The following is a 56778-nucleotide window of genomic DNA, read 5'->3' on the forward strand; positions in this document are numbered from 1 at the left end:
TCGACACTGCCTACAACCACTCTATGGGAATACGCAAAGGTCACATACGCTAAACCCCAACCCCCACCAACACAATCTGTCGTTTAACTCGACACGCCGGAAAACAACACGTTTTGTCGTTTAGGCCCTGCTTCACCTGCTCCACGCGCACCCCTGTTTGACACAAAAACGAAGACCGGCCCTGGACTCCCACCGAGGCGGGCAGCGGAACCGGTCATGTTGATTACAAGGCTACTTGGTTGATGACGCCGAAGCAAGAGCACGGGGCACGGGGCCATCGGTTCGTTCACACACCAGTGTGCCCTCTGACCCGTCCGGATTTGTCGGTGCTCGGGGGCGTATGGGGCGAGAGCCTTCCTCACACCGTGTCCGGTTTCGGTGCCTGCCGTGCCTGACAGGTGAGAGCCTGGCGTATCCCGCGCCCGCGATTGTCTACCCGGCTCTCGGAAAAGGAGTCGGTCATGGCTACCGCGCTACATGTGTTAACCAACCACGAGTTCGGTACGATCCGAACCATTACCTCGGGCGGGCAGGTCCTGTTCTACGGCAAGGACGTGGCAACCACCCTCGGCTACGCCAACACGAAAGATGCCCTGGTGCGTCACTGCAAGGGGGCGTGAATCACGGAACCACAAACGGGCTCTCGGCAGGCTGGCGTTCATAAAGCTAGGAGTCGATCTTAGTGTTGGTGGCTATCGAATGTGTCCGGTACGCCCACTAATGTTGATTAATGGATTCACTATTCCCCATCATTACGCAGACCCAAGGAGAACCAACCCATGACGCACCGCGCGGACGCAAGGCTTGAGCCGGCTCAGGAAACGTCGGCGGCGCAGACGTCGTTTGTGCCGCAGCCAGGAAATCAGGAGACGCGCCGGGCGGACTTGCGCCGCTGGAAGGCGATTGCGCTGTCCTTCCTGATTGGTGCGGCGGTGATCTTTTTGGGGTGCTCGTGGTGGCAGGCGTCGGCAAGCGGGGCTCCCGTCTGGGTGGGCTACGTGCGCGCGGCGGCGGAGGCAGGAATGGTCGGTGGATTGGCGGACTGGTTCGCCGTGACCGCGCTGTTCCGCCGGCCGATGGGGCTGCCCATCCCGCACACCGCGCTCATCCCCAACAACAAGGACCGCGTGGGTGATGCGCTCAAGGATTTCGTGGAGGAGAACTTCCTCACCGCGGATGCGCTCAGCGCCAAGGTGCGGGAGGCGGAGCTACCGCTGTGGCTGGCGCGCCAGGGCGTGGAGCCTGGGCGGGCGGAGGAGGTCTCCGCGTGGATTGGTGAGCGCGCCGCCAGCGTGGTCGCGGACCTAGACCCGGCGGAGGCAGAGCAATTCATCCGCACCCAGGTCATGGACCGTCTGGCAGAACCCGAGTGGGGCCCGCCGCTGGGCCGTCTGTTGGAGGGCTATATCGCGGAAGGCAAGGCGCGGCCGTTGGAAGATGACCTCATTGACTGGGCGCACGGAAAGATCCTCGGCATGGAATCCACGGTGGTCACCGCCATCGATGAGCGCATGCCCGGCTGGGCGCCGCGCTTTGCCCGCGAGATGGTGGGGGAGAAGGTCTACGCCGAGCTCGTGGAGTTCGCCGATGAGGTCCGCCGCAACGGCAACCACGAGGCCCGCCTGGCCATTCGCCGCAACCTGTCCAAGTTGTCCTCGGACCTGCAGTGGGATGAAGATATGCGCGGGCGCATCGAGGGAATCAAGCAGGAAATGCTGACTTCCGATCAGGCGCAGAAGGCCCCGGCGGCAATGTGGGCGACGGTCTCCTCCACGCTCATTGAACAGCTCACCGACCCGGAGTCCTTCCTGCGCCAGAAGATGACCGCCAAGGTGAAAGAATTGGCGCACCGCCTGCTGGAAGATTCGGAGTTCCTGGCCCAGGCCAATGCGTTCGTGGACAAGGCCGCGCGCTACGCGGTGGAGAAGTTCGCACCGGAGATCATCGCGATTATCCCGGAGACCATTAAGCGCTGGGATGCCCAGGAGGCCTCCGAGAATATCGAGCTCATGGTGGGCAAGGACCTGCAGTTCATTCGCCTCAACGGCACGGTCGTGGGTGCACTGGCTGGGTTGGTTATCTACACTGTTAATCATCTGCTTTTTGGCGTCTAACAAGGAGTGACGACCATGTCCGTATTTGACTCAATCAAGAATGCCGGTTCCTCTGCTTTTGATGTGGCCAAGGATTTTGGTGGCCGTTTCAAGGAAGAGCGCCAGAACCAGGCCCAGAACGCGCAGGCGGAACGCATTGCCCGCGCCGCTGATGCGGCGGGCATGGGTGATGGCACCGCGAAGGAAGAGTCCTTCTTTGACCGCGTGACCTCCACGGCCAAGAACATCGGGGAGTCTGTGTCCTCCGCTGCACGCGAGACCCGCAATTCGGAGTCCTTCGTGAAGGCTCGTGAGGATTTCAACACCGCCTTCAATGAGACCCGTGAGGGAGTTCAGGGCGCTATCAACAACGCCAAGGAGCAGCGCGCGGCGGGTCAGCAGCCGCAGGAGCCGCAGAGCCCGCGCAACCCCTATGCAGCAAAGCCGAACGACGATGTCATCGACGGCGAAGTCGTTGACGAGAATTAATTAATGCACACTTTTCTAAATATTATTTCGTCGATACCGCAGTACATTTTTATGGCGGTATCCCTTTTTGCCCTCATCGGTGCCGTCCTAGCGGCGATGACGCGGGAGGATGCCTTCCGCGCCGGTGACCGCCAGAACAAATGGGTATGGGTCGGGCTGCTCGTCGGTTCCGCCCTGGTGATGAACCTGCCGCTGTATTTTGTCAGCTGGATTGGCGCCATCATCACCGGCGTGTACTGGTTTGATGTGCGCCCGCAGCTCAAGGCCATCATCAACGGCGATTATTCCTACTAATGCTGAACCTGCTTGAGGCCTCCCTGGAGGAGGTGCGGACCCAATCCGCGGGGCAGCAGCGAGTGCTTGTCTCCCCGCACCATGTGCTTGCCGCCGAGGGCGCCGAGCACGTCATTGCCGTTGCCGGCTATCCCACTGGGCGCCACCACTCTTTGGTTAAGGCGGCGGAGGCGCGGCTGGCCGTGCAATCAGGCGCCGCAGAGGTGTGGGTTGCGGTGGATGCACTGCTTGGCGACGCCACCTCGCTCCTCTCCGAGCTCGTCACCCTCCGCGAGGCCTGCCCGCTGCCCGTGCGTTTAGGGCTCATTCTTCCCGAAGACTCGCGATTGCCGCTTAAAGAAATAGCCCGCCTGGCGGAGCAGGCGGGCTATCAATCCCTTGTTGATCCGGGGTCCGTCGTTTCAGACGACGAAGACCTAGACACGCAGCTCACCGTAGAGAGCCTGCGCCCTAATTCTTAAGCCTTAGTTGGCCGGTGCCGATTCCGGTGCTGGCGCCGTGGCGGAATCGAGCTCGCTCATCGGGACGTCGTGGCCAATGAGGGTCAGCGTGAGCTCGCCGGCGCCGACGTCCACGGATTCAAAGGTGAGCTTTTGCCCCGCGAGTTGTTCCTCCATGCCTTCGGCCAAGGCATTCGAAATCGCGGAGGTTGCCTGCTCCGGCAGGTCGAAGCCGAAGAGCGATGCTTCCTTCGCATCGATGGCGAGCTTGCCGTCGCGAGCCTCCGGCTTGAGCGAGAGCGTGGCCAGACCACCGGCGAATTCCACCTCGAGGTCATCCTCAGCATCGTTGGCGGTAATTGCGGTCACCACGAGGTTGCCCAAGGCGTCATAGCCGGACTGCTCAGCAATGGCCTTCTGGAAGCTGGCAAGCAGGAACTGATCCGGGACCGTCGTCGAGGCCCGCAGAGTGCCCGCGACCGGCTCCTGGGACAGCGTCATGTCTTCGACGTGGACATCCGCAGCCGGTTGGCCAGCGATGTTGGTGCCATCAATCTTCAGCGTGGACGGGGTCTTCATATCCATCTGCGGAATCTTGCCGTTGAGCATGCCAAAGACCATGGGGCTAGCACCGAAGCTCACCTCCGGTTCCTCGGAGGTCTCCACGCCCTGCTCCTTGGCGGACTGGGTAAATTGGCTCTTCATCTGTGAACCCAAGAACCAGCGCAGGCCGAGCTCAGCTACCAAGATGATGAGCAGGAGTACCACGAGTACGCCAATGAAGATTTTCCAGGCCGTCGAGGCGGAAGATTTAGAAGAAGCCATGACTACTAGTGTGGCGCACCGGCTTAAAGATGGCCAACTACCAGGTTCCAATCCACTGTGAGCACGTTATCCCGCAGGCGGCGGTGTACCGGATGGATGGGAACTGTCTGCCGGAGTTCTTCGCGCGCCATGCGCCAGCGCACCCGCGGGCCATAAGGAGACCAGCCGGCGGCGCGGTCCCAGGCGGCGTCGGCCGCCTGCAAGAGCTCGTGGATCGGCTCGCCCGGCACGTTGCGGTGGATGAGGATCTTGGGCAGGCGCTCCGCGATATCGCTGGGGCGGGCAACGTCGAAGGGATCCCAGGCGAGGGTTAGGGTGCGTGGGCCGGAGGCGTCGAGAAGCACCCAGGCCGCCCTGCGCCCCAGCTCGTCGCAGGTTCCCTCCACGAAGAAGCCGCCCGGTGCCAAGCGCGAGGTCACCGTCTCCCAGGCCTTCTCTACCTGGTCCACGTCATACTGGCGCAGCACGTTGAAGGCCCGCACCAGCTGTGGGTGGTAGCCGGCCAGCTCGAAGCCGCCGAGCTCAAAGGTCACGCCATCGCGCGGCGGCAGCACGCGCTCGGGGGAAATCTCCAAACCCGTCACCCGGGTATGAGGATTAACGCTGCGCAGCCAGCCGGCCCACTCCACCGTGGTGGTGTGGGAGGCGCCGTAGCCGACGTCGAGAGCCAGCGGTTCCTTAGTGGAGCGCAGCAGCGAGGAGATTTCCGGGTGCGCCACCATCCAGCGATCGCAGCGGCGCAGGCGGTTGGGGTTGGTGGTGCCGCGGGTAACAACGCCAAAAGGCCGACCAGCGCTTTCCTGAGCTTTCAGGTTATGCGCGTGATCGGCCATGGCAACAACTGCGTTGTAGAGAGCTGTTTAGAGGTTGTTGGAGATCCACTCTTCGGTGAGCTTGCCCTCGTTGGTGTAGAGCTCCTGCAGAGCCTCAGCGACCTTCGGTTCGATGGCAGCGCCCATCATCGGGATGTTGACGGAAACCTCAGAGACGTAATCCAGAGCGGTGGACTCGCCCTGGCCCTTGTAGGTGATGTCGCCCTTGAAGTCGACCGGGGTGCCCTTGACGTCAGCGGTGAAGGAGACGGACATCTGATCATCGACAACCTCGCCGATGGTCACGGTGCGCTTTTCCTTGAGGTCCTGGGAGACCATGGCACGGACGGCCTCCGGGAGGAGGGAGGTCGGAAGAATCTCGTAGAGCACGGCGGTGTTGCCGGTGAACTCGTGCACGGTGCCCGGTTCCGGGGAGAGCTTGGCCACGATGAAGTCCCAGTACTCCTGGGTGGACAGTGCCTTGTGCACCTTATCGATGGGCTGGTTGATGATCACGGTGTTTTCGCTACGGGTTGACATGAGTTACAGACTACCTTGGTAGACGTGCTAGATAAATTCCTGACCCTCGCTGATATTGACGGAGTCACGCTTGATTCCGAGACCACCTTCGCCGATCTCACGACGCTGCGCATCGGCGGTGCCCCGCTGGTGACGGTGCGGTGCGCCAGCGCTGAGGCTGCCATCGCGGCATTAGCAGTGCTTGACGACGCCTCCCAGGACTACCTCGTCGTCGGCGGTGGCTCCAACCTCGTGGTGGCGGAAGGTCAGCTGGATGTCGTGGTGGTCATCCTCGACTTTGAGGACATCGACGTCTCCGTGGCCAGTGGCCTCGTGCGTGCTGATGCGGGCGCGGTGTGGGATGACGTCGTGGCTTTGTCCGTGGACTGCGGCCTGGGCAGTATTGAGTGCCTTTCCGGGATTCCGGGCAATGCGGGTGCCGTGCCGGTGCAGAATGTCGGCGCCTATGGTGCGGAGACCTCCGACGTCCTCACGCAGGTTTATCTCTACGAGCGCGCTACCCGGACTGCGACGTGGGTGTCGGCCGCGGACCTGGAGCTGGCCTATCGCTACTCCAACCTGAAGTTCACCGGGCGCGGCGTGGTGCTGGCCGTCGAGCTGCAGCTGACTACCGACGGCCTGTCGAGGCCCCTGCGCTTTGGCCAGCTCACCCAGAACCCCGGTGAGCGCCGTCCCGTGGCCGAGGTCCGTGAGGACGTTCTGAAGCTGCGCCGCGGCAAGGGCATGGTGCTCGACCCAGAGGACCACGACACATGGTCGGCCGGTTCCTTCTTCACCAACCCCATCGTCGAGCCCGAGCTTGCCGATTCCATCCAGGAAGCAGTCCGCGCCGCCCGCGGTGACGAGGATGCTGACCGCATGCCCCGCCATGCGGTGCCGTCCACCGCATCTGGAGAAGAAAAGGAAAAGCTCTCCGCCGCCTGGCTCATCGAGCGCGCCGGCTTTGCCAAGGGCTACCCGGGTGAAGAATCGGGTGCGAAGGCAACCTTGTCCACCAAGCACACCCTGGCGCTGACCAACCGCGGTGAGGCCACTGCGGACGATATCGTTGCGCTGGCCCGCGACATCCGCGCCGGGGTTCAGAAGGCCTTCGGCGTGACGCTGGAGCCGGAGCCCATCTGGCTGGGTGTGAGTATTTAAGAAGGACTTGGGTGGCTAGGCCATGACGTTGAGCCACTCTTCCTTGGCCGCGAGGAAGTTGCGTGCGGCCTCCTGTGCACCCTCGAGTGAGTGGTGGGCGCCCCAGCCGCACTGCACCTCGTTGGCGGCGGGAACCTCAGTGGCATTGAGGATGTCATTGAGCGCGCCGTCGACAGCGCGGAGCAGCTCATCCTGCTCCATGCCGTTGGTGATGGCGTAGAAGCCGGTACGGCAGCCCATCGGGGCAAAACCAATGAGCTTGTCGGTGTAGTTGCGCATGAAGTTGGCCATCATGTGCTCGACCGAGTGCAGTGCTTCGGTACCGAGGTGCTCTTTGTTGGGCTGGCAGAAGCGCAGGTCATACTTGATAATCTCGACCCCGCCGCCCAGGTCGGTGCGGTCGGCGACGCGGATATAGGGGGCGGCGACAAGCCGGTGATCGAGTTCGAAGGACTTTACGTTGATCTTGTTCTCAGTGTTCTTCTCAGTCATGCCTCCCCAGTGTAACCACGGCTCTGGCTGTGGCCCGAGTGTCCTTCCCCTGAATGCGGGCTGTGCCGCATACGCTGGTCAGATATGAGCGAAGAGGAGATTGTCGGCAACGCTATTCCGGCCGAAGAGCCAGAGACCATCGTGCCGTTTAAGGGCCCGACCATCCTGGAGGTCCAGGGGCACGATGATGCGCGTGATCCTTTTGCCAAAGGTAACCGCCTGCGCAAGGAGAGCTGGGGCCTGGTCATCCGCCGCACGTGGAATGACTTCTTCCACGATGCCTTCATGGACCGTGCCGCCGGGATGACCTACTTCACCCTTATGGCTTTTGCGCCCACGGTGCTGGCCGCCTATTCCATCGCTACGCTTATCTTCTCCTCCCGTCAAGCGGAAGTAGAGAAGCTGACCTCAGAGCTCATCGAACAGTACGTCCCCGGTTCGCTTTCTGAGCAAGCCCACATGATTGTCGGCACGATTATCGGCTCCAGCGCGCAGGGCACGTTGGCGCTGATCATCTCCCTGGCCATTTCGCTGTTTTCTGCCTCGGCGTATGTGCGGGCCTTCTCGCGGACAGCCAATACCGTGTACGGCCGGGTGGAGGGCCGCGGCATCATCCGCACGTGGGCGCTGATGTGGGGGTTGACAGCAGTCATCGTGGTCGGCGCGGTCATCGTGCTTTTTGCCAACTTGCTGCGTGATGCAGTTCTTAATGAGGGGCTGATTCCGCTTGCACGCAACGTAGGACTAGAAGATGCCGCCACGTACCTGGTGCGAATCTTCCTCCCGGTGTGGAACTGGCTGCGCTTCCCAGTTACCGTGGTTGTGGTTCTCACGCTTATCGCGGTGCTCTATCACTTCAGCCCCAACGTGCGGCCCGGGCGTTTTAGGTGGATTACCTATGGCTCCGTGGTGGCGCTCGTGGGCACGGTCGTGTCCTGGGGATTGGTAGGCCTCTACCTGAAGTATCTTGCTGCGGCCAGCGCTTATGGTGCACTGAGTACCGTCATGGCGGTCTTCGTGGCCACGTGGTTGATGAACACTGTGTTGATCGTCGGCATCAAGATTGATGCGGAGGTACTGCGCGCCAAGGAGCTGCAGCTGGGATTGCACTCCGAGCGTTTCATCCAAGCCCCGCCGCGCGCCGAGAACTCATCCCAAGCCCAGGCCCGCGCCCAGGAGAGCTTGGAGCAGAGGGCGCGTGAGATTTCAGATAATGCGCGGCAGGTACAGGATGAGGCAGCAGAAGAGCCAGAGGAAGAACGCGCCTAGTTGCCAAAACCTTGCCCCCGCGTTGCATGGATCGGCGATAAGTTTGGCAGATAGGGCAGTTGTGAAGCCGGGTGGTTACTGCACAGACTCTTCTGGAACCCGGCGTTGGCCCGCGGCCTTTTCTTGCCTGTGCTTGTTAATCAGTGCCGAGATAAGGAACCCAAACCCCATAACCGTTGTGGCCCTGGTTGACCACTCGTAATCAGCGATGAGCCAACCAGCAAGGGAAATGACGCTGAGTGAGCCGACAGCTGTCATGAGGAATTTTTCAATATCCATGCTTCGTCCTCTGGTTCGTGGAAGTCTCGCAATCAAGTAAACGGTGCCTTATGCGAAAACTATCACGAGGCGAGGGGCGCAGGCAGAAAAAGAAGCCGAGGAGGCCCGTTTCTTTGCGGACGTCCTCGGCTTGTTCTTAGGGCTTGCTGTTAGGGGCTAGGGCCTTAGGCGGAGGGGTAGGTGCCGTCTTCGGTGAGGCGCGCGGAGTCGTCGAGAAGCATGGCAATCTCGGCGGCCTTGGCGTCCTGCGCCGGCAGGCGGCGGCCTTCGATGACCTCGAAGAGCGGGGCACGGCCCAGCATGCCAGCCTCGAAGTGGGCGCGGCCGGCGCGCAGGCGCTGCTCGGCGCGCTCACGCCACTGGGCAGCGGCATCCGCCCCGCGCTGCTGGGACACGGCCTGCTCGAACACGCCTGGGTGGGCGTAGACGATGAGCGCGCTGACATGGCCGAAGCCAAGCGAGGTCAGTGCCGCGGCCTTCACGCTGTGGCCCGCCGCGGCGAGGTCCAGCGGGGAGCGCAGCCACACCAGGTTCGGCGCCTTCGGGGCGATGAGCGGATCGACGCAGTCCAGGGACACGTTCGCCGGGATGCGGTGCGTGCGGAAGACGTCGATGATGCCGCCGGTCTGGAAGAGCGCGGCACCCGCCTTGGAGTGGCCGGTGAGCGTCTTCTGGGAGATGACGAACATCGGCTGGTCCTCATCGCGGCCAATCGCTGGCCACAGCAGGGAGTGCAGCTCGGACTCGTTCGGGTCGTTGGCGCGGGAGATGAAGCGCTCGTCGATGCCGCCGGCGACCACGACGTCGGCCTTGCCCAGTGCACTCTTGCTGCATAACCCAGATAAAGATCCAGCCCACTCTCGACTAGGGCGAGGCGGGCTGAACGATTAAACGAAGCTTGTCACGGCGCACGACACCCCGCCAGACGGACGAACAAATGAGCAGGCAGTGAATGCGGTTGAATGGACGGTGTCAAGTTTTCGTGGTTGGGTGAATTTCCTTGCATCATCAATCGCATGTAGAAATCGCGTAGATCGTGTAGGCTCACACGCAGCACTAACAGCCCGAAAGAAGAAGAACAAGAAAGCATAAAGGAGGCGAACCGCGATGATGACCCATAACAATCAGCCGCTAGGACGCCTCTTTAAGCAACTCTTCTAACAGGCTGACTTGACCATTTCCCGGGAAAGCGGCCCTGCTTATCCCGGACGTTGGTGCCAGCCGCGCGACCCGCGCGCACAACTTATAAGTCAGCCGCCCAAGCAGGCCCTTTCTCACGAACTGCGTTACGCAAACGCAGAGAAAGGCTCTCTTATGCGCCTGCACAACTTCGCCTCCATTGTTGAAGACAAGACGGTGGCGCAGGCACAACTCGTCGCTGACCTGCCCTTCGTCTACCCACATGTGGCGCTCATGCCTGATGCCCACTTTGGCAAGGGCTCCTCGGTCGGCACTGTCTTCGGCACGCTGCGCGCCGTCATCCCGGCGGCCGTCGGCGTGGATATCGGCTGCGGCATGATTGCCGTGCGCACGGGGCTCACCCACGCGGACATCCAGGACTTCGCTCTCGAGGACCTGCGCACCGCGGTCGAAGACTCCATTCCGCTCTCGCCCGGAAACTACAACGGTTGGATCATGGACCCGCGCACCGAGGCCCGCACGCGCGAGCTCTCGCAGCTGGCCCAGGACACTGGCGTGGATCTCGGCCACTCCAAAAACTGGCGTCAGCAGCTGGGCAGCTTGGGCGGCGGTAACCACTTCATTGAGCTCTGCCTCGACGAAGAGGACCGCGTCTGGCTGTTCCTGCATTCTGGCTCGCGCGGCGTGGGCAACAAGATCGCACAGAAGCACATCAAGGCCGCGCAGCGTCACTGCGAGAAGCACTGGATCCAGCTCGCGGACAAGGACCTGGCCTACCTCGTCGAGGGCACGGAAGAGTTCGACTCCTACATTGCGGATCTCCACTGGGCACAGCACTTTGCGCTGCTCAACCGCGATGAGATGATGGACCGTTTCCTCGACTGCGTCGCCACCTGGGCCGGCGCAGACCGGGAGACCCTCGAGCTCGAGCGCATCAACTGCCACCACAACTACACCCAACGTGAGAGCCACTACGGCAAAAATGTGTGGCTCACGCGTAAGGGCGCCATCAAGGCGGACGAAGGCGACCGCGGCCTCATCCCCGGCTCGATGGGCACCACTAGCTACGTCGTGGAAGGCAAGGGCTACCCGCCGGGCATCAAGTCTGCGCCGCACGGCGCGGGTCGCGTCATGTCGCGCACCCAGGCCAAGGCCCGCTTCACCGAGGCGGATCTTGCCGCACGCATGGAAGGCATCGTCTATCGTCCCGGCGCCGAGTTCGTCGATGAGATTCCGGACGCCTACAAGGACATCGACCGCGTGATGGCTGATGCCGCCCAGCTCGTTGAGGTCAAGCACACCCTGCGCCAGATCCTCAACGTCAAGGGCACCTAACCTGCGTCATGATGAGACCGTCACTTTTAGTGACGGTCTCTTTTGAGCTTTCCGATGCCCCCTCCTGCAGCGTCGCATCAGCACGACGCTTTGCCTTATGTAAGGAAACGAAGTAGGTGACCACTATTGATTACTGCTTATTTATTGCGAAGGGCTGGAACTGCTCGGTTGGTCGGAGGTGAAAGCCGAGTATTAAACTGCGTCGAAGCGAGTTGGCGTTCAGCATCGTCGACCAACATGAAAACATCGTCAGCGAAGTAACCGAGAAGCCCGCCCGCACCGATGACTTTCTTACGCAGAATGCCAGCCTCGGTGAGTGAATCGAGCGCGTCTCGGGCCGTGCTTGTCGATGAAATCCCCAGCTCGGACTTCACAATGGGCACCGTGACCAAAGGCATGGCAGGAAGCTTCTTGAGCAGTTGGAACTCCGTCGAATTCGATTTCAATGCGCGCTTGCTTCCTTGCGCAGTGCGGTGGTGATTGACCTTGTCCATCCATTCTGCTTCTAGGGCGGCGACGCTATCCGCAAGTTCAGCTGCTTTGGTGGTGGCGACTTGTGCAGCCTCGACGAAGAAAGAGATCCATGCCAGCACGTCACCCTCGCGGAATTTCGTGAGTCCGTCGACGTAACGGTCACCGAGCGTTGCCAGAACCATACTGACGGGGAGAACCGCAGCATCGGTGAGCCCTCTGCGCTGCAAAAGCGCGTGAATCATGGCTCGTCCCACGCGCCCGTTCCCATCCGGGAATGGGTGGATGGTCTCGAACTGGGCATGAACGAGCGCTGCTTGAACGAGCGCGGCGTGGTCTGCCCCGTTGAAGTATTCAATGAGATCGTCGAGGAGTCTTGGGACTTCTACAGGAGGCGGGGGGACAAAAGCCGCACCGATGGGGTGATAGTCAGACCCGCCAATCCAGTTTTGAGTAGTACGTACTCCTTGTAAAGGCTTTTCTGCAACGAGTGCAGTCTGCATTGCAACAATGTCATCCAGGACCAGCTCGTCTTTGTAAGCCAAGTCTGCATTGATGGTGTCGAGGATGGCGACATTGCGGGCGACAGCTGTTGCGGATTCTTTGAAACCCCGAATTCCGGAATCTGATTCACGCGCGAGGATCGCCATGGCTACTTTGTCGGAGTTGGGAGCGATTCCCTCGATCCGGGAGGAAGCGACGGCCTCAGAACGGAGCAGGAGTCGCGCAACTCCTTCAAGCGAGTGGGTATTGTCTCTCATCCCAAGATTGTGAATCTCCCGCTCGATGCGAACGATACGTCGCGAGAGCTCGGACGGAAGCTTCAACGACATACCTGCGAGGGGATCGGGAACAAAAGCATAATACTTCCCGCCTTGCTTGGCGCGTCGAGAAAGACCGCTGCCATCAGCAGGGATCCATTCCAATTCGACTGTCTTTGCCACAGCTGACTCCTCTCATGCGCTCGACGCACTGGGGATATGACTTATCCCGGTAGATCGATATCTTAGTTTACCGGGATAGTAGTTATCCCGGTGGACTGCGAGCGCAATGCGCCGGATAACTCTTATCGTGAGTCACTGCTTTGTTAAAGACGCTTGATACGGTTCTATGCTTCGTATGCCAGTGGATGCGTGGAAAAGATTAACGGAGTTGAGAAGCAAAAGTTGGTCGAGCGTTAGCTGAAACGTAGTGGCCGATTCGATGGCGGCTACAAAAAGCTCAGGCCCGCTTCCCCTTTTCAAGAAGCGGGCCTGAGCTCTATCTACTACTGGCTGGTCTGGCCAGCCAGTTAGCTAACGGCTACACACTCGAGAATTCACCGTTGCTGCCTAGGCGCGCATCGGCGTCGAGGAGCATGGAGATTTCCGCGGCCTTGTCGGCGTCGACGAGACCGTAGCCGTCAATCATCACCTTGGCGTCGGCGTGCGGTAGGCGGCGGCCCTCGATGACCTCGAAGAGCGGGGCGCGGCCCAGCATTCCGGCCTCGAAGTGTGCGCGGCCGGCGCGCAGGCGCTGCTCGGCGTGCTCACGCCACGAGGCGGCGGCGTCCGCCCCGCGCTGTTGAGACACGGCCTGCTCGAACACGCCGGGGTGGGCGTAAACGATGAGCGCGCTGACGTGGCCGAAGCCAAGCGAGGTCAGCGCCGCGGCCTTCACGCTGTGGCCCGCCGCAGCGAGATCCAGCGGGGAGCGCAGCCACACCAGGTTCGGCGCCTTCGGGGCGATGAGCGGGTCGACGCAGTCCAGGGACACGTTCGCCGGGATGCGGTGCGTGCGGAAGACGTCGATGATGCCGCCGGTCTGGAAGAGCGCGGCACCCGCCTTGGAGTGGCCGGTGAGCGTCTTCTGGGAGATGACGAACATCGGCTGGTCCTCATTGCGGCCAATCGCTGGCCACAGCAGGGAGTGCAGCTCCGACTCGTTGGGGTCGTTGGCGTTGGTGGAGGTGTCGTGCTTGGACAGGACACTGACGTCGTTGGGGGTCAGGCCGAGACCGCGCAGCGAGCGCGCCAGGCGGGAGTTCTCCCGGCCGCGGCCAGCACCCAGCGCACCCAGGCCAGGGGCCGGGATGGAGGTGTGGGCACCGTCGCCATAGGAGGCGGCGTGCGCGACCACTGCGAGCACCGGCAGTCCTAAGTCGGCTGCTAGTGAGGCGCGAACTAGCAGGACCGTGCCGCCACCCTCGCCTTCGAGGAAGCCGCCGCGGCGGCGGTCATTGGCGCGGGAGATGAAGCGATCATCGATTCCCTTGGCGGTCATCTTTGCGGTCTCCGCGGTGGCGTTCATGTCGCCGAAGCCCTGGAGAGATTCCACTTGGACATCGTCGATACCGCCGGCCACGACCACGTCGGCCTTGCCCAGGGCAATCTTGTCCACGGCCTCCTCAATCGACACCGCTGCGGTAGCGCAGGCACCGATGGGGTGAATCATGGAACCATAGCCGCCCACGAGGGACTGCATGGTGTGCGCCGCGATGACGTTCGGGAGGGCCTCCTGCAGGATGTCGGACGGGCGCTCCTCACCGAGGAAGCGCGTGACGAAGACCTTGTGCAGGGACTCCATGCCACCGATGCCGGTGCCCTGTGTGGTGGCCACCTGGCCCGGGTGGATGGAGCGCAGCAGCTCCGCCGGGGAGAAGCCGGCCTGGGTGAAGGCATCCACTGCGCTGACCAGGTTCCACACCGCCATGCGATCCAGGGAATCAAGCATGTGCTCTGGGATTCCCCACTTGGCGGCGTCGAAGTCATCCGGCATCTGCGCGGCGACGGTGCGGGTCAGCGTGGCCTTGCGCGGCACCTTAACGGTGGCACCCTGGCGGCGGGTGACCTGCCACTCGCCGTCCACTTCGGCGATGCTGACGAACTCCGGGTCCGCTTCTTGGATATCGCGGGCGGTGGCCTCCGAATCCACGGTGAAGGTGACGTCGCGGTCCAGGAAGACGGTGGTCAGGTCGATGGAGCCGCGGTCGGTGAGGTGGTACTTATCCGTCAGCGTGCGCACGCCGGAGCGTGCGACGACCTCATCGCGGAAGCGCTCGAAGATGTCCTCCTCGGCGATCTCTTCATCGCTCTCCACCACGAACCAGCCCGGGTGTGGATCCTCGCGCCATTCCACCAGTCCGGTCATCCAGGCCAGCTCCAGCACACCGGCGGCGGTGAGCTCCGCGGAACCATCGCGCTGCAGGCCAAACTCGGCCTCGAAGCGCGTGCGGCCGGAACCCCATGAGGAGACCTCGCCGATGCCGGCGATGACCACCATGTCCTCCAGGTCCGTGGTGACCTGGCCAACTTCTTCCTCCAGGCTAGGCTGTACTGCCTGCACCTGGTTGGGCAGCGCGGTGATGGTCGCGGGGGCGTTGTTCTCCTCGTGCGGAACGACGTTAGTCGGCTCCGCACCGGAAGCGAGCTCGGTGAGGGAGAAGCCTTCCAAGCCGCCGGTGAGGTCCTTCTCCACCGGGGCGTGAGCTGCCTGCTCGCGCGAGTCGGCGCTGGCCAGGTCCATGAGCTCGGAGGAAATCTCCTCCGGGCTCCACACCTTGATGCCGGCCTTCTCAGCGGCGGGCACCAGCCCATCGTTGCCGCCCATGAGGTGCGTGCCGGCCACCCAGCCAATCTTGGCCTGCGCCAGGGTGACGCCCTGCGGCCAGCCGGCCTCGACCTTCCACTTGTTGAGGATGGCATCGAGTGCCGCCTTGACCTCGCCGTAGGCGCCGTCGCCACCGAAGGTGCCGCGGTTGGGCGAGCCCGGCAGGACGACATGGCAGCGCTTGTCGACGTCCCCCTGGCTCAACCTTGCCAGCCCCGCGATGGTGCGCTCGACGGACCAGAGCAGCAGGCGGGCCTGCGTCTCGGTCGTTCCGGAGGCATCCGCCAGCGAGCCGGAGACACTCGGCGCGGCGAAGGGGAAGGCCAGCGTCGGGGTCAGCGCAGGCTTGAGAATCTTGACCTCGTTGCCCACGGACTCGCGCTGTTCGGTGCCGATCCAGTCGATGAGCGCGTCAATATCGCGGAAGCTCGACAGGTTCGCCGGGACCAGCCACAGGGCGGAACCGGCAGCGCCGTGCTCAGCGTAGAGCGTGCGCGCGAATTCCTTGCGGGCCTGGCTCACGCGGGATGCGGTCATGATGACCGTCGCGCCGCCCTCCAGCAGGCGCTCCACCAGCGCGGTGGCGATCGAACCCGGCGCAGCGCCCGTGACCAGGGCAACCTCACCGGCGAACGCGCCGGGGGTGGTGTCCACGGCGGCCTGCGCGATGTCTTCGCGCTTCCACCAGTGGGCCTGGCGAGCTAGATCCTCGCCGGCACCGCGGAAGCTGTCCACCGGGTACTCGGCCTGACCCAGCGCCACGCGGGCGAGGCGCTCGCGGGCGATGGCCCAGGAGTCGTCGAAAAGCACGGCCTTGTTGGCGTCGAAGGACGGCGTGACGGACTTGAGCCAGCCGGAGCCGAGCTCTGCCTCAACGGCATCGATGACGGTCGTATCAGGTGCCTCGATGAGCTCCGGTTCGGAGTCCAAACCCAGCTGGGAGAGCACCTGGCGGGCGGCCGTGGCCAGCACGCCGTTCTCACCGGTGACGGTCTCGGCGAAGGCATCCAAAGCAGCGGAGTCGACCACGGCACCGCCACCTGCACCACCTGCGGCAGCGCCCTTGGATACGGACGCACCGTGGGTAGCGGCGACGGCCTGGACGGCGGCGTCGATCAGCTCGTGCGCTGCGGACTTCGAGGTGGCGCTCGCCGGCACGGTGCTCAGCGAGCCGCCGCGCACGGAGTCCTCCTCGCGGGAGCCAAGCAGGATCTCCGCCTCGACGTGGGAAACCCAGGATTCGGGCAGTCCCCAGGTGCCGGTGACGTAGTCCGCCACGGCGGTGGGCTTAAGGCCCGCGGCTCCGAAGAGCTGGCGCAGGCGCGCGCCGACGGCCTCACCCAGCACCGGGCCGAACGCGGAGTAGCCCGGGGCGGCGGTGGCGACCTTCTCGCGCAGCGTGGCCACGTCGGCATCGGCGGCGCCATCGATGGCCGGCACGCCGATTTCCGCGGACATGTCCATGAGCAGCTGGTTGCGGCGCGAGGACACGCCGTTGGTCAGCTCCTCCACGGTGTCGGAGTCCGCGATCTGGTCCACGCGAATCTTGTTCTGGAAGGCGAAGAGCACCATGATGGCCTCCGCCGCACCGAAGCGCAGCTCGGGGGCGTCGCTCGCAGTTGCGGCGGTAGGTGCAGGAGTCGGTGCAGTCGGCGCTGCCTCAGCCGGAGTCTCGGTTGGTGCTTCGCTCGCCTGCGGTGCCTCTTCGGCGTCGGATTCCGCAGCCGGTGCGGCGGCGGGGGCTTCGGAGACGTCGGCAAGCATGACCTGCTCTTGGTCGCGCTCCACGTTGAGCACGCGGATGGTGCCTTCCGGGATTCCGGCGACGGCTAGCGAGCGGGTGGCCAGGTTGGTCAGCGTCGGGGAAGAAGCCAGGCCGACCTCGATGATCTGATCGACCTTGCCAAAGAGGAGCTCCTGGGTCTCAATCCAGCGCACCGGGGAAGCGAACTGCCAGGACAGCAGCTTGATGAGCAGCAGGCGGGCGAGCTCGTGCTCGGAGAGGTCCTCCACCTTCAGCCCGTCCAACTTGCCGGAGGGCGCCAGCGGGGCCACGGCGTCGACGAAGTCCTGGGTGAGCTCGAAGGGGCGGGCCACCAGGTTCGGGATATAGCGGCCTACCAGGGCGTCCAGATCCAACTCCTGCGGCAGCAGCTCATCGAGCTTCTCCGCGAAGGCCGGAACGCCCTCGCGCAGCACGCGGGAGTGGAAAGGAACGTCGATGCCCGGGACCATGACGGCTGCGCGCGGGGCGATGGCATTGGCCTTGTCCACCAGGGCCTTGAGCCCCTTCTTGGTGCCGGCGATGGAGTACTGCTGGCCGCGGATGTTGTAGTTAACAATCTCCAGGAACTCGCCGGTGGCCTCGGCGACCTCAGCCACCCAAGCGTCGACGCTGTCGGCATCAATACCAGCCATGTTCGGGCGCAGTGCCGCCATGGCGTATTCGGAGTTGCCTTCAGCATCGCGCGGAACCAGGCTGCCCATGGCGGAGCCGCGGGAGTAGACGATGTCGATGACACCCTCGAGGTCGAAGATATTCGCCAGCGAGGCCAGCGCTGTGTACTCGCCCAAGGAGTGGCCGGCGAAGTAGGAGGTCGGGGCCAGGGCATCCTCGGCGCGCAGGCGCTCGGTCTGGGCATAGGCCACCACGGCCAGGGCCACCTGCGTGAACTGGGTCAGGTGCAGCACGCCCTGCGGGTGGCGGAAGGTGGTGCCGCGAACGGAAAGCTGCGTCGGGTTCTCATCGATGACCTTCTGGATGCTAAAGCCCAGGTTCTCGCGGGTATGCGCATCCGCGCGGCGCCAGGCTTCGCGCGCGGCCGGGGAGGCCTGGCGGTCGCCCTTGCCCATGCCTTCGGCCTGGATGCCCTGGCCGGGGTAGACATACGCCGTGGTCGGTGCGGCAAGCAGGGCCTGTCCGCGGGAGACCACCTCGCCCTCGATGCGGCAGGTGACCTCGAGGGCCTGGTGGATGCCCTTGCGGCCGACGCGTTCGACGGTGACCTCGATGTCATCACCCAACTGCACCATGCCGTACATGGAGTAGGTCCAGCCCACCACGCGGCCGTGGCGTCCGGCCACCTGCTGTGCGGCGGCCGAGAGCCACATGCCGTGCACCAGCGGTGCCTGCAGGTTGACCAGCTGAGCTGCGTTATAGGAGGTGTGAATCGGGTTATAGTCACCGGAGACCAGCGCGAAGGGAGCCATGTCCTGCGGGGCGGTGACGGTGGCGCGGTCGACGAAGGAGCGCGGGGTCGGCACCACCTTGGTGGCGGACTTACCGCCGCCCCACTCCGGTGCCTGGCTCGGTGCGGCGGTGCCGCTGGCGCGGCCGCGGATGGCAAAGCGGTGCATCTGCGTGGCCACGATGCCACCGGAAGCGTGGTCCTTGAGCTCGAGCTCGACCGTGACGATGCGTCCGGAGACGGATTCCTCGATGGCGGTGCAGGAGGAGGTGACGTCGAGCTGGCGGCCGTCGGCAAGCTGCTCCAGCGGCACGCGCACGTCGATGACGTGGTCCAGGTGCACCGCGTTGAGAAGGCCCTCGATGACCGGGTAGCCGTCCTTCAGGCGGCCGGAGCCGAGTGCGGCATAGATGGCCGGCCAGCAGGGGCCGACCAGAACATCCGGGGTGCCGGCCTTCTCGGCTGCAGCATCGCCGCAGGTCACCGCGCTGTGTGCGGAGAGCAGCGAAGCAGGGAAGTGGAAGGAGTAGCCGGACTCGACGGTGGGCATCTCCGTAATCTCATCGCCCTGCTCCGCGGTGGAGCCGACACCGGCCAGCCCCTCCAAGAGGGTGAAGACGGAGTTGGGTAGGCGCTCCTCGGAGACCACCGGGGAGCCACCCGTGGCTACATCCTCCGGCAAGTCCACTGGGACGGTGACCTCGCGAACGTAGAAGGGGCGCTGCTCCTCCGGCAGGTCATCCCAGTAGGAGTCCGCGGTGATGACGATCTCCCAGTTGCCCTCGGCATCCTGACGCAGGTCGAAGGCGTTCTCATCCATCTCATAAGCCGGGTTGGCCATGAGGTGGCCGTGCCACAGCAGGGTAGGAGAAGTACGCAGGAACTCGGCCTCATCGGCGGCGGAATTCAGGCGGGAGAAGGCCTTCTGCGGGGTCGAGCCCTGCTCCAGCAGCGCATCCGTGGTGGCCTGCTCGAAGCGGGCGAGCAACTCTGCCACCGGCTCGTTCTTCTTGGTAATGCCGGCCACGGCTACGGGGCCCGGGATGATGCGCACCTGGTCGGCGGAATAGCGCTCATCCTGGGCCTGCCAGAGGGTGTCCTTGCCGAACCAGGACTTCAGGTCACCGTCCAGGGCCGGTACCCACGGCATGGGCTTGACGTGCTTATAGTGCAGCGAAATCCACCAGGCGGCATCGCGCGCGGAGACCTCGGTGCTGCGCGCGGCGGGGTATTCGGCCAGCAGCTTGGCGACGGCCCGCGGGGCATCGTGGACGTCCTCAACGCTGGTGAAGAGGGTTTCAATCTGGCCGTGGTCCGCCGGGTTGAGGCGGGCTTCGACGCGGTGGAGGAGATCGAGGAAGCGGTCATCCCAACTGGGATCCACGAACGGGTGGGCCAGCTCCACGAAGCGCTCCAGCCACTCGGCGTAGGTCATGGATTCCACATCGCCGAAGTAGGGTTTGCAGGTCTTGGCCAGGGCATCGATGATCTCCTGGCGGTGCGCCGGGTAGTCCTCGATGCTCAGGGAAGTAATCAGGCGCGAGGCCGCCGCGAAGGAATTATCCAGGTCGTGGATGTCCGCCAGCAGGTGGGACTGGGAGGACGCCACGCCATGCGCTCCGGTTCCGCGGCCGACCCAGCCATCATTGTCCTCTGGGGAAATGCCGGTGGTATTGACCAGCAGGTCCTTCACCGAATCGGTGGCCTTAGCTTCCTTGGTGGCCATGGCGACGGTGCCGATGAAGACGGCGTCGACAGGCATAGCGGGCAGGCCGTGCTTTATCGCCCACTCGCCGGTGAGGTAGGAGGTGGCGCGGTCCGGAGAGGCGATGCCGCCGCCGACTGCCAGGTAGACGTTGGGGTGCTGGCGGATTTCGGCGTAGGTATCCAGCAGCATGTCATCCAGGTTGACCCAGGAGTGGTGGCCGCCGGCGTGGCCGTCCTCGACCTGCATGATGATGCGGTCCTCCGGGTAGGCCGTGGCGATGGCCAGCACATCCCGGATCTGCTTTGCGGTACCGGGCTTGAAGGAGATGAAAGGGAAACCGTCGGCGTGGAGGCGGTCCAGCAGCTCGCCGGCTTCCTCTACCTCCGGAATACCGGCGGAGATGCACACGCCGTTGAAAGCCGCACCGGCCGCGCGGGCCTTGGGCACGATGCGCGCCTGGCCGAAGTGCAGGTTCCACAGGAAGCGGTCGAAGAACATGGTGTTGAACTGTGCCGTGCGTCCGGGGCGCAGGTGCTTTTCCATGGTGGCCAGGTGCGAGCGGAAGACCTCATCGGAGTACATGCCGCCGCCGGCCATCTCCGTCCAGTGTCCGGCGTTGGCCGCCGCGGCCACGATCTCTCCATCAGCAGACGTCGGCGTCATGCCGCCCAGCATGATGGGGGAGAGGCCCGTGAGGTCGGAGAAGCGGGTCTGGGTATAGGTGCGCCCGTTCGGGAGCTCGATGGTGCGCGGGGCGAAGTCGGCGTAGTTCAGAGCCTTGGGCAGTTCAGTGCCTGGTGTGGCCAGCGCATTGACCTCCTGCGGGGTGGCGGCCGAGATCACCGTGACACCCGTTCCCTCCACGACGCGGCGGGTGAGGGTGGTCAGCGCGCGGTCCAGGACAATGAGGTGCTCGGAGTTGAGTGCGGCCAGCGTGGCCGGCCAATCATGTTCGTTGACCAGGATGGCCTCGGCCTGCGCGCGGGCCTCATCCACGTCGAGGCCGCACTTCTGAGCCAGCGCCACGGTGCGCTCGGCCGCCATGGCCAGCACCGGGTTGTGGAAGGGAAGGGCCACGGGCAGCTCATCGAAACGAGGGCTGAGCTCATCGCCGCCGATGGTGCGCTTCTCCAGCTCGGCGTTGAAGCCCTTGACGGCCTCCTCGATGGCGGTGCGGGTGGCGGCCAGGTCCTCCGGGCTGCCGGAAAGTGCGAAGTGGCGGCGGCCGTTGACCACGGCGATGGCGGCGGTGCCGTGCAGATGCTCAGTGACGAAGCCGCGCTCCAGGCCACGGACAGACAGCATCTGGGAGCGCGGATCGGAGCCATTGACCGCACTGGCAGCGGTCCCCATCAGGATGGCCAGGGCGAGGGCGTGCACCGGCTTGTCGACGGCCAACGCGCCCAAGCTTCCCTGCGAATGCCCAGCGCGCTCATCGATGTCGACGCCTAGGTCACGCAGCTGCTCGATGGCGGCAATCTGGCCCAGGACGATGCCCGGGATGGATACCGCAGGCAGCGAGTCGAGGGTAGTGGACTCGGTGGAACCAGCGATGAGCTGCTCGAGGCGCTCCAGCGCGCCGGGGCAGGTGGAGGCGATGGTGCGTGCGGCGGGGCCGGTGAGGCTGCGGGCTTGGGCGAGGGCCTCACGTAGGGATTCGGCAGTGGCGGCAGTCTGCGCGGCGGTGGCGATGAAACCTTGCCAATCGGAGCCTTGTCCGGCGAAAAGCACGGCCGGGCGGGGCATGGAATGCAGCATAGTTACAGGCATCTTTCCTCTTTTGAGCTGATGGGGAACGGTGTGATGAAGAGCTGCGGGCAGACTTAGTTAGCCCTACAGAACAATCATGATGAGCCACCGTAGTCGAAGCCCTTGCGCATAGGTGTCTCCCGCGCGGAAAATGTGAGGTTTTTCTCACGTTTGGGTTGTGGGGGTACTCGCCGCGTCTCCGCCGCGCGAAGTTGCGCAACCTTTTGTATTCTTGGCCTCACTGCAGCGGCTCGGGGAGGAGCAGGGGTGGCTCAGCATCGGTTCGCGCAGCATGAAAGAAAAGAAAAACAAGGGGGGACTATGTCTCAATCAGCAACCGAGAAAACAAACAAGACACCAGCTCGGCTCAGCAAAAGCCGAGTAATCAAAACTATGACCAAGCTGGCCGGAAAGCTGGAGGAAGATTCCTCCACCGGCTTGCCCACCATCAGAATTGCCGGCGGGCTCTTAAGCATCGACGTCAACGAGGACAAGGGCGGCCTCTGTGTCTTCGGGTATTGGGGCGGTGCAGTGCGGTTCAACCCGGACCGGCAGCCTTTGCGCATGGAGGTCAATGATCTCAACGGCGGTGGACTCTCTGGCAACCTCGTTGCCGAGCCCTGCGGAAGCTCCACTATGCATACCCACCTGCTGGTCCTCGCGCCGCCTTATCTGCCGTCGACGGCCACGAATGCCCAGCTCAAGAGCATTATCGCGGGCTATGCGGCCGAAATGTCGGCGGTCTTCGCGCGCCTGGATGAGCAGTTTCCGGAAGAGCCCTCCAAGCCACGGAAGGGGTCTGGGCTTAAGCCGGTATCGCCCCACTATTTCAGCGAGGCCTATGGGGTTTCAGCGGTGGGGATGTGGCGAGTGTACGAGCGCGCCACGCGCCTGGCAATGATCGGCACGCCCGTTCACGTGGTGGACCACCGGAATGGGGTCGTGAGCATCCTCATCAATGAACACGCGATCACTATTGAATCCGCTCGTGATGGCTCCGGGGATATTGAACTCCGCCTCGTCACGCCCTCCGGCCGCTGTGCGTGCGACCTTGATGCGCTCGTGCGCTGGGCCGAGTTCATGAATGATGATCAATATGTCTACTCCGCGCGCATCGAGGTGGTAAACCTCGATGGCGGCGATGAGCAGGACCTCGTGCTGGTGACCACGGCCCGTATTCCCACGAAGTGGGGCTATACCGATGAGCAGCTGGACTGGCAGCTCAGTGCGTTGGTGAGCCAGCTTGTCCGGGTGGGTGAAGCGTTCTACCGAACCTTCAATCCCACGCGCGTGATGCGCTATATCGACCGGGCTGCCTAGGCCGGTGCTTGTTCTCCGAGCAGCTTCAAAAGGTCCTTCTGTACTTCGCGGCGGCGGACCTTCCCCAGCTGGTCGGAGGCCAGGTGCTCGAAGTGGTAGAAGGTGCGCGGCACCTTGTAGCGGGTCAGGCGCTCGCGGCAGTAGTCCTTGAGTCCCTCCGGGTCGAGCACCGCGCCGTCCTCCAGGATGATGCAGGCTACGACGTCCTCGGATCCATCCGCGCGCGGACGGCCGACGACGGCCACGTTGGTGACGTCTGGGTGCTGGCGGATCACGTCTTCCACCTCGGCCGGGTAAATGTTGAAGCCGCCGGTAATGATCATTTCCTTGATGCGGGAGACGATCTTGATGAAGCCATCGGACTCCATAACTGCCATGTCACCCGTGCGGTACCAGCCGTCGTGGAAAGCCTGCTCGGTGGCTTCCGGCATGTTGAAGTAGCCCTTGAATACCTGCGGTCCGCGCACGAGGAGCTCGCCCGCGGTGCCATCCGGCTGGGTTTCATCGAGGTTGTTCGGGTTGCCGATGCGCACCTCGGTATCCGGGAAGGGGATGCCGATGTAGCCGGGGCGGCGATTCTTGTTGAGTGGGTTCGCGGCCACGATCGGCGAGGTTTCCGTGAGCCCGTAGCCTTCTACGAGTAGGCCGCCGGTGACCGTTTCCCATTCCTCAACGATCTCCGCCGGTAGCGCTGCTGCGCCCGACAGGCTGTGCTCGATACCGTGCAGATCGATGCCCTGTTCCTGAGCCGCCTCCATGACCTTGGCGTAGATCGTGGGCACGCCCGGCATCCAGGTGGGGAGGCGCTTCTTCATGATCTCGAGGAGAAGCGGCACCTTGGGAGCTGGGGTGAGGACGAGCTCGCCGCCGATGTGCACGCCGAGGGCGGCGATGAGGGTGAGTCCATAGACGTGGAAGAGGGGGAGGGCGGCGAGCATGCGCTCGGGCTTCTTGCCCAATTCGGGCACCCATGCTTCCGCCATCTTCATGTTGCAATACAGGTTGGAGTGGGTCAGCTCCGCGCCTTTGGGCCTGCCGGTGGTTCCGGATGTGTAGAGAATGAGTGCGGTGTCATTGAGATCGACCTTCGCATCCTCCAGCTTGTAGCCCTGCCCGCCGATGGCGCGCCCCGTGAGCACGTTCCACGGCACGGTATTGGGAGCGGCAACTGAGAGCTCCGCGCGCTTGTCCTTGATGAAGGGAAGCGGCAAGCGTAATAGCAGCTGCTTGCGGCGCGGCATGGCCTCGATCATGTTGACCGTAACAATCGTTTCGAGTGGCGTAGAATCGCGAAGCTTCTCAAAGGTGGGGCTCGCCTTATCCCAGACCACGGCCACGCGGGCGGCGTGATCCTGGAAGAGGGGCTCGAGCTCAGCCGCGGTGTAGAGCGGGTTGTGCTCCACGACGGTCGCCCCCAGTTTCAGGATGGCGTAGAACACCGCCACGTGTTGGGGGCAGTTGGGCAGTGCTACGGCGACGCGATCACCAGGACGGATGCCAAAGGCCTTGAGGCCCGCTGCGGCGGCGCGCACGTGGGTATCGAGTTCGCGGTAGGTCATCTGGTGACCGAAGAACCACGTCGCCGGCCTGTCGCCGAATTCCTCCACGGTCTCTCGGTAGGAGTCCAAAAGCGTTTCGGTGCCGTAGTCCAGATTAGGTTTAGTCCACTCAGGGTAGTACTGGAGCCAGGCTTTCGTCTCAAAAGCGGAAGAGGCCTGAGCAGGGGCTTCGGTCATGTTCGCGAACTCCTTAGGTGGTCAAACTTGTTATGTGTGAAACAGTATAACTAATTTGTGACAGGAGTCTCGCAAATCTTTGCAAAGTTGCTTACGGTAACGAAACCTTTTCGGGATAAATCAATAGCCCCGGTGATGTGCGTTTATCACGCAGGGATCGGTTCCGGGGCTATGGCGTGTTACTTCTCCGCTTTGAGGCGCTCGAGCAGATCTGCCTGAACCTCGCGGCGGCGAATCTTGCCCAGCTGGTCGGTGGCCAGCTTTTCGAAGTGGTAGAAGGTGCGCGGAACCTTGTAGCGGGTCAGGCGCTCACGGCAGTAGTCCTTGAGGCCTTCGGGGTCGAGCGCGGCGCCGTCGTTAAGCACGATGCAGGCCACGACGTCTTCCGAACCGTCCGAACGCGGGCGGCCCACCACGGCTGCCTCCGCCACGTCTGGGTGATCCAGCAGTGTTTCCTCAACCTCACCGGGGTAGACGTTGAATCCGCCGGTGATGATGATTTCCTTGATGCGGCTGACCAGGCGGATGAATCCATCTTCCTCCATCACGCCCATATCACCCGTACGGAACCAGCCATTGTGGAAGGCATTCTCTGTGGCTTCCTCATCGCCGAAGTAGCCCTTAAAGATCTGCGGGCCACGGGCCAGCACCTCACCTTCTTCGCCATCCGGCATGGTCTCATCAAGGTTGTCCGGGTTGGCAATGCGAATCTCGGTATCCGGGAAGGGGATGCCCACGTAGCCGGGGCGGCGGGCGTCACTCATCGGGTTACCCACGATGATGGGCGAACACTCCGTCAGGCCATAGCCCTCCACGAGCATGCCGCCGGTGTACTTCTCCCACTTCTCCACGGTATTGACCGGCAGGGTCGACGCTCCGGAGAAGGCCGCGCGCACGCCGTCCAGGGAGACGTCATCTTCTTCCGCCTTCGCCACGATGCGCTCGTACAGGGTTGGCACGCCCGGCACCCAGGTCGGGGTGTGCTTCTTCATGAGATCTATGATGAGCGGCATCTGCGGGCTCGGCAGCAGAACCAATTCGCTGGCGATGAGCGGCGCCAAGGTGGCGTTCATGGTCAGGCCGTAGGCGTGGAAGAAAGGGAGCGCAGCGAGCATGCGCTCCGGGGAATCGCCCAGGCCTGGGACCCAGTGCTTGCCCATGAGCAGGTTGGAGAAAAGGTTGCCGTGGGTCAGCTCCGCGCCCTTGGGGCTGCCGGTGGTGCCGGAGGTGTACAGGATGAGCGCGGTGGTGTCCTTGGTGACGTCCTCCGGGGTGAGGACGTCAGAACCATCGCCGCCAATGGCGTTGCCAACGAGGGACTCCCACGGCACCGTGTTCGGTGCCGGGGCGGTGAGCTGATCGCGCTTGGACTTCAGTGGCGGGATAGGCAGGCGCAGGGCCAAGCGCTGCGGAGTCGGCATCGCGTTGATCATGTTGATGGAGACGACGGTCTCCAGGGAGGTCGTCGGGCGCAGCTTCTCCAAGGTGGAGGCCGTCTTATCCCAGGAAATGGCGATGCGTGCGCCGTGGTTCTGGAACAGGCCCTCCAGCTCGTGGGCAGTGTAGAGAGGGTTGTGTAAAACCGCGATGGCGCCCAGCTTGAGCACGGCCCAGAAGGAGGCGATGAACTGCGGGCAGTTGGGGGCGACGATGGCTACGCGGTCCCCCGGGCGCACTCCGAAGGCGCGCAGGCCGGCGGCGGCGCGGCGGACCTGCTTGTCCAGCTCGGCGTAGGTTTGTGTGCGGCCGAAGAAGTAGGTTGCCGGCTTGTCGGGGTGGAGCGCGAGGTTGTTGTCGTAAACGTCGAGAAGCGTGGTGTCCCCGTATTCCAGGCTGTGTGGTGTCCACTCTGGGTAGTACTGGAGCCACGCCTTGGACTCGTATGCCGACATCGATTCACCTTTCGGTCGCGTAGGTTAAGGTACGGGCCAGTATAACGCGGGTCGTTTCGGGATACACTGGGAAATTATGCGCATCGCGATGATTTCCATGCATACCTCGCCCCTTGAGCAGCCCGGTTCCGGGGATGCGGGCGGCATGAACGTCTACGTTCTCAATACTGCTCGCCAGCTCGCACGCCGCGGCGTGGAGGTCGATATTTTTACCCGCGCCACGCGCCCCAGCCAGGGTGAGGTGGTGGGCGTCGAGGAGCGCCTGCGCGTCATCAACATTGTGGCGGGGCCCTATGAGGGTTTGAGCAAGGAAGAGCTGCCCACCCAGTTGGCTGCGTTTACGGGCGGGATCTACAACTTCGCGCGCTGCTTTGAGGTGGACTATGACGTCATCCACTCTCACTATTGGCTCTCTGGTCAGGTGGGCTGGTTATTGCGCGATCTGTGGGACATCCCCCTCGTCCACACCGCACACACGCTGGCCGCGGTGAAGAACGTGCACCGCACTCTCGATGACACCCCAGAGACTGAGGCGCGCCGCATCTGTGAACAGCAGTTGGTAGATAACGCTGACATCCTGGTGGTTAATACAGCCCAGGAGACTCGCGATCTGATCGAGCACTACGATGCATCGCCGGACAATATCGTTGTGGTCTCCCCGGGTGCGGACACGGATCTCTATACCCCGGGCACCGACCGCATGACGGAGCGTGCGCGCCGCCAGCTGGGTATCCCGCTGCACACCAAGGTGGTGGCGTTTGTGGGCCGCCTGCAAAAATTCAAGGGCCCTGACGTACTCATTCGCGCAACGGCGGAGCTGATGGAGCGCGATCCGGATCGCCGCCTGCGCGTGGTCATCTGCGGTGGTGCTTCGGGGGCGAATTCCTCGCCGGATACCTACCACAACCTCGCCCGCGAGCTGGGGGTGGAGCGCGTCGTGCGTTTCCTCAGCCCGCGCCCGCCACAGGAGCTCGTAGCCATCTATCAGGCCGCGGATATTGTCGCGGTCCCCAGTTATAACGAGTCCTTTGGGCTGGTGGCCATGGAAGCGCAGGCCTCCGGAACGCCCGTCGTGGCGGCGGCCGTCGGCGGCTTGCCCATCGCGGTTGCAGACGGCGATACTGGCCTGCTTGTCCACTCCCATTCGGCGCAAGACTGGGCCGACGCATTGGGGCAGTTGCTTGACGACGACCCCCGCCGCATCGCCATGGGTGAAGCCGCCGTCGATCACGCCCAGCAGTTTAGTTGGGCGGCGGCTGCCGCCCAGTTGGAGAACATCTATGCCGACGCGATGAGTATTGAGATTCCGGACTGCCACGCGCGCCGGGCAATCGGATACTAATCCCACATAAGCGGGCATAAACCCACAGTTAGGGGTGATGTGCCCGGGTTCACAGGCAAGCGGCCGAAAAACGTGGCATGCTGGTGTTTATGAGTAACGGAAAGCTGATTCTACTTCGACACGGACAGTCCGAATGGAACGAGTCCAACCAGTTCACCGGTTGGGTTGATGTCAACCTCACCGCCAAGGGTGAGGGTGAGGCCAAGCGTGGCGGCGAGCTGCTCAAGGAGCAGGGCATTCTGCCGACCGTCGTGTACACCTCCCTCCTGCGCCGCGCCATCCGCACGGCCAACATTGCGCTTAATGCCGCAGACCGCCACTGGATTCCGGTCGTGCGCGATTGGCGCCTGAACGAGCGCCACTACGGCGCACTGCAGGGCCTCAACAAGGCCGAGACCAAGGACAAGTACGGCGAGGAACAGTTCATGGCATGGCGCCGCTCCTACGGCACCCCGCCGCCGGAGCTGGAGGACGGCGCCGAGTACTCCCAGGCCGGTGACCCGCGCTACGCCAACCTGGATCAGGTTCCGCGTACGGAGTGCCTGAAGGATGTCGTCGAGCGCTTCGTTCCTTACTTCGAGGAGGAGATCCTCCCGCGCGCCAAGAAGGGTGAGACCGTTCTCATCGCCGCACACGGCAACTCCCTGCGCGCGCTGGTCAAGCACCTGGATCAGATCTCCGATGAGGAGATCGCCGGCCTCAATATCCCGACGGGCATCCCGCTGGTCTACGAGATTGCCGAAGACGGTTCCGTGGTGAACCCGGGTGGCACCTACCTGGATCCGGAGGCTGCCGCTGCCGGTGCCGCCGCCGTGGCCGCGCAGGGTGGCAAGAAGTAGCCGAAAACCGCTACGTGCTGCGCACGATCCCCAAGGAGCCTATACTCCTTGGGGATTCTTTGTAGGGGCGTGAATGATTGTGGAACTGGTACTAGCTTTCCTGGCCGGCGTGGTGGCCTGCGGCCTGGCCATACCGGTGATTACCCGGGTCCGCGAGCGCCTGGTACGCCGCCGCGTCCGTGATGCGGATGCGAACCAGGTCACCAGCGTTAGCCAGGTCTTGCACCTCGCCGTGTCCGGCTCTCCAGCCGGGATGGCCGTGCTCTCGCGCTCCAAAGAGATCATCTTTTCTAACCCTGCCTCCCATGAGATGTCGATGGTGCACGACCGGGCGGTGAACCCCGATCTGTGGAAAGTTGCGCAGGAGGTTTTCGAGGATAAAGAGACCCGAACGCTGGACCTTTCTATCCCGAAGCGGCGCACCGGAAATCGCGTGATTCAGGTGCGTGCGGTGGTCCAGCCGCTGACGCTGAACGACGATCGCTTCGTCATCGTCTACGGCACCGATGAGTCCGAGTCGGTGCGCATGGAATCCGCCCGCCGTGACTTCGTGGCCAACGTGTCCCACGAGTTGAAAACCCCGGTGGGTGGCATCGCGCTGCTGGCTGAGGCCCTCCTTGAGGACACCGGGAATCCCGAGCACGTCGAGTATTTCGGCAGCAAGGTGCAGAAGGAAGCGGCGCGTATGGCCGACATGGTCAGCGAGCTCATCTCCTTGTCTAAACTGCAGGGCGCGGAGGCGCTCCCGGAAATGGAGCCGCTCGATCTCGATGAGATCATCGATGAGGCCATTACCCGCAACCAGCTTGCCGCCGATTCCCACCACAATCAGCTCACCCGCGGTGATTCCGAGGGGGTCCAGGTCATGGGGGACAAGTCCCTCTTGGTCACGGCGATTTCCAACCTCATCTCAAATGCCATCCACTATTCGCCGGATGAGATGCCGGTGTCGGTCACGCAGAAGGTTGTCGGCGGAAAGGTCGTCCACATCCGCGTCACCGACCGTGGCATCGGCATTGCCCCGGAAGACCAGAAGCGGGTCTTTGAGCGCTTCTTCCGCGTGGATAAGGCGCGGTCCCGGCAGACCGGTGGAACCGGCCTTGGTCTGGCCATTGTGAAGCATGTCGTGGCTAATCACGGTGGCAATATCAAACTGTGGTCACGCCCCGGAACTGGCTCGACGTTCACAATCGAGCTCCCTATCTACGCGGAAGAAAAGCCAGCAGATAATCTTATTCATCGGGATAATATAGAAGACGGGGCCGTCAGCTCCGCCGCCCCTGGTTTACAGCGCGCCGTGGCGCGCGTAGCCGCTCGTCGAAAGGATAAAGCGCAATGACCACCATCCTCATCGTTGAAGATGAAGAGTCGCTGGCCGATCCCCTCGCCTTCCTCCTCCGAAAGGAGGGATTCGACGTTCTCCTCGCCCCGGACGGGCCCAGCGCGCTAGAACAGTTCGCAGCGAACCACGTGGACATCGTCTTGCTGGACCTCATGCTGCCGGGCATGTCCGGAACGGACGTGTGCAAGCAACTGCGCGCGACATCCTCCGTGCCGGTGATCATGGTGACCGCGCGCGACTCTGAAATTGACAAGGTCGTGGGGCTAGAGCTGGGCGCAGATGACTACGTGACCAAGCCCTATTCCTCTCGCGAACTCATCGCCCGCATCCGCGCGGTGCTGCGCCGCGGCAACGATGCCTCTTCCGATCACGGTGAAGAGGAGCCCGACGAGCAGATTCTGGAAGGCGGCCGCGTGCGCATGGACGTGGAGCGCCACACCGTGCTTGTCGCCGGTGAGCCGGTTTCCATGCCGCTCAAGGAGTTTGATCTCCTTGAGTACCTGCTGCGCAACTCGGGGCGCGTGCTGACCCGCGGTCAGCTCATCGACCGTATTTGGGGCGCGGACTACGTGGGTGACACAAAGACTCTCGACGTCCACGTCAAGCGCCTCCGCTCCAAGATCGAGGCCGAGCCTTCCCACCCGCAGCAGCTCGTGACGGTGCGCGGACTGGGCTACAAGTTCGAGGCTTAAGCGCGAGGGTCCGCTGGGTGCCGCGGGAACTCGACTCCGGAGCGCGCCCGGGCCTCGCAGTGCTTGGCCAGGATTTCGTAGCACTCCTCGCCGAGTAGCGCGATCAGCTCGGTCTTCTGCGACTTCCATAGCGGTTCTTCCGCGGTGTGGCACGAGGGATCGGCCGAGCAATACCAATCGAAGTCCTCGCCGCCGTTGCCCCATCCGCGGCGGTCGTACTCACCGATGGTGGTGCGTAGGATTTCCTCCCCGTCGGGGCGCTCCTCATAGTCTTCGTGCCGGCGAATCGGCAGCTGCCAGCACACTTCGGGCTTGACCACGGTGAGCTCTTCCCCCGCGTCGAGCGCCCACTGATGGATAGCGCAGCCCGCGCCCGTGGACCAGCCGGCGCGGTTGGCGAAGATACAGGCGCCGTCGACAAGCGGCGTTTTCAGCGCCGGTTCCGGCTCGCCATCATCGCCGTCGAGCTCATCCCACTCCAGCCACGGTTCCAGTTCCTCGGGTTCACCGTGCTTCAGGAACCCATCTACCCCCTCTGGGCGGTGCTGCCAGAAACGTGCGGGCATGCGGGCGACGGCGTCGCGAAGCTGCTCTCGATCCGTCTCATCGGCCATGTATGCGCCGTGCACGCAGCAGCCGACGTCGGGCTGTTGCTTATCGATGCCGTGGCACCTCTCCGTCCCAAACTGGCAGGCATAGTGCGATTCGAGCCAGGTCAGGTCGATGGAAAAGACGTGGAGTGGATCGTGCGGATCCGTAAATTCGAACCACTCTCTGGGGAAGTCGGGGGCCTTTTCGCGGCCGGCGATAATGGAAGCCGCCGCGGGGGAGGAGGCCGGAAAACCCAGGTAAACTTCTTTTGATTTCGGGCGATTCACACCTACCCACGGTAGACCTACTACTGTAGAGGCGTGCGATTAGGTGTATTAGACGTCGGAAGTAATACCGTCCACCTCGTTGCGGTCGATGCCGCAACCGGTGGGCGGCCTTCGCCGATGAGCGATTGGAAAACCCCGCTGCGTCTGGTGGAACAGCTAGACAAAGACGGCAACATCCATGAGAAGGGCATGAAGAAGCTCATCTCCGCCGTGGGTGAAGCCGCTGAGTTGGGCAACAAGCTGGGCTGTGACGAGTTCATTGCCTTTGCTACTTCTGCCGTGCGCTCGGCCACTAATTCGGCCAAGGTTCTCGACGAAGTTGAGAAACAAACCGGCGTCCGCCTCGAGATCTTGTCGGGCGAGGAGGAAGCTCGGTTGACCTTCCTGGCCGCTCGCCGTTGGTATGGCTGGTCCGCTGGCCGCATTACCAACCTCGACATCGGTGGTGGCTCGCTGGAGCTGTCCACCGGTACCGACGAGCATCCGGAAATGGCTTTCTCCCTCGATTTGGGAGCGGGCCGTCTGACTCACAACTGGTTCGATACCGACCCGCCAGAAAAATCCAAGGTGAACCTGCTGCGGGATTACATCGATGCGGAACTGGCCGGCGTCGCCGATAAAATGCGCGCGCTGGGCCCTGCCGGGTTGGCCGTGGGTACCTCGAAAACCTTCCGCACGCTGGCTCGATTGACCGGTGCTGCACCGTCTTCGGCGGGCCCCTATGTGAAACGCACGCTCACTGCGCCGGGCCTGCGTCAGCTGATTTCCTTCATTTCCCGTATGACTGCAGCTGACAGGGCGGACCTTGAGGGTGTAAGTTCTACCCGATCGCATCAGATCGTCGCCGGCGCTTTAGTGGCGGAGGCGAGCATGCGTGCCCTGGGAATCGAAAAGTTGGAGATCTGCCCCTGGGCTCTCCGAGAAGGTGTCATTTTGCGCCGTACCGATAAGGGACTGGAATAGGAAAGAAACGTGGCTGACAAGAAACAGTTGACAGTTGCGGAGCTGCTGGCCCGTAACGCGAAGGACCGATCTGGCGAGGAGAAGAGCTCGCGCCGCCATCGCCGGAGCCTTGACGAAGGCGGCATCTCGGTTGCGGAGCTGACCGGCAATCTCGAAAAGGTCAAGGCAACTCCGGCGGAGGCTAAGCACTCGAGTGTCTCCATCGATGAGCCGGCCCCGGTTATTCCTGCGCCGAAGAAGGAGAAGAAGGAGAAGCCTCAGCAAGAGACACCTCAGCAGGAGGCCCCGCAGAAGGACGCTGATAAGTCTCACTCCGCCGCCCCTGCGGAGAAGCCAACCGAATCTGAGTCCAAGCCTTCCCAGCCCTCTGACGAGGACACGCGCGTAATCCAGAAGGTCAAGGACGAGCCCAAGAAGGCTGAAGACAAGGCCCAGTCAAAGGTCGAGTCAAAGGCTGAGCTGAAGACCGAGGAAAAGGTTGAGCCAAAGGCCAACGACAAAGTCGATGACAAGGCCGAGGATGACACCTTTACCACGGGTGAACTCGAGGCAGTCGACCATGATGTTGAAGAGTACGACGAGGACTATGACGAGGAGGACGAGGGCAAGCTCAACCCCTTCGCCGTCGTCCTGCTCGCCCTCGTGGGCATCGTGCTCGGCGCCATCGTGTTCAAGGGCTTTGAGATTCTCTGGGACCGCTTTGACCGCTTGGTCGTCGTGGTACTCGGTGTTGTTGTCACCGGCGTCATCGTCGGAATCGTCCACGCACTCCGCACGAGCCGCGACGGTTTGTCCATGTTCCTCGCAGCCGTGGCCGGTCTCGTGCTGACCTTTGGCCCGCTGCTCGTGGTGATGTAAGCACCAGCCCAAAAGGCATCTTCTCAAAGGCATCTGCCAGAAGGTATCTTTGCCCCTGAAAACGCCATCTATCCTGCTGTAAATGGCATCTTCAGGGCAGAAAACGCCTTCTGGCAGATGCCTTTTGCATGTGTGAGGATAGCGTGCGAGCAGCCCTGTTGATTGGTGGCCGCGTCCTGGCCTTTCTGGCACCCTGGAAAGCATGACAAAAATTGCAGTACTTGGTGGAGGACAAATCGGCGAAGCCCTCGTTTCTGGGCTGGTGCATGCGGGCTATGATGCCGCGGACATCGTGGTGACCAACCGCCGCACTGAGCGCGGCGAGGAGCTGAAGAGCGCGTACGGCGTCAGCGTCACGAGCGTTAACCCCGCGGCTATCGACGGCGCCGACTACATCTTCGCCTGCGTGAAGCCTTATGCCATCGTGGAGCTTCTTGAGGGCCTCGACATCCCACAGACGGCCGTGGTTGTGTCCATGGCAGCCGGCTTAACTCTCGAGACCCTGGAGAAGGCCGCTGGGGAGGGCGTGCCGGTCGTCCGCGTCATGCCGAACACCCCCATGTTGGTGGGCAAGGGTATGTGCACCTGCGCGGGCGGCACCCACGTGACGGAGGAGCATCTCGACGGCGTGGTCAAGCTCCTGGAGGCTGTCGGCGAGGTTGCTGTCATTGAGGAGAAGCACATCGATGCTGCTACCGCTCTAGCCGGCTCCGCGCCCGCCTACTACTTCCTAGTCACGGAGGCGCTGATCGACGCCGGCGTGCAGCTCGGCCTCACCCGCGATGTTGCCGAGAAGCTAGCCACCCGCACCGCACAAGGCGCCGGAACGATGCTGGCTGAATCCGGCAAGGATCCGGTTGCTTTGCGCGCAGGGGTGACCTCCCCGGGGGGAACCACTGCCGCCGCTCTTCGCGAGCTCGAGGAGTCTGGCCTGCGGGGTGCGTTCTTCCGAGCCGCTGAAGCCTGCACCCAGCGTGCGCAGGAACTTGCCTAAAACTTCCCGTCGCCCTGGGAGCCCTGTGGCACGTGTTGCCACACGGGCTTGAAGGGCAGCAGCGGTGCGAAAGAGGAAAAAATTAGCTCTTGGGTCGCATTAGTCACAGGTTTCACGCTAAGCTGGCAGGAGCGCGTGCGTGATAGTCCTGTGGGAGGGGAAGCCTACAGCGCGTCACGTGCTGAAGGGTTAAATAAACTATGACGAATGAAGATAAGGGAACTTTCCTGACCATCGCCGAAGTTGCGGAGATCATGCGTGTCTCCAAGATGACGGTCTACAGGTTGGTTCATGCAGGTGACATGCCGGCCGTGCGCGTGGGACGCTCGTTCCGCGTTCACGAATCCGCCGTCAAGGAATACCTTGAGGCTTCCGTATACGGAGCCTAGCGTTCACCTCTTTCTGGCAGCGCCCACCACTGCGGACCCCTCGCGGTCCACGGCGGTGGGCGCTGCCCTTAGTTTTGGTGCTGGGCAGGCCGCTAGGTAAGATAGTGAACATTCGTTTCGGCACTGGCATGCCTGCGTCTCCCTGTTTCGCGGGGACCGCCTCGAGTGCACCGTGGGTGGTTTTGTTCCAGGCGTTGCCGGCCGGGTTACGTACGTACTGATACCGAAAGTGAGGAAACCTGCTATGGGTTCTGTCATCAAGAAGCGCCGCAAGCGCATGTCCAAGAAGAAGCACCGCAAGATGCTGCGCCGCACCCGCGTTCAGCGTCGTAAGCTGGGCAAGTAAAGCTTCGCCTGCAACTCCCCGCATGGTCCTTTTTAGGATCGTGGCGGGGAGTTTCTGCTATCTATTCTCCTTTCTATCCGTCATTTCAGACGACCTCTCCGTCGTTTCACACGACGTCGTTTTAGACGACGGAGCCGCTTAGAACGGAATGTCTTCCTGCGGTGCGCTTGGAGTGTGGGGTTCCTTGGCAGCGGCCTGCGCTTCCTTAGCTTCCTGCTGGACAGCTTCCTCTTGGGCGCGCTCGCGGGTGGCCGTGATTTTCTGGGCTACCGTCTGTGCCCAACGCTTCGCTTTCTTTGCCAGCGGGCCGGTCGGCTCCGTCGTGGCCCACGTCCCATCCTCGTAGAGCCACACCATATCCCCGGTGTGCGGGTCCATGATGTAGTGCGCGCGCCCATCAGTTTTCATATTGTGATGGTGTTGGCACAGGCTGGCCAGGTTGCGCGGGTGCGTGGCGCCGCCGTCGGCATAGTTGATGCGGTGGTCCATCTGGCACAGGTAGGCCGGCCGATTGCAGCCCGGAGCGTGGCAGGTGCCATCGCGGCCTTCCACATATTTGCGGATGAGCTCTGAAGCTATGTAGCTGGCTGATTCCGGCGGCTGCGAGGACAGGTCGCGCGTGCGTGTGGCGGGCATGTCCTGCGATGTCCATCCATACCCTTGGACGAAGGTGGGAGCGTTGTCGATATCACTGGCTTGGTAGGTGTGCAGAATGATGGTCGCGGGTGGAGAGATGCTGCCGGCGATGAGCTTCTTTAGGGCATCGGCCTGCGAGAGCCCGTTCTCCTTCGCCGCCTGTTTGATGTAGCCATCCAGAATCATCCCCGTGGCACTGTCCGTGTCGAGCTCAAGGATGCCGCGCTCGCCAGTATCGGTAAAGGTATAGGAGTCCTTCTTCGGCGAATCGCGGAAGGTAAAAGCTTTATTGATGCTCTTGCAAATATCGCGCACCTTGCGCCCAATCTGCGCCGGTGTAGGGAAGACTTGATTCGGGGAGGTGGGGGTGAAGTAATCGATCAGGGCATCGTCGATAAGCGCGAGCGTTTCCGGAGGTAGCTTGCCCAGCTTCGTCAGGGTGCGGTCGATGGTGATGAGCGCCTTCATATCCAGCAGAAACTGACTGTCCTGCAGGGCCTTGACCTGCGGTAGCTCCGTGAGGCGGTGCACGGCCAGGCAGCATTCGCTCACGGTGTAGTCACCGACGCCGAGCTTGGCGACGAGTCTCTGGCACGCAACATCAAAATCCTCATCGAGATCTGGCATGGCAGCTACCCATGCGCGATAGTCCGCGCGGCGGGCGGCGCTGCGCTCCACGGCGAGGGCGCAGTCGGGGTTCATATGGGAAAAGTAGGCGGTTTGAGTGGTGGTGTTCACGGTGTCCCCCGGGTTTATGGTGTCGCTTGTATGTTCTATGTGCACTATAAAACACGCCCCGGACATCTACTATGACCTGGGGAATGTAGGTGTTTCCTCGAGGTATTTGAGACATACAAGCGCCCTCTTTGTATTAGGTGGAAAGTCTCATATCTTCCGGCCCCACAGGAGTCCGCTGCGTACGTATGATGGCGAACTATGTTGCCTAGACTCTTGACCCTTGACAACCTGGTTATCTCACAGACAAAGTCCTTCATGCAGGATCAGTTCCTGATCGCCGATGAACAAGGCGTGTCCGTGGGCACCATCGTGCAGTCGTCGAGCATGAAGGACATGTTCTTCAATGCCTCCCGCAGCCTCGAGGTTGCCTTCACGGATGAGCAGGGCAATCCGCAGCAACCGCTCATGGTGATCAAGGATCCGCCGAACTTCGTGCGGGATACGTATGAGGTGTATTTGCCGGGCGTCGAGAAGCCCATGGCGGTGGTGACCAAGAAGTTCTCCCTGCTGAAGACGCGCCTGACCTTGGAGATGGAGGGCTTCCCAGAGATTGAGATCGAAGGCGATGTCTGGGATTGGAATATCCAGATCAACAGCCAAGGGCAGCCCTTAGCGGAAGTGCGCAACGAGTGGTCGGGCGTGGGACGGTTCCTAGCCGGGAAGAATACCTACAAACTCAGCATCGCGCCGGGGCTCGACCCGCAGCAGCATGCGGGGCTCATCGGTGCGGTCATGTGCATGGATATGCTGCGCACCAAGCAGCAGAACAGTAGCTAGCGGCGCACCATGCGCCAGCTTCCATAGGAAAAGAGCGCGGTGGCCAGCGCCGGGAGGCCATAGGTGCGCACGGCCTTGCGCACGGAGCGGTAGTCGCGGATGAGCCAGCCTTTTTCCTCCGCGATATCGCGCAGCTTGGAATCCGGGTTAATGGCCACGGGGGTTCCCACCATGGAGAGCATCGGGACGTCGTTGGAGCTGTCGGAGTAGGCGGTGCAGCGCTCAAGGTCGAGGTTCTCCAAGGTAGCCAGTGCTGCCACGGCGTGCTTCTTGCCCGAGCCGTGGAGGATATCGCCCACGAGGCGGCCGGTGAAGCGGCCATCTTTTACTTCCGCCACGGTGCCGAGCGCACCCGTGAAACCGAAACGCTGCGCCAGAATCTGCGCCAGCTGCACGGGGGTTGCGGTAACCAGCCATACCTGCTGGCCGGCATCGAGGTGCATCTGGGCTAGCTGTTTCGTGCCCGGGTAGGCCTTGCGTGCCATGGATTGGTCCACGATGCTCTCGCACAGGGCCACCATCTCATCCACCGAGCGGCCCTTGACGAACTCGAGCGCCTGCACGCGCCCGGCGGCTACGTCCGCGGCATTCTCCGAACCGGAGACGCGGAATTTGAGCTGCTTCCACGCGATGGGAAGGATCTCAGAAAGCTTGAAGTAGCGGCGGCGCGCAAGCCCCAGCGCGAAGGCTACGAGCGAGGAGCCTTGGATCAACGTGTTATCCACGTCGAAGAAGGCGGCGGCGCCAACGTCCTGGGGGATGTCTGGGTCGGGCTCAGTGATGGAGCGTGAACCCGCCGATTCGAAGGATCCCCGGACGGAATCCACGCCAGAGGAAAACGCATCCAGGTCAATGCCAAAGAGATGTTCCACCGCCGCAGCTGCCGATGCCTCACCTGCCGCCCGCTGGTGCTCCTCACCCAGCGGGGCAAAGGCCTGTTGCTCCAAGAAGTTACGTAGGTTTCCCCTGCTTGCGGTCCAGTTGGCAAGGAACTCGCGGGGAGAATCGGGCATACCGGGAGGCAGGGGGAGGGGCACGAGTTCAGCTTTCATAGGGCGGGCAGACTAACGTGTCCATAGTAAACCGCGAACCGTTCTACGTCCTATCGAGGAGTTTCTATGTCCCACGTCGTCGAGCTGATGGTGCGTACTACGTGTGGCTCCTGCGCGCGAGTGCTCGAGCAGATTACTCCGGTGGTCCAGCAGGCTGGTGCGGAGCTTAACGTGCGCACGGTGGATGAGGATGCGGAGCTGGCCATGGAATATGGTGATCGCGTCCCCGTTGTAGTGATTGATGGGGAGGAATTCTCCTGTTGGGAAGTGGACAACGAGGAGCTAGCGCAGGCGCTGGCGCAGTAGTTTTCTTCGGCGTTCCCGCGAGTTTCGGAAACAAGCAGAAGGCTAGTAGTCTTTTGGATGATCTATGTCATCCAAAGGGATGATAAACAACTGGAGGGTAGTGCATGAGTGTGCTCGTCGTGGGCATGTCGCATCAGTCGGCGCCGGTGGCGCTGCTGGAAAAGCTGAGCATGGACGAGACCGTGCAGAACCATACGTGCCGGGCCATGGTGTCGGCAGGCTCGCTGAGCGAGGCGATGATTATCTCCACGTGCAACCGCCTGGAGGTCTACACCGTTACCAATTCCTTCCACACCGGCGTGCAGGATGTCGTGCGCAACCTCGCTGAAGTCTCCGGCGTGGGGGAGGAGGAACTGCGCTCCTACCTTTATGTTCGCTATGCCGACGCCGCCGCTGAGCACCTCATGATGGTGGCCTCGGGCTTGGACTCGATGGTGGTAGGTGAGCAGCAAATCATCGGTCAAGTCCGTACCGCCTATCAGTTCGCTGTCGAGCAGGGAACCGTCGGGCCGCGTATCCACGCGCTGGCCCAGTCCGCGCTGCGCACCGGCAAGCGGGTGCATTCCGAAACCGAGATCGATGAGGCGGGATCCTCCATGGTCTCTTTCGCTTTCGATCAGGCCCTGAGCCGCATGGGCACGGACGATCTCGACGGCAAGCGCGTGCTGATCTTGGGGGCGGGTGCAATGGCCTCGCTAGCGGCAACCCACGCGGGGCGCTTGGGAGCACACCTGGTTATTGCGAACCGCACCCTGGCTCGCGCCCAGCGCGTGGCGGAACATGCCCATGAAGCGGGCGTCTATGCGGACGTCGTTGAGTTCGCGCACCGCGCCCAGGCTTTGCACGATGTGGACATGGCGATTTCTGCCACGGGCGCCCAGGATTTCACCATTTCAGCGGCCGACGTCGAGCGTTACCACGTGGCCGACCGCGAGCTCATGCTCGTGGATCTCTCCTTGCCGCGCGATATCGATGATGCGGTAGCAGATGTCGAGGGGGTCGACCTCGTTAACATCGAGAGGCTGAGTAATTCTTTGCAGGCGGCCGATACTGACCTTGCCGCCGGCACCAGCCCCCACGCGCAGGCGCGGCGCATCGTCAATGAAGAGCTGGAAGCCTATGCTTCCGAGCAGCGCGTCCGCGACGTCGTCCCGGCGGTATCGGCGCTGCGCAAGCGGGCAGCGAACCTGGTTCAGTGCGAGGTAGCGCGGCTGGAGCAGAAGCACCCAGAGCTGGATGAGCGCCAGATGGGAGACATCAACCGTGCTCTCAAGCGCGTTGCAGATAAGCTGCTCCATGAGCCCACGGTTCGTGCGAAGAAGCTCGCAGCCAACTCCGGAACGGTGAGCCACGAGACCGCGCTGCAGGAACTCTTTGGGCTCCAGCTAGAGGGCAGCGGTGTGGCCATTGACGTGGCGGAGCTGCCGGATGCCGCGCAGATGGAAGCCGCGGAAAGCACTAAGGAAGAAAAGGACGCATAGATGTTGACGATCGGCACCCGAGGATCCCTCCTGGCCACCACGCAGTCGGGGCACGTGCAGGAGTGGCTGCAGCAGGCAGGCTATGAGGCAGAGCTGCACATCGTCACCACGCAGGGGGATGTCAACATGGCGCCCGTGGAGCGCATCGGCGTGGGCGTATTTACGCAGGCCCTGCGTGAGGCCGTTGCCCGCGGCGAGTGCGAGATCGCGGTGCACTCCTTCAAGGATCTGCCCACGGCTGCCGACGAACGCTTCGACCTTGTGGTTCCGCAGCGCCAGGACATCCGCGAAGCGCTTATCGCCCGCGATGGCCTGACCCTCAAGGAGCTGCCGGAGGGCGCACGCGTAGGTACCTCCGCGCCGCGCCGCATCAGCCAGTTGCGGGCGCTGCGCCCGGACCTTGACATTCGCCCACTTCGAGGCAATATCGATACCCGCATGGGCAAGGTCACCGGTGGCGAGCTCGACGCCGTCCTCCTGGCCTACGCCGGCCTCGTGCGCGCGGGCTATGCCGATCGCGCCACCGAGGTCTTCGACCCGGAGGTTTTCATGCCCGCCCCGGCACAGGGCGCGCTGGCCATCGAGGCAGTGAAGGGAACGGAGGCTGCACAGGCCATTGCCCTGCTTGCCGACGCCCCCGCCACCGCCGCCACCCGCGCCGAGCGCACCGTGCTCTCCCGGCTAGAAGCCGGCTGCACCGCGCCGGTTGCCGCGGTCTCTCACTGGGAAGGCGAGCAACTGGTCGTGCGCGGCGGAGTCTTCGCCCTCGATGGTTCTCGTCAGCTCATCGCTCAGGCCCAGGGCGAGGCCAGCGAGGCAGAAGAATTGGGGCGCGCGGTCTCCAAGGAGCTCTTCGCGCAGGGAGCTGCAGACCTCCTGGCAGCGGAGTAATCGCACGTAATTTTTGCTTTGGGGCCTTTTCCTTTAGTGTGTATCTAGCACACAATCATTGAGAGCAATGATTTAGGCCCCCTTAACTCGCGAGTGAGGGGCTTTCTTGTCTCCATTTCCCGCGCCCGCCACGCGTGGCGCCGGGGCACTCGGAATCCACAAACTAGAAAAGAACCTTATGAGCAATGCCGTGCCGGATACCCAGCCTGAGCTGGGTAAGTCTGATCTGGGCAAAGTCGTCTTCGTCGGTGCCGGCCCAGGTAACCCCGACCTGCTGACCGTTCGCGCCCGCGAGGTTCTGGAGACGACCGCCAACGTTGTGACCGACGCCGCCGTTTCACAAGGCGTGCGCGACATGGTGGCGCAGCAAGTGCCGGTTCCGCAGGAGCTTCTCGACGCCGCCGAGGAAGAGTACGAGCGTATCTGCGCCGCCGCAAAGGAAGCGGGCGCGCGCCGCAAGCCGCCACGCCCAGCCCCGCCGACGGCGGCGGTGTTTGAGGAGGTCGAGGGGGACGTCGTCAAGCAACTGCGTGCAGCACTCGAGCGCGCAGAGGGCCACGACGTGATCCGCCTGGTCACCGGAAACCCGCTCAACCGCGAGTCCATCAAGGCGGAAATCACCGCCGTGGCCAATGCGGGCATGGAATTCCAGGTGGTCCCGGGCATGTCCCTGCCTTCGACGGTTCCGTCTTTTGCAGGTATTGCTCTCGGTGCGACCTATACCGAGGCCGACATCACCGAAGGTGCGGATTGGGACGCGCTGGCCTCTGCGACGCAGCCGCTGGTTTTGCAGGCCACGGCAGATGACCTGCCGGTGATTTCCGCCGAGCTGGTGGAGCGCGGGATGCCCGCGGAGACGGAAGCCTACGTCACCGTCCACGGAACCACCCGTCTGCAGCGCACCCACGAGACCACTCTGGGCACGCTGGGCAAGCTCGACGCTGAGCTGCCGGGCGAGCTCGTCGTCACGCTGGGCCGCAGCTTTGATGATCGCTCGAAGTACTCCTGGTGGGAGAACCGTTCGCTCTATGGCTGGCGCGTGCTCGTGCCGCGCACGAAGGAGCAGGCCGCGGCGATGAGCGCCCGCCTGGCTGGCCACGGTGCCATTCCGCAGTCGGTGCCCACTATCTCCGTGGAACCGCCGCGCAACCCGGCGCAGATGGATCGCGCCATCAAGGGCATCGTCGAAGGCCGCTACAAGTGGGTCGTGTTCACCTCCGTCAATGCGGTGAGCGCGGTGTGGAAGAAGATTGCGGAACTCGGCCTCGATGCCCGCGACTTCGCCGGTGTGCACCTGGCGGCGGTGGGGCAGAAGACCGCCGATGCGATTCGCGCCAAGGGCATGGTCCCGGAGCTTCTGCCGCCGGCGAGGAAGCAGAATGCCGAGGGTCTCGTGGAGGTCTTCCCCAACTACGTTGAGGACATCGACGCCGTGGGCCGCGTGTTGCTGCCGCGCGCCGATATCGCCGGCGAGACTCTGGTGGACGGCCTGTTGGACTTGGGCTGGGAAGTCGATGACGTGGTGGCCTACCGCACCGTGCGCGCGGCCCCGCCGGCGGCGGAGATCCGCGACATGATCAAGTCCGGTGGCTTCGATGCGGTGGCCTTTACCTCGCCGTCGACGGTGCGCAACCTCGTCGGCATCGCCGGCAAGCCCCATGCCCGGACCATCATCGCGTGCATCGGCCCCTCCACCAAGGCGGCGGCCGAGGAGGTGGGGCTGCGCGTGGACGTGGTCCCGGAGGTTGCGGATGTGCCGACGCTTGTCGACGCCCTCGCTGACCACGTCGCCGCCCTCCGCGCCGCCGGCAACCTGCCTGCTCCGCGCAAGAAGCGCCGCTCGCGCAAGAAGTCGGCGTCGACCACTGCTGGGAAGGCAGATTAGGGGCGACTAGAGTCGAGAAAGTACTTTTGATTTTCTCGTAGCTCAAAGGAGAGTTTTTACTCATGAGCATTGCTCGCCGCCCCCGCCGCCTGCGTCAGAACCCGGCTTTTAGGGACTTGGTTGCGGAAACGTCGCTGCGCCCCTCCGACCTCATCCTCCCGATGTTCGTCGTCGATGGTCTGGATGAAGCCCGCGAGATCCCCTCCATGCCGGGAGTGGCGCAGCACAGCTTGGATTCCCTCAAGCGCGCCGCCCACGAGGCACTTGACGCCGGCGTGACCTGCGTTGACCTTTTCGGTGTGCCGCGTGAGGGAGACAAGGATGCAACCGGCTCCGTGGCTTGGGACCCGCAGGGCATCCTCAACGTTGCGATTGCCGAGCTGCGCAAAGAGTTCGGCGATGACCTCATCGTGATGGCGGATACCTGCCTCGATGAGTTCACCTCGCACGGTCACTGCGGTGTGATCGATGACAAGGGCCGCGTGCTCAACGATGAAACCGTGGAGCTCTACCAGGACATGGCCCGCTCTCAGGCCCGCGCTGGTGCGCACATGGTCAGCCCCTCCGGCATGATGGACGGCCAGATTGCCGCCATCCGCGAGGCCCTCGACGAGGCCGGCCACGAGGACGTGGCCATCATGGCCTATTCCGCCAAGTACGCCTCCGCCTTCTTCGGTCCCTTCCGCGATGCGGTGGGCTCCTCCCTGGAGGGCGACCGCCGCACCTACCAGCAGGATCCGCGCAACTTCCGCGAGTCCATGCTGGAGGTGGACCTGGACATCGAGGAAGGCGCGGACATCGTCATGGTTAAGCCTGGCCTGCCGTACCTCGATGTGCTGGCCGGTGCCGTGGAGCGCTCCTCCGTGCCGGTAGCCGTGTACCAGGTGTCCGGCGAGTATGCGATGATTCAGGCAGCCGCCCAGAACGGGTGGATCGATGGTGAGGCCGTTATGCTGGAGTCCTTGACCGCGTTCAAGCGCGCGGGCGCGGACCAGATCCTGACGTACTTCGCCACGGACGCCGCCCGCTTGCTCAAGTAAAAGGAGAATCGTGACGTTCAGCCCGAACACGGCTTCGTCGGCGCAGAAGCCGGCGAAGCAGGACAAGGAGCCGGATAAGGAGAAGGCCACTCGCACCGAAGCCGTTTCCCTCATGCTCAAGGTGTGGGCCGTTGCCTTGGTGCTTGAGGTGGTGCACCTAGTCCTGAGCATCGTGCTGACCCTTCTGAACCGGGACGAGCTCTTTGCCCAGGCCCGCACCACCGCGGAGTCCGCAGCGGAAAAGTCTGGGCAGGACGTCAGCGATGCCCTCGTGCAACTCGTGGGCTATGGCTCGGTGGCGTTCAGCTCGCTGATATCGCTCGCCATCGTCGTCCTGCTGGGCATCATGCTGGGCTTGATCCACAAGAACTCCTCGGCGGCCGGCACCGGCCGGCGCCTGTGGTTCGCCTTCTCCCTCTACTTCGCCTTCCGCGTGCTCATCGTCTTCATGAGCAGCCCCGCTGGGGCGAGCGTTCCGGACTGGCTGTTCGTCCTCGATGGCGGCGTGCAGATCCTCGTCGGCGTGGCCGCCGTCATGGGCTTGATCTTCTCCTCCAAGGAAGAAGTTCTTGAGTACACCGGCGAGATGGAACAGATGCGCCAGATGCGCAAGGAGATGGAAGAGCAGCGCCGTCAGGAAAACCTGGAGGAGCGCGAGAAGAAAAACAAGGACAAGGAGAAAGAAAGAGACAAGGACGGCAAGCGATGAATGACCGCCCCGGCCCCGCGGACTATAATCGCCGTCCGCGCCGCCCTAAGAAGCAGGGCGAGCAGGATCTTTCCACCTGGCCTTCCCAGCTGCGCATCTCCTATTGGGTCTTTGTGGTTGCCGCCGTTGTGATGTTGACCGCCGGAATGGTGGGACTCTTTGGCTCCTATGGCTCGGTGACCAACCCCGAACTCAGCCCAGAGCAGGTGGGCTATATCCGTTTCAATACGCGCTTTGCTGCCATTTCTCATGTGGTGAGCGCTGTCATCATTGCGGCGTGCTCCGCGCAGTTAGCAAACGGTTCGGTGTGGGCGCGCCGCATCATTACCGCGGTTTCCGCCTATGCCATGTTCGTCAGCATAGCGGCGCTGATTGCCGGCGTGGGCGGGCTGCTCTTGTTGCTCATTCCGATGGCGCTCATGGTGGGAATCTTCTTCCTCTTTCATCCAGACTCGACGGCGTTCATTAAGGCCCGTCGGGCGCAGAATTCCTGATTGGCGCCCACTCCAACTTTTGATTCATAATGGACGGTATGTCTCGTCTGTCTGCCGCGCCGCTTATTGAGGCCGCTTCCGGCCGCACCCCGTCCCGTCCGCCCGTCTGGTTCATGCGCCAGGCGGGGCGTTCTTTGCCGGAGTACCGCAAGGTCCGTGAGGGAATCAGCATGCTGGATTCCTGCTTCATGCCGGAGCTGCTGGCGGAGATTACCCTGCAGCCAGTGCGCCGCCACGACGTCGACGCGGCCATCTTGTTCAGCGATATCGTCGTCCCGCTCAAGGCCGCGGGCGTCGGCGTGGAAATCGTCCCCGGACGCGGCCCAGTCATGGATGCGCCCGTGCGCAGCAAGGAGGACGTGGCGAACCTGCCTATCCTCGACGTCGACGTGCCCGAGGTGCGCCAGGGCATCGAGATCATTCTGAACGAGCTCACCGACAAGCAGGCACTCATCGGTTTTGTCGGTGCGCCTTTCACTTTGGCCAGCTACCTCATTGAGGGTGGCCCCTCGAAGAATCATGAGCGCACCAAGGCCTTGATGCATTCCGAGCCGGACACCTGGCACCAGCTCATGGAGCGCCTGACCCCGACGATCATCTCTTTCCTCCAGCTTCAGCTGGAAGCGGGCATCGATGCGATGCAGCTCTTTGATTCCTGGGCGGGCTACCTCAACGAGCGCGACTACCGCGAGTTTGTTCTGCCCTATTCAACGCAGATCCTTAAAGCCGCGGAGGGCCGCGTGCCGCGCATTCACTTCGGCGTGGGAACCGGCGAGTTGCTCGGCGCGATGTCGGAGGCCGGTTCGGAGGTCATGGGCGTGGACTACCGCGTGAGCATGGATGCCGCCGCGGCACGCGTCGATGCAGACATCCTGCAGGGCAACCTTGATCCAGCCTTGCTCTTTGCCGGCGAGGAGGCGGTGCGCCAGGGCGTGCACACCATCAAGGCAGAGGTCGCCCGCGCAAAGGAGCGTGGCGACGTGAAGGGACACATCTGGAACCTCGGCCACGGGGTTCTGCCGACTACCGACGCCGACGCCATCACCCGCGCCGTCGCCATCATCCACGAGGAGGGCTAAATGAAAATCGCGATCATTGGTGCTGGACTGGCGGGACTCACCGCCGCGTGGGAACTCAAGCACAACACTGAGGGCTCCCATGAGGTTTATGTTTTCGAGGCGGCCGATCGCATCGGCGGCAAGCTGCACACCGTGGCTTTCAACGGCGGCCCCACGGACATGGGCGCGGAGGCCTTCATCCGCCGCCGCCAAGATGCCGTGGACTTCTTCACGGAGCTGGGCTTGGAGGATTCCTTCGTGGAACCCAACAGTCAGCTGCGCCCCCGCGTGTATACCGGCGGCGAGCTGCACTTCTTGCCACAGGGCGGTGTCATGGGTATTCCTTCCGCGCCGCAGGACTTCTTCTCCGCTGCCACCAATGAGCGCATCACCAACGAGCAGCCCTTTGAGTGGGAAGTCGGCGGGGATGTCTCCGTGGGCAAGCTCGTGCGCCAGCAATACGGCGATGACGTGGTGGATCACGTGGTCTCCGCGCTGCTCGGCGGTGTGTACTCCTGTACGGCCGACGACCTAGGCCTGCGCGCTACGGTCCCGCACTTGGCGGCCACGCTGGACTCGCTGGCTAAGGAGGGTCCGGTAACCCTGTCGGCGGCAATCAAGCAGATCGAGTCCGGCCGCAGCCCGGCCGAAGGCTCCGTCTTCGGCACCTTCAAGGGTGGCTACGCCGAGCTCTACGAAGCCCTGGCTGAGAAGTCCGGCGCGCAGATCCACCTGGACACCTTCGTCTCGGGCGTGACGCGTAAGGGTGATGCCTTTGAGGTCAAGGGCGCGCCGGGGGATATCGGCCCCTTCGACCGCGTGCTCTTTGCCACCCCGGCTCCGACGACCGCGCGCCTGCTCAAGGCCGTGGCTCCGGAGGCCGCCCAGGAGTTGTCTTCTGTCCAGCTGGCCTCCTCTGTGGTCGTCGGCTTCAACTTCGCCTCCGCCACGGACCCGGAGGGCAACTCCCTTCCGGAGGCCACCGGCATTCTCGTCGCCTCGGACGAGCCCGGCGTGCACGCCAAGGCTTTCACGCTCTCCTCCAATAAGTGGCCGCACCTGAACGAGCGCGAGGGCTTCCTCGTGCGCGCCTCCTTCGGCCGCTTCGGCGATGACGCCCTCGTGCGCGCGGAGGAGGATGACCTGGTGGACTATGCCCTTGATGACCTGCAGAAGATCACCGGCTTCGACGGCCGCGCCGCCGGCGTGGAGGAGATCTACACGCAGCGCTGGTTCGGCGGCATCCCCCGCTATGACGAAAAGCACCTGGCTACCGTTGCCGCCGTGCGTGCCGCGCTTGCCGACGTCCCCGGTATCGCCACCGCCGGCGCTTGGGCCGATGGAGTCGGCGTGCCCGCCGTCATCGCCGGCGCCCGCGCTGCCGCGCAGGCGCTCGTCAGCTAGCTCTCCGTCCCTCCTTGTGGTGCCTTCAGCTGGTCGATGGAGTTACGTAGTCGCTCTGCATTGCGAGGGGAACGCAGAAGGTATTCCGTTTCACGGAGCGAGTTGTAGTCATCCATGGAAACGGTCGTTGTGAGGTTGAGCTGTTCGCACACGTGCTCATCGTGGCTGACCAGGATGAATGCCCCGCGGTAGCTCGTGAGCACCTCAATCAGCCAATCGGTGGTGGGGATATCGAGGTTGTTTGTCGGTTCGTCGAGAAGCAGAAAGCGCGGGGCTGGGTCGCTGAGCAGGACGCGGGCGATTTCGACGCGGAAGCGCTCGCCACCAGAAAGCTGGCCCACTGGCTGGTGGATCTTGTCGTTGATAAAGAGCATCTGGGCCAGCTGGTCGCGCAGGAACTGCGGGTCCGCGTTGGGATTGGCCTCCCGTACGATGTCGAGCACCGACTTCTCCTCGGGTAAGACGATGCGCTGCCGGATGTATCCACAGGGCAGCGCGTACTCGACGTCGCCGCGGGCGACGCGGTTGAGGAAGGTGGTCTTGCCGCTGCCGTTGGGCCCGGCAAGGCGAACACGCTCGGGGCCAGTAATGCTGAGCAGATCGCTGACCAGCACGCGGGTGCCCGCGGGCAGCTCAGTGCCGGGGAGATCGATGTGGACATGGGTGTCGTCGCGAAGCGCGCGCTGTGCCTTGTCATGAGCCGACAGGGCGGCAGCCACTGCATCGTTGGCCTGTTGAGAACGCCCAGCGGCCGAGCGCTCAGAACGGTTCTTGTCCAAGCCCATGGCCATGCCGGGTTTGCGCTTCGAGGCGGCGAAGTTCTTGCCGCGGCGGGCATCGCGCGCAATGCGGGTCTGCATGGCGGCGCGCTCGCGGATTTGTTTGCGGTGTTCGGCCTTGGTCTCTCGGACCTTGGCCTGCGCGGAATCCTGCTCGGCATCAATCGCTGCGCGGTAGGAGGAGTAGTTTCCCTCGAACTCGCGAAGTGTTCCGTGGTAGAGCTCCGCAATGCTATCCGCGTGCGCGAGGAGCTCGCGGTCGTGTGAGACGACGAGAACCGGCATCGGCGCGGTGCGAATGAGCTCGAGCAGAAGCTGGCGTGATGAGGAGTCCAGGTTGTTGGTGGGCTCGTCGAGGATGAGGAAATCCGGCTTGCGGAAGAATGCGGCGGTCAGTGCCACGGTCACCGCTTCACCACCCGACAGTGTTCCGATAGTGCGCTCTAAGGGGAAGGGGATACCCGCAGCGTCGAGAGCTGCTTCAATACGTTCTGCTAAGTCCCACTGCTCACCAACAGTGGCGGCGAGCTCTTCCGAGTATTCGCCAGCCTCAATGCGGGCAATGGCGTTGAGGACTTCGGTCGCGCCAAAGACATCGGCGATGGTGCTAGACGTATGGAGGCCTAAATCCTGGTCGACATAGAGGACTGAGCCCGCGGATACCGTTCCCGAAGTCGGGGCAATGAGGCCTGCAAGTACCTTGGCTAGCGTTGATTTTCCGGAACCATTCGCACCGACCAAGCCCGTGAAGTGCGAGGAAAACGTGCCGGTGAGCTCCGTGAAACAGGGGGTGCCGTCGGGCCAGGTGACGGTGAGATGAGAAAAAGAAATAGGCATGAAGAAATCCACCTTCGAGTAAGTCGCGTAAAAAGTGTGACGTCGAATTAGGAAAAAATCTTCATGCCCGAAAGACTAGCCCGGCTAATACCCCAGCGCAAGGGCCGCCACACCAAGACCGAGGGCGCCGCGGGCAATGTAGTGCAGCACCTCGGGGGAGAAGGAGACACCGAAGCCGCCGCTGTCCAGCATGGACATGCTGTCTACCTGTGCCGGGCGGGAACGCTTAAACGACGCCCAGCTAAGACCGGCGATGATGAGCACCACTGCGATGGCGGAGAGCTTCCACACCAAGAGGAGGACACCAGCACCAAGGAGCGCCGTGCCCACTGAAGCGATAAGGGGAAGGCCCCAGTCGGGCCATGCATCGTCGCTGACGCGGCCGAAGGAGGCAGCGCGCCCAACCGCCGCGCCGACGATGCTCCACGCGGACATGAATCCGACGATAGCCAGCGCCCCGAGCTGTGGGGCGAACCCCAACGTCAAGCCGAGGGCTGCGAGCGCACCGACGCCGATGTACCACCGTCGTCCCAGACGACGGAAGAAGAGACCCGTCAACGTGGAGGGCGCATGGGTGCGACGAGGAATCCAGGCGGACTGGCTCGCAATGGCATCAGAGGTGACCTCCGAATCAAGCAGACCAAGGCCGGATCCACCGACCAGGCGCGTATGCCCAGCGCTGAGAAGCGAAGCCAGCGTGAACGAGCGCCACCCCACGACGAAACGCAGGGCCGGGACTGTCAGCGCGAACCACGGGGATAGCCCGGTGGACACGCAGATGCCGAGACCTAAGACCCCGAACCCGATCAGCTGCGTCCATGTGATCCAGTCGGTACCGCGGAGTTTGCCGCGTGGGCGATCAACGTACACCCAACGTTCCCGGGAGAGCGCCCGTAGGGGATAAAGAGTCTCGGCGAACACGATGAGAGCGAGCAGTCCCACGATGCCGGCAATAGGAGCGACACCAGTCAGCGTGATGCGCGCCGGGATGATAGGCACGACGGCGCTGACTTCTTGCCATCCTGTGTAGCCGAAGCCGATGACGATACCGGCGAGGATGAGATACCAAATGCCATCACCTAGCCGGGATAGCGTGCGCATCACAGCTGCACCACCTCGTCGCAGGCCTGGGTGATCGTGTCGGAATGCGTGGCCACGACGATGCAGCGATTCTCCTCGTCGGCTAGGTAGCGCAATTCGCTTGCGAGGAACTCAGTCCAGGTGGCGTCGAGGTGGCGCTCGGGCTCGTCGATAAGCACTGCGCGCGCCGGCTGGTACAGCTGTGCGGCCAGGAACACGCGCTGGCGCTGGCCTGAGGACAGGCGCGAGGCGGGGTGAGGGAGGAGAGGCTCAAGCGCCCAGAGTTCGCAGAGCTTGGCGACGTCCACCCCTGTCGCCTTTCCTATCAAGTCCAGGTGCTCGCCCACGGTGAGGTCGGGGAGGAAAACCGGCTCAGCCACCGTAAGTACAGCACCCGGTTGCTCCTTCGTGCCGACGGGATGGCCGTCGCACTCCACTGAGCCTTCGAGAGGCGCAAGCTCACCGCCGAGCGTGGCTAGCAACGTGGATTTACCTGAACCGTTGGGCCCAGCGAGGCCATAGATGCGGCCTGGGGCGAAGTCCTTCTCAAGATGTCCAAGGGGCGTGGAATGCCCATAATCGGCGTCGATGGAAAGCATTGCTGGGCGGCGTGCTCCTTACATTGGGCGGCTAGACAATAGTTAAAACTTATTTATGAAGTTTAGCAAAATGCACGCCCCGAACGTTCTTTTCGAGGTGGGAAACACCCTTGGGATTGGTGTCATGAGCTGCTAAAATGAGAGAAAATGTAGTTGAAAACTCGGGAGGATAGCAATGTCGGAGCCTGTTCAAATTGAAAGCAGTAGTAGCGACCGTGATCCGTTAGCGTTGAGCGATGCTGCGTTGCGTCTAGCAGGCCACGATGTGACTGATGAGTACGTGCGCCAGCTGGGCCGCGAGGTGGCTGCAGGGACATTATCTGCCGACGAAGCTATCGCTCGTGTTCGGCGAGCTTCGCTGAAATAGAGCGCGGGGGAGAAACATGAGCGGGGGCTGGGAGAGCTATTTCATTCCAGGGACCAAGGTTCTGAAGAATCGCTTGGGGTTAGATGACGCAGAAGAACTACGGATCTTGGAAGAAAAGCTTGTATTTCTTCGGATAACCGAGTTGGAGTCGGCACCTGTGGAAGGTGCTTTTGACTACGCGCACTTCAAGGCTATACATCGACATCTTTTTCAGGATGTGTATGACTGGGCGGGTGAAGAGCGGACTGCCCCTACAGACCAGTTCATGATTAAGGCTGGGCATGCCTACTATCCGGCGGGGCCGGAAATGACGAAGGCAGCAGAGAAGCTGTTTGCGGGGCTGGCGAAGGATGATTTTCTGCGTGGCCTAGAGATTGATGAGTTTGTGACCAAGCTGGCGGAGCTGTGGGGCGAGCTCAATGTGGTGCATAGTTTTAGGGAAGGCAATACCCGTACGCAGACGGTGTTCTTTGATGCGCTGGTTACGGCGGCAGGATACCAACTTAATGTGGAGCGGCTAGCGAGTGATAGCCGCGTACGCGCGGAGTTTATTGCCGCGCGCTTTCACAGCCAGGACACGGGGGATAACGCGCAGCTGGAGGAGGTGCTGCGCGGGCTCGTCGGAAAGCGCAGTGCCTAGCTCTCGAGGCTAGCCCTTGTTGCGGAAGACGAAGATGGAGGAGAAGTCCTGGTCGCCGTGGCCCATGGCCTGCTGTTCCTCAAAGCGCTCGATGGCGGCGGCCACTGCAGGCAGCGGCTTGTTGGCGGTCATCTCCATGAGCTTGGCGTCCTTGCACAGGGCATCCACGGTGAAGTCACCCGGAGTGGTGTTGCGCTCGCCGGTGATGAACGGGCCCTTCATGTTCTTCATGAAGGCCAGGCCGGTGATGTCGAGCATCTCGAGGATGACCTCGGAATCGAGGCCCTCGGACTCGCCGAGGTGGAGTGCTTCCAGCACGCCCTCCGCGGTAACGGCAAGTGCCAGGTTGGCCAGGAGCTTGCCAATCGCCGCGGTGGCGGCGGACTCCACGCCGATGAGCTTGTTCTCATCGGCCCAGGACTCGGCGATGGTCATGGCGAGTTCGCGGCGGTCGTCGTCAGGCGTGCCCACGTAAACGCCGAGCTTGCCCTCGCGCGCCGGGCCCAGCGAGCCGACGACGGGCGCGTGGACATAAGAGTCGACTGCAGCAGCGAATTCGCGGGCGGCGTCGGGGGAGACGGTCGTGGTATCGATCCAGGTCACGCCCTCCGGGATGAGGTTGGTCTCGATGACTCGCTCACGGATGTCATCGGGGCCAAAGAGCGAGGTAATGATGACCTCTGCGCCCTCTACGGCGGCGGTGGGCGAATCGGCGAGGGTAGCGCCGGACTCGACCAGCGGCTGCGCGCGCTCGGCGGTGCGGTTCCAAACGGTGAGCTCATGGTTCTTGAGGAGGTGTCGGGCGAGCTCGGTGCCCATGCGGCCAGTACCAAGGAATGCAATCTTCATGCCGCCCAGTGTGCCATTATTGTGGGCAGGCTCGCCGCGATTTATGCGAGCCCCGGACGAGGGAGCCGTACCCGGTGACGCGACAAGACGGCCAGAAAGGACTGGTCATGTCGTGGTTCGTATTGATTTTCTCCGGTGCCTTTGAGGCTGTGTGGGCGGCGGCGCTAGATAAGTCGGAGGGCTTTAGCCGCCTGTGGCCCTCGGTGATCTTTTTCGTGGCCTGCGCCATTTCGATGGGCGGGTTGGGCTGGGCCATGAAGTCTATCCCCGTGGGCACGGCCTACGCGGTGTGGGCCGGTGTGGGCGCGGTGGTCACCGTCATTTACTCCTTCGTCGCCGGGCACGAGGCGGCAACCGTGTGGAAGGTGCTGTTCCTGGCCATGATCATTGGTGGGATCGTGGGCCTGAAGGTGGTGCATTAGGAGGCGTCGTCGTTTGAAACGACGAAGGAGAATCGATAGTTCGGTGAGTGGATGCCTATGTACTTGCGTAGTAGGCTTCTGGATATCAAGCCGCAAGGCAAATAGGCTCTGGCCCCAGCATCGCTGGGGCTATCTTTTTGTTCCGGTTCGGTTGAACGCGTCGCTATTCGTAGCGCAGCGCCTCAATCGGGTCCAGCTTCGCGGCCTTGCCCGCGGGGTAGTAGCCGAAGAAGAGGCCAATAGCCAGCGAGAAGAGCAGCGAGAGGATGACCGCCCACAGCGGCGGTGCTACGAGTGAGCCGATGGCGGCCGCGCCCGCCATGCCGGCGGCGGTGCCGATGGCGATGCCGATGAGTCCACCGATGAGGCAGACCACGATGGCCTCTGTGATGAACTGGATGCGGATATCGCGGCGGCGTGCGCCAAGCGCCTTACGGATGCCAATCTCGCGGGTGCGCTCGGTGACCGTGATGAGCATAATGTTCATCACGCCGATGCCGCCGACGAGCAGCGAGATGCCGCCGATGGCCGCGAGCACAAGGCTCATCGTGGTGAAGATCTGGTTCAGGGACGCGAGGTCATCGCTGAAGTCGGACACCTTGACCATGTAGTCAGGGTTGTCCTCGTAGTAGCTATCGAAGACGCGCTGCAGGTTGCTGGCTACCGCGGCCTTATCCAAGTCCGGGTTGCCGCGAACGGTGACCTCGCTGAAGGCGGTGCCAGCACCCGGGGAATCGGAGAACTCGGCCTCGAGCGGGTAGGGAACGAAGGCGGTTTGGCTGGGGCCACCGCCCACCAAAGGCCCGGTTTGCGGTTCCTCAAAAACACCGATGACGGCGAGCTCGATCGGGGAGGCCTCCTGGCTTTCAAAGCTCACGTATTGGCCAATGGCGTCTTCAGGAGCGCCGAAAAGCTTGGTGGCGGTTTCCTTATCCAGCATGGTCACTGCCCGGCTGGAGTCGATATCGTCTTCGCTGAGGAAGCGCCCGGCCACGATGGAATAGGACGAGCCTGAGACATAGTCAGGGTTGGTTGGGCGGACCAGGAGGTTGGCGGTCTCCTCCTCTTGTTCGTCGCCTTCGGCGACGAAGGCGCCGGAATAAGAGCTGTACTCGCCGATATTGATGCCGGCGATCTGATCTCCCAAGACCTCCTTGGCGCGGTCCAACATGTCCGGGGTGAGCATAGAGGATTCGTCTTCGACGAAGCCGCCGCCCATGAAGGGATCATCGGCTTCTTCCTCTTCGCCCTCCTCAGGGCGCTCCTTGACCTGGACGGTGAAGTTATTGGCGCCGACCTTGTCCAAGTCCTTTTGCACGGAAGACTGCAAGGAGTGGCCCAGCGTGACGATGGCGATGACCGCGGCGATGCCGATAATGACGCCCAAGAGAGTCAACGCCGAGCGCATCTTGTTGGTGCGCAGGCTGGTCAGCGCCATCTTGGTGGATTCAGCGAAATTCATGACAACACCCCGTCCTTCATCGTGACGGTGCGGCTGCATTCATCAGCCAATTCCGGGTTGTGGGTAATAAACAAAATGGTCTTTCCATGCGTGCGGTGCAGTTCGTGGAAGAGGTCCATGACCATGCGGCCGGTCTGCGAATCCAGTGCGCCGGTGGGCTCGTCCGCCAGCAGAATATCCGGCTGGTTGGCCAAGGCGCGGGCCACCGCCACGCGCTGCTTTTGACCACCGGAGAGCTCGTTGGGCAGGTGGTTCATGCGGTCACCCATGCCGACCATCTCCAAAAGTTCTTCCGCGCGCTGGGTGCGCTCGTGAGCCGAAACGCCCGCATAGACCATGGGCATCTCCACGTTCTTTAGCGCGGACATGCGGCCGATCAGGTTGAAATTCTGGAAGATGAAACCGATTTTTTGGCCGCGGAAGGAGGCTAGTTTGTCGTCGCCAAGCGCCAGTGCATCCACCCCAGCCAGCTGGTACTCGCCGGCGGTGGGGCGGTCGAGGAGGCCGATGATGTTCATGAGCGTGGACTTGCCGGAGCCGGACTGGCCCACGACGGCCACGAACTCGCCTTCGTCCACGCTGAAGTCGAGGCCCGGGATGACGGTCAGCTCGCTGTCGAGACCCTCGTTGAAACGTTTGACGATTCCCCGCATCTCAATGAGGCGGCTCATGCGTTCTCTTCCGCATCATCGGAGCCTTCTACGGAGGCGGACATGCCGACCATGTCCTTGTGCGTATCCGCCTGGCTGATGACGGTCTCGCCCTCCTTGAGGCCGGAGGCGATGGCGGCGGAGAAATCAGATTCGCTGGCGATCTTCACCTCGCGCGCCTGGATAGTGCCGTTGTCGACGACCAGGACGTTCTTCTTGCCGTCTTCTTCATAGATGGCGGAGAGCGGCACGGTGATGGCGTTCTTGTCCTTCTCCGTAATGATCTTCACCTTGGTGGTGGAACCAAGGCGCAGGCCCTCGCGGTTGCCATCGACGCGGATGTGCACGGGGAACTCAGGCTTGGTGGAACCAGATGGTTTGCCGGAGCCGCCACCTGCACCGGCTTCTACCTCAGGTTGTTCGGCCGTAGGGGAGATGAAGGTGACCTTGCCTTTGTACTCTTTGCCGGGGCTCGACGGCGAGGTGAACGTGACTTCATCGCCGACCTTGATGCGGGCGATGTCACCCTCCTTGACCGTGGACTTCACCAACAGTGAGGAATCATCCGCCACGGTGAGGATGGGGCCTTCGGCGGGCATGCCGGCTTCACCACTGACGGAGGTGACAACGCCAGCCAGAGGGGAGCGCAGGTCGGCCTGGGAGAGCGTGTACTCCAGAGGCCCATTCTCCTTGGCGTTGCTGGCGCTTGCCGACGCCGCCGTCTCCACCGCATGGTTCACCGCTTGGGACTGGGAGGCGATTTGGTGTTCGATGGCCAGGTTGCTGGCCTGCAGTGCACGCTCGGCATCGGAGACGGCCTGGTAGGAAGCGGCGGTGGCGCGCTGCTGTTCGCCGAGCTCGCGGTCGATGCCACGGAGGAGGCGGCCATAGGATTCCTCGGATTCCTTCAATTGGCGCTCGGAGTCTTGCACAGCTTCATCGGAGTCCAGGTAGCTTAAGAAAGCGCTGGCGGTGTTGATGCCGGAAGGGTCCTCGGTGGCGGTGCCGATGGAGGCCAGCGCGGACTGGAAGGACTTGGACTCGGCATCGCGCACCCCGGAGCGCGCCTGCTCGACGGCCGCGCGGGCTTCGGCAACCTCGGGGCGGTCGCCCTTGGTAGCGAGGGCATCGTCGAGCTTGCGCTGCGCCTCGGCGTACTCGGTCTGCGCCGAATTCACG

Annotated in this window: 49 protein-coding genes, 1 pseudogene and 1 riboswitch (1 of these 51 only partly in view); of the genes and pseudogenes, 30 read left to right on the forward strand and 20 right to left on the reverse strand. The window is 62.9% G+C overall.

The genetic code is table 11. The annotated features are described in order from the left end of the window. Positions 1-461: 461 nt before the first annotated feature. The 5 genes from ACUY3D_RS10890 (at position 462) to ACUY3D_RS10910 (ending at position 3337) form a co-directional block, all read left to right on the forward strand. Positions 462-620 carry a BRO family protein gene (locus ACUY3D_RS10890; RefSeq protein ID WP_284847572.1) on the forward strand — a complete coding sequence of 53 codons (159 nt, stop codon included), beginning with the start codon at positions 462-464 and terminating at the stop codon, positions 618-620. Positions 621-779: 159 nt separating this feature from the next. After that, a complete protein-coding gene (locus tag ACUY3D_RS10895) occupies positions 780-2114 on the forward strand; it encodes a DUF445 domain-containing protein (RefSeq protein WP_448241112.1) in 1335 nt (444 codons plus the stop codon). Positions 2115-2129: 15 nt separating this feature from the next. Further along, positions 2130-2582, forward strand: coding sequence for a CGLAU_01105 family protein (locus ACUY3D_RS10900; protein WP_070521169.1), 453 nt, complete (start codon positions 2130-2132; stop codon positions 2580-2582). A gap of 3 nt (positions 2583-2585) precedes the next feature. Further along, positions 2586-2876 (forward strand): DUF2516 family protein, encoded by a 291-nt coding sequence (locus ACUY3D_RS10905; protein ID WP_070561538.1) that lies wholly within the window; start codon positions 2586-2588, stop codon positions 2874-2876. Beyond that, positions 2876-3337 (forward strand): deoxyribose-phosphate aldolase, encoded by a 462-nt coding sequence (locus tag ACUY3D_RS10910; protein ID WP_070708052.1) that lies wholly within the window; start codon positions 2876-2878, stop codon positions 3335-3337. Before ACUY3D_RS10905 ends, ACUY3D_RS10910 begins: the two co-directional genes overlap by 1 nt. Before the next feature lie 3 nt (positions 3338-3340). Here the strand turns inward: ACUY3D_RS10910 and ACUY3D_RS10915 are convergent, their stop codons facing one another. The 3 genes from ACUY3D_RS10915 to ACUY3D_RS10925 are packed head-to-tail and all read right to left on the reverse strand — an operon-like array spanning position 3341 to position 5493. Further along, positions 3341-4141: an LmeA family phospholipid-binding protein gene (locus ACUY3D_RS10915; RefSeq protein WP_070624577.1), complete on the reverse strand. Its 801-nt coding sequence runs from the start codon at positions 4139-4141 to the stop codon at positions 3341-3343. 23 nt (positions 4142-4164) lie between these two features. Then, positions 4165-4974 carry a class I SAM-dependent methyltransferase gene (locus ACUY3D_RS10920; protein ID WP_070708055.1) on the reverse strand — a complete coding sequence of 270 codons (810 nt, stop codon included), beginning with the start codon at positions 4972-4974 and terminating at the stop codon, positions 4165-4167. A gap of 27 nt (positions 4975-5001) precedes the next feature. Further along, positions 5002-5493 carry a DUF2505 domain-containing protein gene (locus ACUY3D_RS10925; RefSeq protein ID WP_070521152.1) on the reverse strand — a complete coding sequence of 164 codons (492 nt, stop codon included), beginning with the start codon at positions 5491-5493 and terminating at the stop codon, positions 5002-5004. A gap of 24 nt (positions 5494-5517) precedes the next feature. Here ACUY3D_RS10925 and ACUY3D_RS10930 point away from each other — a divergent pair, with 24 nt between their 5' ends. Continuing rightward, positions 5518-6633: a UDP-N-acetylmuramate dehydrogenase gene (locus tag ACUY3D_RS10930; RefSeq protein WP_448241113.1), complete on the forward strand. Its 1116-nt coding sequence runs from the start codon at positions 5518-5520 to the stop codon at positions 6631-6633. Between the two features lie 15 nt (positions 6634-6648). On the opposite strand, the gene ACUY3D_RS10935 is transcribed toward ACUY3D_RS10930, so the two are convergent. Beyond that, the gene (locus ACUY3D_RS10935; RefSeq protein ID WP_070521145.1) at positions 6649-7125 is read right to left on the reverse strand and encodes an S-ribosylhomocysteine lyase; all 477 of its coding nucleotides are present in this window, start codon (positions 7123-7125) and stop codon (positions 6649-6651) included. 84 nt (positions 7126-7209) lie between these two features. Here ACUY3D_RS10935 and ACUY3D_RS10940 point away from each other — a divergent pair, with 84 nt between their 5' ends. Next, positions 7210-8394, forward strand: a complete 1185-nt coding sequence (locus ACUY3D_RS10940; RefSeq protein WP_448241114.1) for a YihY/virulence factor BrkB family protein — start codon at positions 7210-7212, stop codon at positions 8392-8394. A gap of 75 nt (positions 8395-8469) precedes the next feature. On the opposite strand, the gene ACUY3D_RS10945 is transcribed toward ACUY3D_RS10940, so the two are convergent. Further along, positions 8470-8673 (reverse strand): hypothetical protein, encoded by a 204-nt coding sequence (locus ACUY3D_RS10945; protein ID WP_070686580.1) that lies wholly within the window; start codon positions 8671-8673, stop codon positions 8470-8472. Between the two features lie 164 nt (positions 8674-8837). Then, positions 8838-9440 (reverse strand): annotated as a pseudogene (locus ACUY3D_RS10950) (hypothetical protein); the annotation flags it as partial. A 547-nt stretch (positions 9441-9987) separates the two neighbouring features. Between ACUY3D_RS10950 and ACUY3D_RS10955 the strand changes: the two are divergent. Next, entirely contained in the window at positions 9988-11148 is a 1161-nt protein-coding gene (locus ACUY3D_RS10955) for an RtcB family protein (RefSeq protein WP_448241115.1), read from the forward strand. 137 nt (positions 11149-11285) lie between these two features. Here ACUY3D_RS10955 and ACUY3D_RS10960 read toward each other — a convergent pair whose 3' ends face one another. Both ACUY3D_RS10960 and ACUY3D_RS10965 read right to left on the reverse strand, forming a co-directional pair. Continuing rightward, positions 11286-12563, reverse strand: a complete 1278-nt coding sequence (locus ACUY3D_RS10960; protein ID WP_070561553.1) for a Fic family protein — start codon at positions 12561-12563, stop codon at positions 11286-11288. A gap of 358 nt (positions 12564-12921) precedes the next feature. Further along, the gene (locus ACUY3D_RS10965) at positions 12922-21873 is read right to left on the reverse strand and encodes a fatty acid synthase subunit beta domain-containing protein (RefSeq protein ID WP_448241116.1); all 8952 of its coding nucleotides are present in this window, start codon (positions 21871-21873) and stop codon (positions 12922-12924) included. Positions 21874-22245: 372 nt separating this feature from the next. On the opposite strand from ACUY3D_RS10965, the gene ACUY3D_RS10970 reads away from it, so the two are divergent. Next, entirely contained in the window at positions 22246-23172 is a 927-nt protein-coding gene (locus ACUY3D_RS10970) for a hypothetical protein (protein WP_070561564.1), read from the forward strand. On the opposite strand, the gene ACUY3D_RS10975 is transcribed toward ACUY3D_RS10970, so the two are convergent. Both ACUY3D_RS10975 and ACUY3D_RS10980 read right to left on the reverse strand, forming a co-directional pair. Then, positions 23169-24908, reverse strand: coding sequence for a long-chain-fatty-acid--CoA ligase (locus ACUY3D_RS10975; RefSeq protein WP_070708069.1), 1740 nt, complete (start codon positions 24906-24908; stop codon positions 23169-23171). The genes ACUY3D_RS10970 and ACUY3D_RS10975 overlap by 4 nt on opposite strands. Positions 24909-25087: 179 nt before the next feature. After that, on the reverse strand, positions 25088-26800 hold the full coding sequence (locus ACUY3D_RS10980; RefSeq protein ID WP_269948804.1) for a long-chain-fatty-acid--CoA ligase: 1713 nt from the start codon (positions 26798-26800) through the stop codon (positions 25088-25090). Between the two features lie 76 nt (positions 26801-26876). On the opposite strand from ACUY3D_RS10980, the gene mshA reads away from it, so the two are divergent. The 4 genes from mshA (at position 26877) to ACUY3D_RS11000 (ending at position 31015) form a co-directional block, all read left to right on the forward strand. Further along, positions 26877-28142 (forward strand): D-inositol-3-phosphate glycosyltransferase, encoded by a 1266-nt coding sequence (gene mshA, locus ACUY3D_RS10985; protein WP_269948803.1) that lies wholly within the window; start codon positions 26877-26879, stop codon positions 28140-28142. Between the two features lie 89 nt (positions 28143-28231). Further along, positions 28232-28981, forward strand: a complete 750-nt coding sequence (locus ACUY3D_RS10990) for a phosphoglyceromutase (protein ID WP_070521289.1) — start codon at positions 28232-28234, stop codon at positions 28979-28981. A 73-nt stretch (positions 28982-29054) separates the two neighbouring features. Then, positions 29055-30320, forward strand: a complete 1266-nt coding sequence (locus ACUY3D_RS10995; protein WP_070521124.1) for a sensor histidine kinase — start codon at positions 29055-29057, stop codon at positions 30318-30320. After that, a complete protein-coding gene (locus ACUY3D_RS11000) occupies positions 30317-31015 on the forward strand; it encodes a response regulator transcription factor (protein ID WP_070521121.1) in 699 nt (232 codons plus the stop codon). The genes ACUY3D_RS10995 and ACUY3D_RS11000 overlap by 4 nt, the downstream gene beginning before the upstream one ends. On the opposite strand, the gene ACUY3D_RS11005 is transcribed toward ACUY3D_RS11000, so the two are convergent. Continuing rightward, positions 31012-31893, reverse strand: coding sequence for a DUF3109 family protein (locus ACUY3D_RS11005; RefSeq protein WP_269948802.1), 882 nt, complete (start codon positions 31891-31893; stop codon positions 31012-31014). The two genes, ACUY3D_RS11000 and ACUY3D_RS11005, sit on opposite strands and share 4 nt — an antisense overlap. Positions 31894-31926: 33 nt before the next feature. Here ACUY3D_RS11005 and ACUY3D_RS11010 point away from each other — a divergent pair, with 33 nt between their 5' ends. From ACUY3D_RS11010 to ACUY3D_RS11030, 5 genes are all read left to right on the forward strand, one after another. Further along, positions 31927-32856, forward strand: a complete 930-nt coding sequence (locus tag ACUY3D_RS11010) for a Ppx/GppA family phosphatase (RefSeq protein ID WP_083306442.1) — start codon at positions 31927-31929, stop codon at positions 32854-32856. A gap of 9 nt (positions 32857-32865) precedes the next feature. Beyond that, positions 32866-33714: an Rv0497 family membrane protein gene (locus tag ACUY3D_RS11015; protein ID WP_070521111.1), complete on the forward strand. Its 849-nt coding sequence runs from the start codon at positions 32866-32868 to the stop codon at positions 33712-33714. Positions 33715-33916: 202 nt separating this feature from the next. Then, positions 33917-34708 carry a pyrroline-5-carboxylate reductase gene (proC, locus tag ACUY3D_RS11020; protein WP_070521108.1) on the forward strand — a complete coding sequence of 264 codons (792 nt, stop codon included), beginning with the start codon at positions 33917-33919 and terminating at the stop codon, positions 34706-34708. 200 nt (positions 34709-34908) lie between these two features. After that, the gene (locus tag ACUY3D_RS11025; RefSeq protein ID WP_010189818.1) at positions 34909-35097 is read left to right on the forward strand and encodes a helix-turn-helix domain-containing protein; all 189 of its coding nucleotides are present in this window, start codon (positions 34909-34911) and stop codon (positions 35095-35097) included. A gap of 244 nt (positions 35098-35341) precedes the next feature. Further along, a complete protein-coding gene (locus ACUY3D_RS11030; RefSeq protein WP_003855542.1) occupies positions 35342-35443 on the forward strand; it encodes a 30S ribosomal protein bS22 in 102 nt (33 codons plus the stop codon). A gap of 138 nt (positions 35444-35581) precedes the next feature. Here the strand turns inward: ACUY3D_RS11030 and ACUY3D_RS11035 are convergent, their stop codons facing one another. After that, the gene (locus tag ACUY3D_RS11035; protein ID WP_448241117.1) at positions 35582-36817 is read right to left on the reverse strand and encodes an HNH endonuclease signature motif containing protein; all 1236 of its coding nucleotides are present in this window, start codon (positions 36815-36817) and stop codon (positions 35582-35584) included. 198 nt (positions 36818-37015) lie between these two features. Between ACUY3D_RS11035 and ACUY3D_RS11040 the strand changes: the two genes are divergently transcribed. Continuing rightward, entirely contained in the window at positions 37016-37594 is a 579-nt protein-coding gene (locus ACUY3D_RS11040) for an LURP-one-related/scramblase family protein (protein WP_269948798.1), read from the forward strand. On the opposite strand, the gene ACUY3D_RS11045 is transcribed toward ACUY3D_RS11040, so the two are convergent. Beyond that, a complete protein-coding gene (locus tag ACUY3D_RS11045; RefSeq protein ID WP_230310910.1) occupies positions 37591-38646 on the reverse strand; it encodes an HAD-IB family hydrolase in 1056 nt (351 codons plus the stop codon). The genes ACUY3D_RS11040 and ACUY3D_RS11045 overlap by 4 nt on opposite strands. A 66-nt stretch (positions 38647-38712) precedes the next feature. Here ACUY3D_RS11045 and ACUY3D_RS11050 point away from each other — a divergent pair, with 66 nt between their 5' ends. The 9 genes from ACUY3D_RS11050 (at position 38713) to ACUY3D_RS11090 (ending at position 47914) form a co-directional block, all read left to right on the forward strand. Further along, on the forward strand, positions 38713-38952 hold the full coding sequence (locus ACUY3D_RS11050; RefSeq protein ID WP_070533963.1) for a glutaredoxin family protein: 240 nt from the start codon (positions 38713-38715) through the stop codon (positions 38950-38952). A 104-nt stretch (positions 38953-39056) separates the two neighbouring features. After that, positions 39057-40433 (forward strand): glutamyl-tRNA reductase, encoded by a 1377-nt coding sequence (locus ACUY3D_RS11055; protein WP_154736755.1) that lies wholly within the window; start codon positions 39057-39059, stop codon positions 40431-40433. After that, positions 40434-41324, forward strand: coding sequence for a hydroxymethylbilane synthase (gene hemC, locus ACUY3D_RS11060; RefSeq protein ID WP_070533958.1), 891 nt, complete (start codon positions 40434-40436; stop codon positions 41322-41324). Positions 41325-41502: 178 nt separating this feature from the next. Next, a complete protein-coding gene (locus ACUY3D_RS11065) occupies positions 41503-43209 on the forward strand; it encodes a bifunctional uroporphyrinogen-III C-methyltransferase/uroporphyrinogen-III synthase (protein WP_269948797.1) in 1707 nt (568 codons plus the stop codon). A gap of 62 nt (positions 43210-43271) precedes the next feature. Further along, positions 43272-44249, forward strand: a complete 978-nt coding sequence (gene hemB / locus ACUY3D_RS11070) for a porphobilinogen synthase (RefSeq protein WP_269948796.1) — start codon at positions 43272-43274, stop codon at positions 44247-44249. A gap of 10 nt (positions 44250-44259) precedes the next feature. Next, positions 44260-44958 (forward strand): hypothetical protein, encoded by a 699-nt coding sequence (locus tag ACUY3D_RS11075; RefSeq protein ID WP_070521089.1) that lies wholly within the window; start codon positions 44260-44262, stop codon positions 44956-44958. After that, complete coding sequence (locus ACUY3D_RS11080) at positions 44955-45452, forward strand: tellurium resistance protein TerC (RefSeq protein WP_070521085.1); 498 nt, start codon at positions 44955-44957, stop codon at positions 45450-45452. Before ACUY3D_RS11075 ends, ACUY3D_RS11080 begins: the two co-directional genes overlap by 4 nt. A gap of 38 nt (positions 45453-45490) precedes the next feature. Then, positions 45491-46531: a uroporphyrinogen decarboxylase gene (gene hemE / locus ACUY3D_RS11085; protein ID WP_269948795.1), complete on the forward strand. Its 1041-nt coding sequence runs from the start codon at positions 45491-45493 to the stop codon at positions 46529-46531. Further along, on the forward strand, positions 46532-47914 hold the full coding sequence (locus ACUY3D_RS11090; protein ID WP_269948794.1) for a protoporphyrinogen oxidase: 1383 nt from the start codon (positions 46532-46534) through the stop codon (positions 47912-47914). On the opposite strand, the gene ACUY3D_RS11095 is transcribed toward ACUY3D_RS11090, so the two are convergent. The 3 genes from ACUY3D_RS11095 to ACUY3D_RS11105 all read right to left on the reverse strand — a co-directional run bounded on the left by ACUY3D_RS11095 (position 47911) and on the right by ACUY3D_RS11105 (position 51209). Next, complete coding sequence (locus ACUY3D_RS11095; protein ID WP_448241118.1) at positions 47911-49530, reverse strand: ATP-binding cassette domain-containing protein; 1620 nt, start codon at positions 49528-49530, stop codon at positions 47911-47913. The two genes, ACUY3D_RS11090 and ACUY3D_RS11095, sit on opposite strands and share 4 nt — an antisense overlap. An 84-nt stretch (positions 49531-49614) precedes the next feature. Beyond that, positions 49615-50631 (reverse strand): ABC transporter permease, encoded by a 1017-nt coding sequence (locus ACUY3D_RS11100; RefSeq protein WP_070533939.1) that lies wholly within the window; start codon positions 50629-50631, stop codon positions 49615-49617. Continuing rightward, positions 50631-51209, reverse strand: coding sequence for an ABC transporter ATP-binding protein (locus tag ACUY3D_RS11105; RefSeq protein ID WP_070533938.1), 579 nt, complete (start codon positions 51207-51209; stop codon positions 50631-50633). Before ACUY3D_RS11105 ends, ACUY3D_RS11100 begins: the two co-directional genes overlap by 1 nt. 383 nt (positions 51210-51592) lie before the next feature. Here ACUY3D_RS11105 and ACUY3D_RS11110 point away from each other — a divergent pair, with 383 nt between their 5' ends. Next, positions 51593-52216, forward strand: a complete 624-nt coding sequence (locus tag ACUY3D_RS11110; protein ID WP_070533937.1) for a Fic/DOC family protein — start codon at positions 51593-51595, stop codon at positions 52214-52216. Positions 52217-52225: 9 nt separating this feature from the next. On the opposite strand, the gene ACUY3D_RS11115 is transcribed toward ACUY3D_RS11110, so the two are convergent. Further along, complete coding sequence (locus tag ACUY3D_RS11115; protein ID WP_143336307.1) at positions 52226-53065, reverse strand: NAD(P)-dependent oxidoreductase; 840 nt, start codon at positions 53063-53065, stop codon at positions 52226-52228. Positions 53066-53090: 25 nt separating this feature from the next. Continuing rightward, positions 53091-53161: riboswitch (guanidine-III (ykkC-III) riboswitch) on the forward strand. A gap of 11 nt (positions 53162-53172) precedes the next feature. On the opposite strand from ACUY3D_RS11115, the gene ACUY3D_RS11120 reads away from it, so the two are divergent. After that, positions 53173-53487, forward strand: a complete 315-nt coding sequence (locus ACUY3D_RS11120; protein ID WP_070521062.1) for a DMT family transporter — start codon at positions 53173-53175, stop codon at positions 53485-53487. A gap of 163 nt (positions 53488-53650) precedes the next feature. Here ACUY3D_RS11120 and ACUY3D_RS11125 read toward each other — a convergent pair whose 3' ends face one another. The 3 genes in view from ACUY3D_RS11125 to ACUY3D_RS11135 are tightly spaced (each overlapping or abutting the next) and all read right to left on the reverse strand, a layout consistent with a single transcriptional unit that may run on beyond the window. Further along, a complete protein-coding gene (locus tag ACUY3D_RS11125) occupies positions 53651-54949 on the reverse strand; it encodes an ABC transporter permease (RefSeq protein WP_269948792.1) in 1299 nt (432 codons plus the stop codon). Further along, positions 54946-55620, reverse strand: a complete 675-nt coding sequence (locus tag ACUY3D_RS11130; protein ID WP_269948791.1) for an ABC transporter ATP-binding protein — start codon at positions 55618-55620, stop codon at positions 54946-54948. The genes ACUY3D_RS11125 and ACUY3D_RS11130 overlap by 4 nt, the downstream gene beginning before the upstream one ends. Further along, positions 55617-56778 carry the 3' portion of a permuted SH3 domain-containing protein gene (locus tag ACUY3D_RS11135; RefSeq protein ID WP_269948790.1) on the reverse strand. It continues 449 nt past the right edge of the window, so the window shows 1162 of its 1611 coding nt (coding positions 450-1611); its start codon lies off the right edge, out of view; the stop codon is at positions 55617-55619. Before ACUY3D_RS11135 ends, ACUY3D_RS11130 begins: the two co-directional genes overlap by 4 nt.

Source organism: Corynebacterium guaraldiae (assembly GCF_053480195.1).

Coding starts and splice junctions, on each gene's coding strand:
- ACUY3D_RS10890 (WP_284847572.1), top strand. CDS start 462: ATGGCTACCGCGCTACATGTGTTAACCAACCACGAGTTCGGTACGATC.
- ACUY3D_RS10895 (WP_448241112.1), top strand. CDS start 780: ATGACGCACCGCGCGGACGCAAGGCTTGAGCCGGCTCAGGAAACGTCG.
- ACUY3D_RS10900 (WP_070521169.1), top strand. CDS start 2,130: ATGTCCGTATTTGACTCAATCAAGAATGCCGGTTCCTCTGCTTTTGAT.
- ACUY3D_RS10905 (WP_070561538.1), top strand. CDS start 2,586: ATGCACACTTTTCTAAATATTATTTCGTCGATACCGCAGTACATTTTT.
- ACUY3D_RS10910 (WP_070708052.1), top strand. CDS start 2,876: ATGCTGAACCTGCTTGAGGCCTCCCTGGAGGAGGTGCGGACCCAATCC.
- ACUY3D_RS10915 (WP_070624577.1), bottom strand. CDS start 4,141: ATGGCTTCTTCTAAATCTTCCGCCTCGACGGCCTGGAAAATCTTCATT.
- ACUY3D_RS10920 (WP_070708055.1), bottom strand. CDS start 4,974: ATGGCCGATCACGCGCATAACCTGAAAGCTCAGGAAAGCGCTGGTCGG.
- ACUY3D_RS10925 (WP_070521152.1), bottom strand. CDS start 5,493: ATGTCAACCCGTAGCGAAAACACCGTGATCATCAACCAGCCCATCGAT.
- ACUY3D_RS10935 (WP_070521145.1), bottom strand. CDS start 7,125: ATGACTGAGAAGAACACTGAGAACAAGATCAACGTAAAGTCCTTCGAA.
- ACUY3D_RS10940 (WP_448241114.1), top strand. CDS start 7,210: ATGAGCGAAGAGGAGATTGTCGGCAACGCTATTCCGGCCGAAGAGCCA.
- ACUY3D_RS10945 (WP_070686580.1), bottom strand. CDS start 8,673: ATGGATATTGAAAAATTCCTCATGACAGCTGTCGGCTCACTCAGCGTC.
- ACUY3D_RS10955 (WP_448241115.1), top strand. CDS start 9,988: ATGCGCCTGCACAACTTCGCCTCCATTGTTGAAGACAAGACGGTGGCG.
- ACUY3D_RS10965 (WP_448241116.1), bottom strand. CDS start 21,873: ATGCCTGTAACTATGCTGCATTCCATGCCCCGCCCGGCCGTGCTTTTC.
- ACUY3D_RS10970 (WP_070561564.1), top strand. CDS start 22,246: ATGACCAAGCTGGCCGGAAAGCTGGAGGAAGATTCCTCCACCGGCTTG.
- ACUY3D_RS10975 (WP_070708069.1), bottom strand. CDS start 24,908: ATGACCGAAGCCCCTGCTCAGGCCTCTTCCGCTTTTGAGACGAAAGCC.
- ACUY3D_RS10980 (WP_269948804.1), bottom strand. CDS start 26,800: ATGTCGGCATACGAGTCCAAGGCGTGGCTCCAGTACTACCCAGAGTGG.
- mshA (WP_269948803.1), top strand. CDS start 26,877: ATGCGCATCGCGATGATTTCCATGCATACCTCGCCCCTTGAGCAGCCC.
- ACUY3D_RS10990 (WP_070521289.1), top strand. CDS start 28,232: ATGAGTAACGGAAAGCTGATTCTACTTCGACACGGACAGTCCGAATGG.
- ACUY3D_RS10995 (WP_070521124.1), top strand. CDS start 29,055: ATGATTGTGGAACTGGTACTAGCTTTCCTGGCCGGCGTGGTGGCCTGC.
- ACUY3D_RS11000 (WP_070521121.1), top strand. CDS start 30,317: ATGACCACCATCCTCATCGTTGAAGATGAAGAGTCGCTGGCCGATCCC.
- proC (WP_070521108.1), top strand. CDS start 33,917: ATGACAAAAATTGCAGTACTTGGTGGAGGACAAATCGGCGAAGCCCTC.
- ACUY3D_RS11025 (WP_010189818.1), top strand. CDS start 34,909: ATGACGAATGAAGATAAGGGAACTTTCCTGACCATCGCCGAAGTTGCG.
- ACUY3D_RS11030 (WP_003855542.1), top strand. CDS start 35,342: ATGGGTTCTGTCATCAAGAAGCGCCGCAAGCGCATGTCCAAGAAGAAG.
- ACUY3D_RS11040 (WP_269948798.1), top strand. CDS start 37,016: ATGTTGCCTAGACTCTTGACCCTTGACAACCTGGTTATCTCACAGACA.
- ACUY3D_RS11045 (WP_230310910.1), bottom strand. CDS start 38,646: ATGAAAGCTGAACTCGTGCCCCTCCCCCTGCCTCCCGGTATGCCCGAT.
- ACUY3D_RS11050 (WP_070533963.1), top strand. CDS start 38,713: ATGTCCCACGTCGTCGAGCTGATGGTGCGTACTACGTGTGGCTCCTGC.
- ACUY3D_RS11055 (WP_154736755.1), top strand. CDS start 39,057: ATGAGTGTGCTCGTCGTGGGCATGTCGCATCAGTCGGCGCCGGTGGCG.
- hemC (WP_070533958.1), top strand. CDS start 40,434: ATGTTGACGATCGGCACCCGAGGATCCCTCCTGGCCACCACGCAGTCG.
- ACUY3D_RS11065 (WP_269948797.1), top strand. CDS start 41,503: ATGAGCAATGCCGTGCCGGATACCCAGCCTGAGCTGGGTAAGTCTGAT.
- hemB (WP_269948796.1), top strand. CDS start 43,272: ATGAGCATTGCTCGCCGCCCCCGCCGCCTGCGTCAGAACCCGGCTTTT.
- ACUY3D_RS11080 (WP_070521085.1), top strand. CDS start 44,955: ATGAATGACCGCCCCGGCCCCGCGGACTATAATCGCCGTCCGCGCCGC.
- hemE (WP_269948795.1), top strand. CDS start 45,491: ATGTCTCGTCTGTCTGCCGCGCCGCTTATTGAGGCCGCTTCCGGCCGC.
- ACUY3D_RS11090 (WP_269948794.1), top strand. CDS start 46,532: ATGAAAATCGCGATCATTGGTGCTGGACTGGCGGGACTCACCGCCGCG.
- ACUY3D_RS11095 (WP_448241118.1), bottom strand. CDS start 49,530: ATGCCTATTTCTTTTTCTCATCTCACCGTCACCTGGCCCGACGGCACC.
- ACUY3D_RS11100 (WP_070533939.1), bottom strand. CDS start 50,631: ATGCGCACGCTATCCCGGCTAGGTGATGGCATTTGGTATCTCATCCTC.
- ACUY3D_RS11105 (WP_070533938.1), bottom strand. CDS start 51,209: ATGCTTTCCATCGACGCCGATTATGGGCATTCCACGCCCCTTGGACAT.
- ACUY3D_RS11110 (WP_070533937.1), top strand. CDS start 51,593: ATGAGCGGGGGCTGGGAGAGCTATTTCATTCCAGGGACCAAGGTTCTG.
- ACUY3D_RS11115 (WP_143336307.1), bottom strand. CDS start 53,065: ATGAAGATTGCATTCCTTGGTACTGGCCGCATGGGCACCGAGCTCGCC.
- ACUY3D_RS11120 (WP_070521062.1), top strand. CDS start 53,173: ATGTCGTGGTTCGTATTGATTTTCTCCGGTGCCTTTGAGGCTGTGTGG.
- ACUY3D_RS11125 (WP_269948792.1), bottom strand. CDS start 54,949: ATGAATTTCGCTGAATCCACCAAGATGGCGCTGACCAGCCTGCGCACC.
- ACUY3D_RS11130 (WP_269948791.1), bottom strand. CDS start 55,620: ATGAGCCGCCTCATTGAGATGCGGGGAATCGTCAAACGTTTCAACGAG.